The organism is Phreatobacter sp. AB_2022a, assembly GCF_026847585.1.
In the GTDB taxonomy this organism is placed as follows: domain Bacteria; phylum Pseudomonadota; class Alphaproteobacteria; order Rhizobiales; family Phreatobacteraceae; genus Phreatobacter.
This window is the reverse complement of sequence record NZ_JAPSET010000003.1, coordinates 1-56,470: the sequence shown is the minus strand read 5'-3', so window position 1 is coordinate 56,470 and position 56,470 is coordinate 1. Positions and strand designations below refer to the sequence as shown.

At 68.3% G+C, this 56,470-nt stretch carries 52 protein-coding genes (1 of these 52 cut by a window edge); 39 read left to right on the top strand and 13 right to left on the bottom strand.

Translation table 11 applies throughout. The annotated features are described in order from the left end of the window. Positions 1-293, top strand: partial view of a class I adenylate-forming enzyme family protein gene (locus OZ671_RS03015; protein ID WP_268859350.1) — the final stretch only. Its footprint begins 1,222 nt before the window's first position; only the last 293 of its 1,515 coding nucleotides appear in the window; its start codon lies off the left edge, out of view; it ends in the stop codon at positions 291-293. Then, positions 281-1,072 carry an SDR family oxidoreductase gene (locus OZ671_RS03010; RefSeq protein ID WP_328286334.1) on the top strand — a complete coding sequence of 264 codons (792 nt, stop codon included), beginning with the start codon at positions 281-283 and terminating at the stop codon, positions 1,070-1,072. Before OZ671_RS03015 ends, OZ671_RS03010 begins: the two co-directional genes overlap by 13 nt. Positions 1,073-1,091: 19 nt before the next feature. Here the strand turns inward: OZ671_RS03010 and OZ671_RS03005 are convergent, their stop codons facing one another. Continuing rightward, positions 1,092-1,535 carry an Lrp/AsnC family transcriptional regulator gene (locus tag OZ671_RS03005; protein ID WP_038309068.1) on the bottom strand — a complete coding sequence of 148 codons (444 nt, stop codon included), beginning with the start codon at positions 1,533-1,535 and terminating at the stop codon, positions 1,092-1,094. A 134-nt stretch (positions 1,536-1,669) separates the two neighbouring features. Between OZ671_RS03005 and OZ671_RS03000 the strand changes: the two genes are divergently transcribed. The 10 genes from OZ671_RS03000 (at position 1,670) to OZ671_RS02955 (ending at position 14,328) form a co-directional block, all read left to right on the top strand. After that, positions 1,670-2,926: a D-amino acid dehydrogenase gene (locus tag OZ671_RS03000; protein WP_038309144.1), complete on the top strand. Its 1,257-nt coding sequence runs from the start codon at positions 1,670-1,672 to the stop codon at positions 2,924-2,926. Between the two features lie 104 nt (positions 2,927-3,030). Continuing rightward, positions 3,031-3,951 carry a LysR substrate-binding domain-containing protein gene (locus OZ671_RS02995; RefSeq protein ID WP_103167783.1) on the top strand — a complete coding sequence of 307 codons (921 nt, stop codon included), beginning with the start codon at positions 3,031-3,033 and terminating at the stop codon, positions 3,949-3,951. Between the two features lie 65 nt (positions 3,952-4,016). Continuing rightward, positions 4,017-5,294 (top strand): 4-aminobutyrate--2-oxoglutarate transaminase, encoded by a 1,278-nt coding sequence (gene gabT / locus OZ671_RS02990; protein ID WP_268859349.1) that lies wholly within the window; start codon positions 4,017-4,019, stop codon positions 5,292-5,294. 659 nt (positions 5,295-5,953) lie between these two features. Next, on the top strand, positions 5,954-7,024 hold the full coding sequence (locus tag OZ671_RS02985) for an ABC transporter ATP-binding protein (RefSeq protein WP_268859348.1): 1,071 nt from the start codon (positions 5,954-5,956) through the stop codon (positions 7,022-7,024). Between the two features lie 47 nt (positions 7,025-7,071). Beyond that, positions 7,072-8,136 carry an ABC transporter substrate-binding protein gene (locus OZ671_RS02980; protein ID WP_268859347.1) on the top strand — a complete coding sequence of 355 codons (1,065 nt, stop codon included), beginning with the start codon at positions 7,072-7,074 and terminating at the stop codon, positions 8,134-8,136. Positions 8,137-8,230: 94 nt separating this feature from the next. Continuing rightward, positions 8,231-9,109 (top strand): ABC transporter permease, encoded by an 879-nt coding sequence (locus OZ671_RS02975; protein ID WP_268859346.1) that lies wholly within the window; start codon positions 8,231-8,233, stop codon positions 9,107-9,109. Between the two features lie 3 nt (positions 9,110-9,112). Further along, entirely contained in the window at positions 9,113-9,907 is a 795-nt protein-coding gene (locus OZ671_RS02970) for an ABC transporter permease (protein ID WP_268859345.1), read from the top strand. A 61-nt stretch (positions 9,908-9,968) separates the two neighbouring features. Next, positions 9,969-11,570, top strand: coding sequence for an amidohydrolase (locus OZ671_RS02965; RefSeq protein WP_268859344.1), 1,602 nt, complete (start codon positions 9,969-9,971; stop codon positions 11,568-11,570). 159 nt (positions 11,571-11,729) lie between these two features. Then, positions 11,730-12,737: a dimethylarginine dimethylaminohydrolase family protein gene (locus OZ671_RS02960; protein WP_268859343.1), complete on the top strand. Its 1,008-nt coding sequence runs from the start codon at positions 11,730-11,732 to the stop codon at positions 12,735-12,737. A gap of 46 nt (positions 12,738-12,783) precedes the next feature. Continuing rightward, complete coding sequence (locus tag OZ671_RS02955; protein ID WP_268859342.1) at positions 12,784-14,328, top strand: acetolactate synthase large subunit; 1,545 nt, start codon at positions 12,784-12,786, stop codon at positions 14,326-14,328. 205 nt (positions 14,329-14,533) lie between these two features. Here the strand turns inward: OZ671_RS02955 and OZ671_RS02950 are convergent, their stop codons facing one another. Next, complete coding sequence (locus OZ671_RS02950) at positions 14,534-15,535, bottom strand: IS110 family transposase (protein ID WP_268859341.1); 1,002 nt, start codon at positions 15,533-15,535, stop codon at positions 14,534-14,536. Positions 15,536-15,765: 230 nt separating this feature from the next. After that, on the bottom strand, positions 15,766-16,524 hold the full coding sequence (locus OZ671_RS02945; RefSeq protein ID WP_268859340.1) for a TetR/AcrR family transcriptional regulator: 759 nt from the start codon (positions 16,522-16,524) through the stop codon (positions 15,766-15,768). Positions 16,525-16,699: 175 nt separating this feature from the next. Here OZ671_RS02945 and OZ671_RS02940 point away from each other — a divergent pair, with 175 nt between their 5' ends. From OZ671_RS02940 to OZ671_RS02925, 4 genes are read left to right on the top strand one after another with little or no spacing between them, the layout of a single operon-like run. After that, the gene (locus OZ671_RS02940; protein ID WP_268859339.1) at positions 16,700-17,950 is read left to right on the top strand and encodes an ABC transporter substrate-binding protein; all 1,251 of its coding nucleotides are present in this window, start codon (positions 16,700-16,702) and stop codon (positions 17,948-17,950) included. Between the two features lie 25 nt (positions 17,951-17,975). Next, a complete protein-coding gene (locus tag OZ671_RS02935; protein ID WP_268859338.1) occupies positions 17,976-18,611 on the top strand; it encodes a DJ-1/PfpI family protein in 636 nt (211 codons plus the stop codon). Between the two features lie 52 nt (positions 18,612-18,663). After that, positions 18,664-19,710, top strand: a complete 1,047-nt coding sequence (locus OZ671_RS02930) for a phosphotriesterase family protein (RefSeq protein ID WP_268859337.1) — start codon at positions 18,664-18,666, stop codon at positions 19,708-19,710. A gap of 17 nt (positions 19,711-19,727) precedes the next feature. Next, on the top strand, positions 19,728-21,098 hold the full coding sequence (locus tag OZ671_RS02925) for an aspartate aminotransferase family protein (RefSeq protein ID WP_268859336.1): 1,371 nt from the start codon (positions 19,728-19,730) through the stop codon (positions 21,096-21,098). Between the two features lie 266 nt (positions 21,099-21,364). Here OZ671_RS02925 and OZ671_RS02920 read toward each other — a convergent pair whose 3' ends face one another. The 3 genes from OZ671_RS02920 to OZ671_RS02910 all read right to left on the bottom strand — a co-directional run bounded on the left by OZ671_RS02920 (position 21,365) and on the right by OZ671_RS02910 (position 23,598). Beyond that, positions 21,365-21,982: a nitroreductase family protein gene (locus OZ671_RS02920; RefSeq protein WP_268859524.1), complete on the bottom strand. Its 618-nt coding sequence runs from the start codon at positions 21,980-21,982 to the stop codon at positions 21,365-21,367. Positions 21,983-22,162: 180 nt separating this feature from the next. Beyond that, on the bottom strand, positions 22,163-23,098 hold the full coding sequence (locus OZ671_RS02915) for a LysR family transcriptional regulator (RefSeq protein ID WP_268859335.1): 936 nt from the start codon (positions 23,096-23,098) through the stop codon (positions 22,163-22,165). A 50-nt stretch (positions 23,099-23,148) separates the two neighbouring features. Then, complete coding sequence (locus OZ671_RS02910) at positions 23,149-23,598, bottom strand: RrF2 family transcriptional regulator (protein WP_038309096.1); 450 nt, start codon at positions 23,596-23,598, stop codon at positions 23,149-23,151. Positions 23,599-24,130: 532 nt separating this feature from the next. Here OZ671_RS02910 and OZ671_RS02905 point away from each other — a divergent pair. From OZ671_RS02905 to OZ671_RS02890, 4 genes are read left to right on the top strand one after another with little or no spacing between them, the layout of a single operon-like run. Continuing rightward, positions 24,131-25,024, top strand: a complete 894-nt coding sequence (locus OZ671_RS02905) for a transporter substrate-binding domain-containing protein (RefSeq protein ID WP_268859334.1) — start codon at positions 24,131-24,133, stop codon at positions 25,022-25,024. After that, positions 25,018-25,779 (top strand): amino acid ABC transporter ATP-binding protein, encoded by a 762-nt coding sequence (locus OZ671_RS02900; RefSeq protein ID WP_103167776.1) that lies wholly within the window; start codon positions 25,018-25,020, stop codon positions 25,777-25,779. Before OZ671_RS02905 ends, OZ671_RS02900 begins: the two co-directional genes overlap by 7 nt. 30 nt (positions 25,780-25,809) lie before the next feature. Then, a complete protein-coding gene (locus OZ671_RS02895; protein WP_268859333.1) occupies positions 25,810-26,496 on the top strand; it encodes an amino acid ABC transporter permease in 687 nt (228 codons plus the stop codon). Next, a complete protein-coding gene (locus OZ671_RS02890) occupies positions 26,496-27,161 on the top strand; it encodes an amino acid ABC transporter permease (protein ID WP_268859332.1) in 666 nt (221 codons plus the stop codon). Before OZ671_RS02895 ends, OZ671_RS02890 begins: the two co-directional genes overlap by 1 nt. Before the next feature lie 42 nt (positions 27,162-27,203). Here OZ671_RS02890 and OZ671_RS02885 read toward each other — a convergent pair whose 3' ends face one another. After that, on the bottom strand, positions 27,204-28,427 hold the full coding sequence (locus OZ671_RS02885) for a LysR family transcriptional regulator (protein WP_268859331.1): 1,224 nt from the start codon (positions 28,425-28,427) through the stop codon (positions 27,204-27,206). Between the two features lie 125 nt (positions 28,428-28,552). Between OZ671_RS02885 and OZ671_RS02880 the strand changes: the two genes are divergently transcribed. Both OZ671_RS02880 and OZ671_RS02875 read left to right on the top strand, forming a co-directional pair. Continuing rightward, positions 28,553-29,668 carry a DUF917 domain-containing protein gene (locus OZ671_RS02880; protein ID WP_268859330.1) on the top strand — a complete coding sequence of 372 codons (1,116 nt, stop codon included), beginning with the start codon at positions 28,553-28,555 and terminating at the stop codon, positions 29,666-29,668. Further along, positions 29,665-31,314: a urocanate hydratase gene (locus OZ671_RS02875; protein ID WP_268859329.1), complete on the top strand. Its 1,650-nt coding sequence runs from the start codon at positions 29,665-29,667 to the stop codon at positions 31,312-31,314. Before OZ671_RS02880 ends, OZ671_RS02875 begins: the two co-directional genes overlap by 4 nt. Before the next feature lie 45 nt (positions 31,315-31,359). Here OZ671_RS02875 and OZ671_RS02870 read toward each other — a convergent pair whose 3' ends face one another. Next, complete coding sequence (locus tag OZ671_RS02870; RefSeq protein WP_268859328.1) at positions 31,360-32,418, bottom strand: GlxA family transcriptional regulator; 1,059 nt, start codon at positions 32,416-32,418, stop codon at positions 31,360-31,362. Between the two features lie 93 nt (positions 32,419-32,511). On the opposite strand from OZ671_RS02870, the gene OZ671_RS02865 reads away from it, so the two are divergent. Together OZ671_RS02865 and OZ671_RS02860 are read left to right on the top strand one after the other, a co-directional pair. Further along, a complete protein-coding gene (locus OZ671_RS02865; protein WP_268859327.1) occupies positions 32,512-32,994 on the top strand; it encodes an ester cyclase in 483 nt (160 codons plus the stop codon). A 10-nt stretch (positions 32,995-33,004) separates the two neighbouring features. Further along, positions 33,005-33,712, top strand: coding sequence for a glutathione S-transferase family protein (locus OZ671_RS02860; protein WP_268859326.1), 708 nt, complete (start codon positions 33,005-33,007; stop codon positions 33,710-33,712). Positions 33,713-33,914: 202 nt separating this feature from the next. Here the strand turns inward: OZ671_RS02860 and OZ671_RS02855 are convergent, their stop codons facing one another. Continuing rightward, entirely contained in the window at positions 33,915-34,505 is a 591-nt protein-coding gene (locus tag OZ671_RS02855) for a TetR/AcrR family transcriptional regulator (RefSeq protein WP_268859523.1), read from the bottom strand. 190 nt (positions 34,506-34,695) lie between these two features. Between OZ671_RS02855 and OZ671_RS02850 the strand changes: the two genes are divergently transcribed. The 6 genes from OZ671_RS02850 to OZ671_RS02825 are packed head-to-tail and all read left to right on the top strand — an operon-like array spanning position 34,696 to position 41,566. Beyond that, entirely contained in the window at positions 34,696-35,922 is a 1,227-nt protein-coding gene (locus OZ671_RS02850) for an ABC transporter substrate-binding protein (protein ID WP_268859325.1), read from the top strand. 35 nt (positions 35,923-35,957) lie between these two features. Further along, entirely contained in the window at positions 35,958-36,818 is an 861-nt protein-coding gene (locus tag OZ671_RS02845; RefSeq protein WP_268859324.1) for a branched-chain amino acid ABC transporter permease, read from the top strand. 3 nt (positions 36,819-36,821) lie between these two features. Then, complete coding sequence (locus tag OZ671_RS02840; protein ID WP_268859323.1) at positions 36,822-37,844, top strand: branched-chain amino acid ABC transporter permease; 1,023 nt, start codon at positions 36,822-36,824, stop codon at positions 37,842-37,844. Beyond that, entirely contained in the window at positions 37,841-38,617 is a 777-nt protein-coding gene (locus OZ671_RS02835) for an ABC transporter ATP-binding protein (protein WP_268859322.1), read from the top strand. The genes OZ671_RS02840 and OZ671_RS02835 overlap by 4 nt, the downstream gene beginning before the upstream one ends. Further along, positions 38,607-39,317: an ABC transporter ATP-binding protein gene (locus OZ671_RS02830; RefSeq protein ID WP_268859321.1), complete on the top strand. Its 711-nt coding sequence runs from the start codon at positions 38,607-38,609 to the stop codon at positions 39,315-39,317. The genes OZ671_RS02835 and OZ671_RS02830 overlap by 11 nt, the downstream gene beginning before the upstream one ends. 59 nt (positions 39,318-39,376) lie before the next feature. Next, positions 39,377-41,566, top strand: coding sequence for a N,N-dimethylformamidase beta subunit family domain-containing protein (locus OZ671_RS02825; protein WP_268859320.1), 2,190 nt, complete (start codon positions 39,377-39,379; stop codon positions 41,564-41,566). A 58-nt stretch (positions 41,567-41,624) separates the two neighbouring features. Here OZ671_RS02825 and OZ671_RS02820 read toward each other — a convergent pair whose 3' ends face one another. After that, positions 41,625-42,812: an alpha/beta hydrolase family protein gene (locus tag OZ671_RS02820; RefSeq protein WP_268859319.1), complete on the bottom strand. Its 1,188-nt coding sequence runs from the start codon at positions 42,810-42,812 to the stop codon at positions 41,625-41,627. Between the two features lie 104 nt (positions 42,813-42,916). On the opposite strand from OZ671_RS02820, the gene OZ671_RS02815 reads away from it, so the two are divergent. Continuing rightward, positions 42,917-43,981, top strand: coding sequence for an AraC family transcriptional regulator (locus tag OZ671_RS02815; RefSeq protein WP_268859318.1), 1,065 nt, complete (start codon positions 42,917-42,919; stop codon positions 43,979-43,981). Between the two features lie 48 nt (positions 43,982-44,029). Here the strand turns inward: OZ671_RS02815 and OZ671_RS02810 are convergent, their stop codons facing one another. Continuing rightward, on the bottom strand, positions 44,030-45,382 hold the full coding sequence (locus tag OZ671_RS02810) for an Hsp70 family protein (RefSeq protein WP_268859317.1): 1,353 nt from the start codon (positions 45,380-45,382) through the stop codon (positions 44,030-44,032). A gap of 235 nt (positions 45,383-45,617) precedes the next feature. Here OZ671_RS02810 and OZ671_RS02805 point away from each other — a divergent pair, with 235 nt between their 5' ends. The 5 genes from OZ671_RS02805 (at position 45,618) to OZ671_RS02785 (ending at position 49,788) form a co-directional block, all read left to right on the top strand. After that, on the top strand, positions 45,618-46,580 hold the full coding sequence (locus OZ671_RS02805) for a 2-hydroxyacid dehydrogenase (RefSeq protein ID WP_268859316.1): 963 nt from the start codon (positions 45,618-45,620) through the stop codon (positions 46,578-46,580). Between the two features lie 15 nt (positions 46,581-46,595). Then, on the top strand, positions 46,596-46,796 hold the full coding sequence (locus OZ671_RS02800; RefSeq protein ID WP_268859315.1) for a hypothetical protein: 201 nt from the start codon (positions 46,596-46,598) through the stop codon (positions 46,794-46,796). A gap of 279 nt (positions 46,797-47,075) precedes the next feature. Continuing rightward, positions 47,076-48,647 carry a flavin monoamine oxidase family protein gene (locus OZ671_RS02795; RefSeq protein ID WP_268859314.1) on the top strand — a complete coding sequence of 524 codons (1,572 nt, stop codon included), beginning with the start codon at positions 47,076-47,078 and terminating at the stop codon, positions 48,645-48,647. A gap of 38 nt (positions 48,648-48,685) precedes the next feature. Beyond that, a complete protein-coding gene (locus OZ671_RS02790) occupies positions 48,686-49,168 on the top strand; it encodes a c-type cytochrome (RefSeq protein WP_268859313.1) in 483 nt (160 codons plus the stop codon). A gap of 119 nt (positions 49,169-49,287) precedes the next feature. Then, positions 49,288-49,788, top strand: coding sequence for a RidA family protein (locus tag OZ671_RS02785; RefSeq protein WP_268859312.1), 501 nt, complete (start codon positions 49,288-49,290; stop codon positions 49,786-49,788). A 274-nt stretch (positions 49,789-50,062) separates the two neighbouring features. Here the strand turns inward: OZ671_RS02785 and fumC are convergent, their stop codons facing one another. Both fumC and OZ671_RS02775 read right to left on the bottom strand, forming a co-directional pair. Beyond that, entirely contained in the window at positions 50,063-51,454 is a 1,392-nt protein-coding gene (fumC, locus tag OZ671_RS02780) for a class II fumarate hydratase (RefSeq protein ID WP_268859311.1), read from the bottom strand. A 103-nt stretch (positions 51,455-51,557) separates the two neighbouring features. Beyond that, entirely contained in the window at positions 51,558-51,743 is a 186-nt protein-coding gene (locus tag OZ671_RS02775; protein ID WP_268859310.1) for a hypothetical protein, read from the bottom strand. Between the two features lie 317 nt (positions 51,744-52,060). On the opposite strand from OZ671_RS02775, the gene OZ671_RS02770 reads away from it, so the two are divergent. The 3 genes from OZ671_RS02770 to OZ671_RS02760 form a co-directional block, all read left to right on the top strand. Continuing rightward, a complete protein-coding gene (locus OZ671_RS02770; RefSeq protein WP_268859309.1) occupies positions 52,061-54,289 on the top strand; it encodes a TonB-dependent hemoglobin/transferrin/lactoferrin family receptor in 2,229 nt (742 codons plus the stop codon). 103 nt (positions 54,290-54,392) lie between these two features. Then, a complete protein-coding gene (locus OZ671_RS02765) occupies positions 54,393-55,127 on the top strand; it encodes a hypothetical protein (protein WP_268859308.1) in 735 nt (244 codons plus the stop codon). Positions 55,128-55,156: 29 nt separating this feature from the next. After that, positions 55,157-56,470 (top strand): ABC transporter ATP-binding protein/permease (locus tag OZ671_RS02760; RefSeq protein ID WP_268859307.1); only part of this gene is annotated, 1,314 nt, incomplete at its 3' end.

The window sequence follows — 56,470 nt, the reverse complement described above, 5'->3', positions numbered from 1 at the left end:
AGGTCGAGAAGCTCCTGGAGCGCCACCCCGATGTGCAGCAGGCGGCGGTGGTGCCGCTGCCCGACGAGGAGCGCGGCCAGGTGCCGGTCGCCTTCATCGTGCGGCGCGCAGAAGGCGCCATCGCTGTCGACGAGGTCAAGCGTTTCGCCATCGACAACGGCCCCGCCTACCAGCATCCGCGCCGCATCGCTTTCGTCGCCGACCTGCCCTGGGCCGGCACCAACAAGATCGACCGCAAGGCGCTGATCGAGGAGGCCCGCACGCGCGAGGCCGCGGCGGGGTGGTCGCTGTGAGCCGCCGCGCGGCAGCAACGGCCGGCGCGCCGGCGCGCGTCGCGCTGGTCACCGGCGCGAGCCGCGGCATCGGCCGGGCCATTGCGCTGCGGCTCGCGCGCGACGGCGCGACCGTCGCCGTGCATTACGGGCGAGGGGAGGCGGAAGCCGTGGCAACGGTTGCGGCCATTGCCGAGAGCGGCGGCAGCGCCTTCGCGGTCAAGGCCGATCTCGGCGAGGCGGAAGGGCCGGAGCGGCTTGCCGAAGCCTTCGGCCGGATCCTGCGCGACCGCTTCGGCACGGCCGGTTTCGACATCCTAGTCAACAATGCGGGCATCGGCCGGCGGGCCAGGATCGATGCGGTCAGCCGCGCCGAGTTCGACCGGATCCTGACGGTCAACCTGAAGGCGCCGTTCTTCCTGACCCAGATCCTGCTGCCGCATCTGCGCGATGGCGGCCGGATCATCAACCTGTCGTCGATGGGGACGCGGGCCGCCTATCCCGAAATGGCCGCCTATGCGCCCGCCAAGGCCGGCCTCGAAGCTCTGACACGGCTGCTCGCCGTCGACCTCGGCGGCCGCGGCATCACCGTCAACGCCGTGCTGCCGGGAGCGACCGCGACCGACATGAATGCCGGCGCGCGGGACCCCGAGATCAGCCGGGAGATCGCGCGGACCATCGCGCTCGGCCGCGTCGGCCAGCCGGAGGACATCGCTTCCGTGGTCGGTTTCCTGGCCTCGCCCGACGGTGCCTGGGTGACCGGCCAGAGCATCGACGCGAGCGGCGGTCAGCGGCTTTAGGCCGCTCCAGGCGCGCGCCTCAGATCACGCTGCGGATGGCGAAGCTCGTCTGGATGCGGGCGACGCCGGGAAGGCGCGACAGGACGTGCTTGTGCACGCGCTCGTAGTCGGCGGCATGGGTGAGCTCGACCCGCAGGAGATAGTCGGAATCGCCGGTCATCAGGTCGCACTTGCGCACTTCCGGGCATTTGCGGATCGCCGCCTCGAAGCGCGTCAGATAGTCCTCGGTCTGCCGCTCCAGCGTGATCCGTGCGATCACCACCGCCATGTTCTCCGACAGGCGCTGATCGATCAGCGCCGTATAGCCGCGGATCACCCCACTCTGCTCCAGGGCCTTGACCCGCCTCAGGCAGGCCGAGGCCGAGAGCCCGACGGCGGCGGCGAGGTCGGCATTGGTGATCCGGCCGTCGGCGCGCAGGAACTGGATGATGCGATGGTCCGTCGCGTCGAGAGCCGGAGACATGATCTGCCAATCTGCCACATGAAATTGCGCTGAAGCTCGACTGTTCGAATAATCTGTCGTCGATATCAAGCACATTCGACGAATCCGCTCCTAATCTCTGCCGTTCCAGACAGTGGTCGGCGTGGGGGCGCATGATGAAGACGGTCATTCTCGGCAGCGGCGTGATCGGCGTCACCAGCGCCTATTATCTCGCCCGCGCAGGCCATGAGGTGGTCGTCATCGACCGGCAGCCCAAAGTGGCGCTGGAGACGAGCTTCGCCAATGCCGGCGAGGTGTCGCCCGGCTATTCCTCGCCCTGGGCCGGTCCCGGCGTGCCGCTCAAGGCGATCAAGTGGTTGACCATGAAGCACGGGCCGCTGGTGGTGCGGCCGAAGCTCGACCCGGCCATGTGGATCTGGATGCTGCGCATGCTGGCGAACTGCACGGCCGGCCGCTACCGCATCAACAAGAGCCGCATGGTGCCGCTCGCCGAATATAGCCGCGACTGTCTGAAGGCCCTGCGGGGCGAGATCGGCATCGCCTATGACGAGCGGGCCCAGGGCACGCTGCAGCTGTTCCGCTTCCAGAAGGATCTCGACGGCACCGGCGGCGATATTGCCGTGCTGAAGGAGTTCGGCGTCGATCACGAACTGCTCGACCGGGCGGGCTGCATCGCAGCCGAGCCGGCGCTGAAGCTGGTCGAGGACAAGTTCGTCGGCGGCCTGCGCCTGCCGCATGACGAGACCGGCGACTGCCAGATGTTCACCGAGGCGCTCGCCGCCAAGGCCGCGGCGCTCGGCGTCGTGTTCCGCCAGGACGTCAGGATCGACCGGCTGACCCATGACGGCCACCGCATCACGGGTGTCGAGACCAGTGCCGGCACGATGAAGGGCGACAACTATGTCGTTGCGCTCGGCAGCTATTCGCCGCTGATGTTGAAGCCCCTCGGCGTGTCCATCCCCGTCTATCCGGTCAAGGGCTATTCGCTCACCTTGGACGTGACCGACCCGGCGGCGGCGCCGGTCTCCACCGTCATGGACGAAACCTACAAGGTGGCGATCACCCGGCTCGGCGACCGGATCCGGGTCGGTGGCACGGCCGAGCTCGGCGGCTACGATCTCAGGCTGCACGACGGTCGCCGGGCGACGCTCGAACATTCGGTCGGCGACCTCTTCCCGCGCGGCGGCAGGATCGAGGGCGCCAAGTTCTGGACCGGCCTCAGGCCGATGACGCCGGACGGCACGCCGCTGATCGGCGGCACGCGCCTGTCGAACCTGTTCCTCAATACCGGCCACGGCACGCTCGGCTGGACCATGGCCTGCGGTTCGGGCCGGCTCATCGCCGACCTCCTGTCCGGTCGGCCGACCGATATCGACGCCAGGCCCTACCGGATCGACCGCGGCGCGGCGTGACGTCGCGCCGCATCGTCCGCGCGGGCGATGACGGCGAAGCCGTAGCCGCCCGCTGAAATTCCGGCTAGGTGATGGCCGAGAGGTCACCGGAGACAAGCGGCCCGATGCGGCTTCCCTCGCTGAATGCCCTCAGGGCTTTCGAGGCTGTCGGCCGCACCGGCAGCATCAAGGCGGCCAGCGACGAGCTGGCCGTCAGCCCGACCGTCGTCTCGCGCCACATTCGCAACCTGCAGCTCGATCTCGGCGTGGCGCTGGTCGAGCCGCACGGCCGCGGTCTGCTCCTGACGACATCGGGAGAGGCGTTCCATGCCCAGATCAGCCGGGCCTTCGACATCATGCGCCAGGCGAACGAGGACATCCGCCCGTCGGTCCGGCGCAGCCTGACGATCTGGTGCATTCCCGGCATCGCCAACCAGCGCCTGCTCGGCCGGCTGCCGCAGCTGCAGGCGCGCCTGCCCAACTACGACATCCTGCTGCAGCCGACCCTGTCCCGGCCGGATTTCGCGCGCGGCGAGGCGGATGCCGAGGTGATCCACATGAACATGCTGATCACCCATCCGAACGTCCGCACCGAGCTGATCGCGGCCCCGGCCGTCCATGCGGTCGCAAGCCCGGCCTTCCGGTCGCGCTTTCCGCCGGTGACGGAGCCGGCCGACTTCCTCAAGCTGCCGCTGATCCACGAGGCGTCGACCCTCTACTGGGAGCAGTGGTTCGAATATGCGGGGGTTTCCGACCTGCCCATGCTGCGCGGACCGCGGCTCTGGCATGCCCATCTCACCATCGAGGCGGCACGCCAGGGCCAGGGCGTGGCGCTCGCCAATACGCTGCTGGTCGAGGACGATCTCGCCTCCGGCCGCCTCGTCGATCTCAGCCCCCAGCCGGTGAGCCTCGGCGGCTACTATTTCGTCGCGGCCTCGCGCCGCTGGGCCGATCCGGAACTGGTGGTGCTGCGCCGCTGGCTCAAGGAGACGCTGCAGAGCGGCGCGGCGACTGCTGCATCTGATGCAGCAGTGCGCAGCGAATAAGCTGATTGTCCCTGGACACCGCGCGCCCTAGCGTCCAGGTCTCAACAATCCGTCCAGGATCGCCCATGACCACCAATGCCGAACTCCTGTCCCGTCGCGAGGCCGCCGTGGTCCGCGGCGTCGGGCATGTCACGCCGATTTCCGCGCAGCGCGCGCTGAATGCCGAAATCTGGGATGTCGAGGGCAAGCGCTACGTCGATTTCGCCGGCGGCATCGCCGTGGTCAATACCGGCCACTGCCATCCGAAGATCCTCGCCGCGGTCAGCGAGCAGATGCAGCGCTTCACCCACACCTGCTTCCAGGTGCTGATGTACGAGCCCTACATCCTGCTTGCCGAGCGGCTGAACGCGATCGCGCCGATCCAGGGCCCGCTGAAGACCGCCTTCTTCACCACCGGCGCCGAGGCGACCGAGAACGCCATCAAGATCGCCCGCGCCGCCACCGGCCGCTCGGGCGTCATTTCCTTCACGGGCGCCTTCCACGGCCGCACCATCATGGCCTCCGCCATGACTGGCAAGGTCGTACCCTACAAGAAGGGCCTCGGGCCGACCCTGCCCGACGTCTGGCATGTACCGTTCCCGGTGCCGCAGTTCGGCGTCAGCGTCGAGGATTCGCTGAAGTTCCTCGGTTATATCTTCAAGGCCGATGTCGACCCCTCGCGCGTCGCGGCGATCATCCTCGAGCCGGTCCAGGGCGAGGGCGGCTTCCACCAGGCGCCGCCGGAGCTGATGCGGGCGCTGCGCCGGATCTGCGACGAGCACGGCATCGTGCTGGTGGCGGACGAGGTGCAGACCGGCTTCGGCCGCACCGCCAAGATGTTCGCCATGGAACATTACGACGTCTCGCCGGATCTCATCTGCGTCGCCAAGAGCCTTGCCGGCGGCTTCCCGCTCTCCGGCGTCATCGGCCGGGCGGCGATCATGGACGCGGCCGATCCGGGCGGCCTCGGCGGCACCTATGCCGGCAATCCGCTCGCCTGCGCCGCCGCGCTCGCCGTGCTCGACATCTTTGCCGAGGAGAAGCTGCTCGACCGGGCCGCGGCGCTCGGCACGCGGCTCATGACGCGGCTCGAAAAGCTGCGCATGCGCAATGACCTCATGCCGATCGCCGACATCCGCGGCCTCGGCGCCATGGTCGCCTTCGACATCGTCAAGGAGCGCGGCAGCGCCGAGCCCGATGCCGAAGCCACCAAGCGCGTGGTGCAGTTCGCCCATGAGAACGGCCTCATCCTGCTGTCCTGCGGCACCAATGCCAATACGATCCGCATCCTGACGCCGCTGACCGCCGAGGAGGCGATCGTCGACGAGGGCCTCGACATTCTGGAGAAGGCGCTCGCCAACTGAGCGCGGGCCGGACGCACCTGTCCGGATCGACAACCAACCGGCCGCGTCCGGGCCCGATCAGGGCCCGGTTCGCGGCCGGTTTTTTTGACGGAATGAGCGCCCCACGGGCTGCGGCGCGGAGCGCATGCGTCGCGAGCGACCGGCGGCGATGCCGCTCAGCCGGCGGCAACCGCTCCAACGGATCGGCGACCGGCGCGCCCAAGGGCACGACGCGGCGCCTCTGGGTGGTGAGCACGGTCAGGCCGCACGCAGCCGCCCTCGCAGCGATGGCGATATCCCCAAAACCCGGATCGTGGCCGCGAGCGATCGCGCATGGCGCCGGCCGCGCGCCTCCCTCATGCCGAAGGGCAGGATGTACCCGGGCATGCAGATGCGCGCCCGCCGACGGCGGCCGCTGCAATCGAGCGGAGGAGGGGTCCTCGCCATTCCCGGCATTTCCGGCCGGCGCGCCCGCCGACGCGTTCAAAAAAAACACCTGTCCCTTGCAAATTAGATGATTGTTGCGCTGACCGCGGTCCGCCAGACTTTTCCTGCAAATGACAAGACGATCGGCCGTCTCCCGCGGCATTCGCGGGCAAGGCGGTCGTGCGCCGGACAAGAAGAAACGGCGGAAGCGGGGTATAACGAGCGTGACGGCGGCTGTTCAGATTGGCCACGACTTGAATATCGACAGCCTGTGTAAGTTCTATGGGGGATTTACCGCGCTCGATAACGTATCGCTGGGGATCCGTCGGGGCGAATTCCTGACGCTTCTGGGGCCGTCCGGTTCCGGCAAGACGACGCTCTTGATGTCGATCGCCGGTTTCGTCTCGCCCGACCGCGGCGATATCCTGCTCGACGGCCGCAGCATCGGTCACCTGCCGCCCGAACAGCGCAATTTCGGCATGGTGTTCCAGGGCTATGCCCTGTTCCCGCACATGACCGTCTACGACAATGTCGCCTTCCCGCTGAAGGTGCGCAAAAGGCCCGCCGCCGAGATCAAGCAGAAGGTCGACGCCGCGCTCGATCTCGTCCAGCTTGCCTCGCGCGCCGACCGCTATCCGCGCCAGCTCTCCGGCGGTCAGCAGCAGCGCGTGGCGCTCGCCCGCGCCATGGTGTTCACGCCGCATCTCCTGCTGCTCGACGAACCCCTGAGCGCGCTCGACAAGAAGCTGCGCGCCGAACTGCAGGACGAACTGAAGCGGCTGCACCGGCGCGTCGGGCTGACCTTCATCTACGTTACCCACGACCAGGACGAGGCGCTGTCCATGTCCGACCGGATCGTGGTCATGCGCGACGGCCGCGTGGTGCAGCAGGGGTCGCCCACCGAGCTCTACGACCGGCCGGCGACGACCTTCGTCGCCGACTTCCTCGGCAAGAGCAATTTCCTGCGCGGCAAGGTCGACGCGCATGTCGCCGGCGGCTTCGTGCTGGCCCGCCAGGGCGTGCGCATCACCCAGGCCTCGGCCGACGGCAAGGCTCCGGCGGTCGGCACCGACGTGGTGGTGGCGCTGCGGCCGGAAAAGATCGGCCTCGCCCGAGACGATGCGCCTGCCGACAACCGGCTGAAGGGCGTCGTCTCCGAATGGAACTATTTCGGCTCGCAGTTCCGCCTGGTCGTCGACACGCTCGAGTTCGGCGCCGTGGCGGTGGTCATCCCGGCCTGGAAATGCGGCGAGCCGCCGGCCATCGGCGAACCCCTGTCGCTCGCCTGGGACCGCGATGCGGGGACGCTGGTCGCCGACGCCTGAACGCCGTGCAGCGCTGATTCAACGACAAACCAGTGGGGACACTTGTCATGACCAATCGCTTTGAAATTTCGGCTCCGTCCAGGCGCGCCGTCCTCAAGGGCGCCGCCGGGCTTGTTGCCGCGCCGGCCGTGCTGGGCGCCGGCTCCGCGTTCGCCCAGGCGCGCAAGGAGGTGGTGCTGGTCAACTATGGCGGCGCCGCCATGAAGGCCTTCGACGAGGCCTATGTCCAGCCGTTTGCCGCCCAGGGCGGCCGCATCGTGCTCGACGGCAGCGGGCCGCTCAACGGCAAGATCCTGACCATGGTGCAGTCGCGCAACGTCACCTGGGACATCTGTGATGCCGGCATCACCACGCTCGCCGAGCTTGGGCCGCGCAACGCACTGGAGAAGATCGACTATTCGATCGTCGACAAGAGCAAGGTGCCGGCCGAGTTCGCCTACGAGAACGGCGTGGTGAACTACATGTTCTCCTCGGTGCTTGCCTGGGATACGGCCAAGGTCAAGGAGACGCCGACTCTCGCCGACTTCTTCGACCTGAAGAAATATCCGGGCCGGCGCATGATGCGCAAGGATTCCCAGGCCATGCTGGAGCTGTGCCTCCTGGCCGACGGCGTGCCGCGCGACAAGCTTTATCCGCTGGATGTGCGGCGCGCGTTCGCCAAGCTCGGCACCATCAAGAAGGACGTGCTCTACTGGAACAGCGGCGCCGAGAGCCAGAGCCTGATGCGTGACGGCGAATGCGTCATGGGCCTGCTCTGGCACACCCGCGCCAACGTCCTGAAGGCGGAAACCAACAACCGCATCGCCTTCACCTTCAAGGACGGCCTGCTGCAGCCCGGCCTCTGGGTGGTGCCGAAGGGCAATCCCGCCGGCGCTGAAGCCTTCCGGGCGATCGCCTCGATGCAGCAGCCCGAGGGCCAGGTGAAGCTGCTCGCCGCCATGGGCAACGGCCCGTCGAATCCGGCGGCCCAGCCGCTGGTGCCGGAGGCACTGCGCGCGACCAATCCGGCCGACCCGGCCAACGCCGCGGTGCAGGCCAAGATCGACGCGGCCTGGTACATCGAGAATCACTCGAAGACCTTCCAGTCGTTCCTCGATTTCATCTCGTCCTGAGCCGACAAGCCGGCGGCGCGGCCTCCGAGGCCGCGCCGCCGGCAGGGCGCCCATGCGCCGCTCCGCAAGCCCTTCTGGCCCGGATCCGAGACCGATGACCGCTTCCGCCGACCGCTCCCTGTCCCTTCCCGCCCGTGCGCGTTTCAGTCCGACCGGGCGCTACTGGCTGCTGATCGCGCCGGCGCTGGCGATGATGGTCGCCTTCTATCTCTATCCCATCTCGCGCGTGCTCTGGATGAGCGTCACCGAGCCGCAGCCGGGGCTCGACAATTTCGCATTGCTCGCCACCAGCGCCTCCATCCACCGCATGCTGCTCACCACGGCGCGGATCAGCATTGCCACGACCGTCATCACCCTCGTCCTCGCCTATGTCGTCTCCTACGTGCTGGTCCATTCGAGCGAGCGGGTGCAGCGCTGGATGTTCCTCGGCGTGCTGGTGCCGCTCTGGATCTCCGTATTGGTGCGCGCTTTCGCCTGGTTCGTGCTGCTGCGCCGCGAGGGCCTGATCAACACCGCGCTGATGTCGACCGGCGTCATCGACGCGCCGCTCAGCCTGATCTGGAACGAGACCGGGGTGATGATCGGCATGGTCCACTACATGCTGCCCTTCGGCATCCTGCCGATCTACGCCAACATGCGCGACATCGACCAGCGCTGCATTGCCGCGGCCCGCGGCCTCGGCGCGACCCGCGGCGTCGCCTTCCGCAAGGTGTTCCTGCCGCTGTCCATGCCGGGCGTCATCGGCGCCGCGGTGCTGGTCTTCATCTTCTCCCTCGGCTTCTTCGTCACGCCCGCCATCCTCGGCGGCGGCAAGACGCTGATGATCGCCGAATACATCAAGGTGCAGATCCTGGAGATCGTCCGCTGGGGCATCGGCACCATGCTGGCGGCGACCCTGCTGATCGTCATCTGCGGCCTCCTGATGGTGCTGAGCCGCATGGTCGACATGCGCAAGCTGTTCGGAGCGGGGTGAGCCATGTTCTCGTCCAGCTTCGGCACGCCCTCGCTTTCGGTCCGCTCGCTCGCCTGGATCATCATCTGCTTCCTGGTCCTGCCGATCTCGATCGTCTTCGCCGTCTCGGTCACCGACCAGCCCTACCTGTCGCTGCCGCGCGAAGGCGTCTCGCTGCAATATTTCGCCAACCTGATGACGAGCCAGGCCTGGCTCTCCAGCATTGGCCATAGCCTGATCATCGCCGTGGCCTCGACGGCGATCGCGGCGGTCGCCGGCACGCTCTGCGCCATCGGCTGCTGGCGCCTCGGCAACCGGGCGAGCGACCTCGTGCGCCTGGTCATGCTGATGCCGATCATGGTGCCGACCATCGTCTATGCGCTCGGCATCTATCAGTTCTGGATCGATCTCAGGCTGATCGATACCTATACCGGCGTCGTCATCGCCCATGCCGTGACCGGCATGCCCTATGTGGTCATCACCGTGTCGACGGCGCTCGCCGGCTTCGATCCGCGGCTCGAACAGGCCGCGCTCAATCTCGGCGCCAGCATGGGCCAGACGCTGCGCCTGGTGATCATCCCCAACATCCTGCCGGGTGTCATTTCCGGCGTCATCTTCGCCTTCATTCACAGCTGGGACGAGCTGGTCATCGTGCTGTTCATCGCCGGCCGCGGCGTCTTCACGCTGCCGCGCCGCATGTGGGACGGCATCAACGAGCATCTCGATCCGACCATGGCGGCGGTCGCCGCTGTGCTGGTGCTGATCACGCTCGCCCTTCTGTTCGTCGATATCGCGATCCGGGCGCGCCGCGCCCGCTGATCCCGCGATCCCCGCATCAGCCTTGGGCCGCAGCGCCCACTCGCCAGATGGAATTAGTGCCATGACCGCTCAAGACGCTTTCGGCCCCGACCAGACCCTGGCGCTCGACTGGATCGCGCGGAACAGCGCGGCTCTGTCGCGCGACCACATGACGATCTGGGATTTCCACGAGCCGTCCTGGCGCGAGTACAAGTCGGCCGCCTGGTATGTCGAGCGGCTGCGCGCCGAGGGTTTCACGGTCGAGGTCGGCTCCGGCGGCATGCCCACCGCCTTCTGCGCCACCTGGTCGAACGGCGAGGGGCCGACCATCGGCGGCTATGCCGAATATGACGCGGTGCCGGGCACTTCGCAGGCGCCGGTGCCGCGGCGCGAGCCGCGGGCGGGCGTCAACCGCCATGCCGCCGGTCACACCGATCCGCATTCGGCGCTCGGCCTCGGCTCGTTCACCGGCTTCCTCGCCGCCAAGCATGCGATGGAGAGGAACGGCATCAAGGGCCGGCTGAAATTCTTCGGCGAACCGGCCGAGAAGATGTGCGGTTCCAAGCCCGTCCACGCCGCCAAGGGCTATTACGACGATCTCGACGCCGCCATCAGCTTCCATCCGCATTCGTTCCCACGGCTTGCCAACAGCTGCTTCTGGGACACCCACAGCGCCCCCTATTGGAGCCGCATCTACACGTTCGAATGCGAGCATCCGGAGACCTGGCAGAATGCCGGAGCGGTGACCGGCGTCGCGCACAGCCATTCGTCGGCGCGCGCGCCGGGCGCCATCGACGCGGTCTGCCTGATGTACACCTCGTCGAAATACATGAAGGAGGCGATGCTGCCCCATCACGGCAGCTGGAGCCTCAACGAGTTCATCCTGCATGCCGGCCAGGCGGCGGCCGACAACCTAGCTCCCGGCCTCGGCCAGATCCAGTATTCGCTGCGCGCGCCCGACCTTGCCATGTGCGAGCGGGTCTTCGAGGTGCTCGACCGCAATGCCGAGCACTGCGCGGCGATGAGCCATTGCAAGGTCACGACGGCCTGGATCACCCGCACCCGCGCCGGCCTTGCCAACCATGCCATGGCCGAGGTCGCCTGGCGCAACTTTCAGCGCGTCGGCGCGCCGCAATGGGGCGAGGGCGCGAAGCGCTTCGCCCGCGACATCCAGGCGAGCCTCGGCCTCGAGCCCATGGCCGATCCGTTCACCCCGGAAATCCAGGAGCTGACGGCGCCCTGGGACGGCGAGAAGGCCTTCCGCGAGCAGCTTCCGCCCTGGCAGACCAATCTCGCGGCGGACGACTATGTCGACTACACCTGGCACGCGCCGACCGTGCGCCTCTATGTCGGACGCCCGACCCTGCGCGCGCCGCATCCGGGCTACCGCTATCCCGACTGGACGCGCTACGCGATGGGCGGCGTGCCCGACTGCATCGACCCGATGTGGCTCACCGCCGGCAAGGTCATCGCCGCCACGATCATCGACCTCATGACCGACGGCGTCTCCCTCGACCGCGCGCAGGCCGAGTTCCGCGAGCGCACCGGCGGCGGCGTCGGTGGCACCAAATGGGTGGCGCCGCTGCTGCCGAAGGATTTCGCCGCGCCGGTCCACTACCGCTGGCCGGAATATGTCGAGACCGCCCGCGGCACCGAATGGACCATCCCGACCGCCGCGCCGTGAGCGCTGTCGCTCAGCCAACGGCCCAGGACGCTGGCGCGTCGGGCCGTTGAAGACCTCGCGAATTGCTGAGCGAGAGCAGCAATTCGCGAGATGGAGCCGACGGTCATCTGCGATGCCCGTCGGCGTCACACCGAACATTGCCTGTCAGGAGAACCCGTCATGTCGATCATTTCCGAGCCGGAATATCGCTACAACATGCTGATCAAGACTTTCGCCTCGCGCGCCGAACCGGCCTTCGAGGCGGAGGAGGAGCAGGTCAACGTCTGGGGCCGGCGCTGGGGCTGCAACAACGATGTCGGCCAGATCCGCATGGTGCTGATGCACCGGCCGGGTGAGGAGCTGAACGTCGTGCGCGCCGACAAGCGCCTGCCCGACATCGGCGCCTTCGGCGATCCGGAGGAGGGCTGGTACTGGCGCGGCGACACCATTCCCGACCTCGCCGCCCAGCAGGCCCAGCACGACGCGCTGGCCGCCGCCCTGCGCGAGGAGGGCGCCGAGGTCGTCTATGTCGACAAATGCGCGCCGGGCAAGATGAAGACCGTCTATACCCGCGACAGCGTCATCGCGGTCGACGGCGGCGCCATCGTCACCCGGCTCGGCCCGCCGGTGCGGCGCGGCGAGGAGCTGCCGGTCACCCGCACGCTCGCCAAGCTCGGCATGCCGATCCTCAGGACCATTTCCGGCACCGGCCTCATGGAAGGCGGCAGCTTCGCCTTCATCACCCCGAAGGTCGCCGTGGTCGGCCTGTCGAGCCGGGTCGACGAGGAGGGCGCGCGCCAGCTCGAGGAGGTGCTGCGCAGCCAGGGCGTCGAGCTGCTGCGCGTTCATCTCACCGGCTACCGCCTGCATATCGACGGCATGTTCGTGATGATCGACCGCGATACCGCCTTCGTGAACCCCACGCTGCTGCCGTTCTGGTTCCTCGAAAAGCTGAAGGAGTTGAAGATCCGCCAGATCGAGGTCTGCCCCGACGACCAGAACTGGGTGATCAACTGCCTCGCGGTGCGACCCGGCCATGTCATCGTGCCTGTTGGCATTTCGGCGCGGACGATGGAGAAGTTCGACAAGGCCGGCATCACCACCCGGGTCGTTCCCTATGACAAGGTCGCGCTCGGTGGTGGCGGCATCCATTGCTCCACCTCGCCGCTGATCCGCGACCCCCTGTAAGGCGTGGCCGGCGTGGTAGGGCTGCTAACAGACGGCAGGATATGACATGAACGGCGCCGAGAGCCTGGTGAGAACGCTGGTTGCGGGCGGGGTGGATACCTGCTTCGCCAATCCCGGCACGTCCGAAATGCATTTCGTCGCCGCGCTCGACCGCGTCGGCGGCATGCGCTGCGTGCTCTCCCTGTTCGAAGGCGTCGTTTCGGGTGCGGCCGACGGTTACGGCCGCATGGCCGACAAGCCGGCGGCGACCCTCCTGCATCTCGGACCCGGCCTCGGCAATGCGCTGGCCAACCTGCACAATGCCCGCAAGGCCAACACGCCGATCGTCAACATCGTCGGCGAGCATGCCACCCATCACCGCCAGTATGACGCGCCGCTCACCGCCGATGTCGAAGGCGTGGCGCGGCCGATGTCGGCCTGGGTGAAGACCTCGATGGACGCCCGCTCCGTGGCGCGCGACGGCGCCGCGGCGGTCACCGCCGCGATGACCTCGCCGGGCCAGGTGGCGACCCTCATCCTGCCCGCCGACACCGCCTGGAATCTCTCCGACGGTCCGGCCCCGGTCGCCAGGCCGCCGGAGCGCGCCAAGGTGCCCGAGGCCGCCATCGCCGAGGCGGTCGCCGCGCTCCGCTCGGGCGAGCCGACCCTCGTCATCGTCGGCGGCCTTGCCCTGCGCGAGCGCCCGCTGAAGACCGCCAGCGCCATCGTCGAAGCGACCGGCGCCCACATGATCGCGCCGACCTCGAACGCCCGCGTCGAGCGCGGCGCGGGCCGCGTCACGGTCAACCGCATCTTCTATCCGATCCGGCAGGCGCTGGAGCAGGTCAGCCAGTATCGCCACGTCGTGCTGATCGGCGCGCGCAACCCGGTCGCCTTCTTCGCCTATCCCGACATGCCGAGCCTGGTCATGCCGGAAGGCTGTGCCGTGCATGTCCTGGCCGAGCCGCAGGATGATATCGCCGATGCCCTCGACCGGCTTGCCGACGCGGTCGGGGCAAGGCCCGAGCAGGCCGTGCTGCAGAAGGCCGGCCGGCCGGACCTGCCGCGCGGCGCGATCACGCCCGACACCGTCGGCTCGGTGGTGGCGGCCCTGCTGCCGGAGAATGCCATCATCGTCGACGAGGCGATCAACTCGTCCGGCACCACCTATGCGCAGACCGCCGGCTGCCCGCCGCATGACTGGCTGGCGCTGACCGGCGGTTCGATCGGCATCGGCCTGCCGCTCGCGACCGGTGCGGCGGTCGCCTGTCCGGACCGCCGCGTGGTGGCGCTGCAGGCCGACGGCAGCGGCATGTACACGGTACAGGCGCTCTGGACGCATGCCCGCGAGAACCTCGACATCACCACCATCGTCTTCGCCAACCGGGCCTATCAGAGCCTGGAGATCGAGCTGCGCAATGTCGGCGCGCTCAATCCCGGCCGCATCGCGCTCGACATGCTCGATATCGGCCGGCCGGACCTCGACTGGGTCAAGCTTGCCGAAGGCATGGGCGTGCCAGCGGCCCGTGCCGAGAACCTGGAAGACCTGATCGACCTGTTCCGGTCGAGCGTCGGCCGTCCGGGGCCGTTCCTGATCGAGGTGCCGATCTGAGCGATCGTCGAGCGCGCGTGGGAATCTCGGGCGCTCCGCGTCTTGCATCAAGGTCGGCCGCGGTTCGAGGCTCGCCCCAGGGGGCGAGCACCTCGTCATGAGGGAGGGCAAAGCCCTGCGCCAGGCGCGGTCATGACGCGCCACGCTTGAGGCTGCCTGAGCACCCCGGCTGCCATTCACCTCCAATTCTCATGGTGAGCAACCATTAGGATTGGGTTGCGGCTTTCCGCCATGGAGTGTCGCGCTGAAGAACGGAGTTGGCGAAGATGAGGAGCTTTCGGGCACAGGCCACGAGAGCCTTCTTATGGCTTTTGCCGGCCTGTTTGAGGCGAGCATAGAAGGCGATGAGGGCAGGGTTCCACTGGAAGGCCGCCGGAAGGGCTGCGGCATAGAGGGCGGTGCGGACGCGAGCCCGCCCGCCGTCGATATGGGCTTCGCCAGCCCACTTGCCGCTCTGGCGGACGAATGGAGCAAGGCCGGCCAGGGCCGCGGCCTCTTCCCGCGAGATCTGCCCCAGTTCCGGCATGCCGACGACCAGGGCGACCGCAGTGCGCAGACCGATCCCGTCAATGCTGAGCAGCAGTTCGAGCCGGCGGTCGAGATCGGGCTGCTGGCGCAGAGCCTTGACCAGCAGCGCCAGCTCGTATGCCGCCTCCTTCTGGTCGGCCTTGAGCCGGCTCTCCCATTGCCGGCGCAGCCGCGGCTCGCTCTGGTGTTCGAGAAAGGTCTTGGTCTGTTTGATCCGCCCCTCGAGCTGCTCGATATGGGTCAGATGCAGGGCGAAGGCGGCAAACCGGGGATCGGGAGCCGGCCGATCATCGGTGAACAGGGCGGTGAAATGGGCAATCAGCGCCGCATCCAGCCGATCGGTCTTGGCCCGCCGCAGACGCATCCTGGCAAAGGCGCTGATCTGCACCGGCTGGTGACGGATCACGGTGAATCCTGCCGCGCGCAAGGCCGCGATGACGCCGACCTCATAGCCGCCGGTGGCTTCGATCCCGATCCGGCCGACCCGCTGGGCGGTCAGGAGCTCACTCAGCTCGCGCCAGCCGGCAGGGGTATTGTCGACCTGCCAGTGCTCCGTGCGGCCGTGCACGGCCATATCCAGCGTGGCCTTCGCTGTGTCGATCCCGGCTACTTTCGTGTTAGTCTTTGCCATCTTCGTCGCCCCATCCTTGTGATGCGAACCTGGTGTTCTTTCAACCATCCGGGTCCGATGAAGAGGGCGACCGTGATCTTGCTCACCAACAGCCCGAAACGGCTCAGGTGCCAACGATCAAACGGCCGCCGCCGGATCCGAGGCGGCCACCTCGGATCCGGCATCCCCCTCAACGAGGGACGGCCTCAGTCTGGCAGATTTTTCCAATACAAGGTGCCCGCGCCCTTGCGCGGGCCTCGAACCACGGCCTGCCTTCGTGCAGAGCATGTCGACTTGCCTCAGCGCGGGAGCTGCGCCTTGAGGCCGGCGATGAAGGCTTCGACATAGAGCTCGAAGCCTGGCGTGAGCGGCACCTCGGAGCCACTCTGCCAGCGCACGATGAAGGCGCGGTTGACGAGGGCCTCCATGTTACTCGTCAGCCGGGGATAGTCCGCCGGCGGCAGGGCGCGGATATTCGTCTCGAAGGCGGCGGCCCAGCCGTCCGGGTCGTCCTTCGGCGTCGGCGCGAGTTCCAGCGTGACATAGCCGAGCATGGCCGCGATCACCGCATTGTAGGCGGCGATCAGCCGCGCGCCGGCAAAGCCGGCAGCCTCCAGGGCCGCCAGCACGCGCTCGACCAGCCTGAGATTGACCCCGGCGTTGGAAACGAGCTGGGCGCCGAGCAGCGGCGCGACATTGGGGTGCTGGCGCAGGCTGTCGCGATAGCGATGGAACAGGCTGCGGATCCAGCCCTCCCAGTCGTCGCCGGTTTCGAAGGGCAGGGCGACGTCGTCGAGCGCGGCCGCTGCGGCCGCGGCCAGCAGCGCATTGCGCCCGCCGGGCAGGTGCCAGTAGAGCGCGGTCGGATAGACCCCGAGATGGCGCGCCACCTCGCGCACGCTGAAGGCGTCGAGCCCGGCTTCGTCGATCAGCCGCAGCGCGGCCGCGACGATCTGCTCGCGGTTCAGCCCCGGAGTTTCCGCCTCCGGCAGATCCGCGGCGGTCGCGGCGCGCCTGCGCGTCCTTGCCGTTGTCGCACCGTCGCGGCTCGAAGCCATGCCCTGTCCCTTGGAAACCTGCCGCGCGGCGCGCGGTCCACGCCCGTTCTGTAGCAGGCCAGGCACGCGGGCTCCAAGGCCGGGGCCGGGTTGGAGATCGGTTTCCTGTACACTGGACAAGATGTAATTGTACGATGTACAAGAAAGAATAAGAACAACCCGAGGGGAGGCCGCCATGCGGTGGTGGGGAACGGGGCCGGTGCGCGCGCGCGGCCTTGCTGGCGTCATGTTCGCTCTGGCGGTGTCGGCAGGCGGCCTGTGGGGCTTGGCCACGGCGCTGGCCGAGGCGCCCAGGCCTTTCGTCATTGGCGTCAGCGGCGATTTCAGCGGGCCCTATATCGATGTCAGCGGCCCCGGCCAGCTGATTTCGGCGCAGCTCGCGGTGGAGGACTTTGGCGGCAAGGTGCTTGGCCGGCCCATCGTCCTGCGCTCGGCCGACGACCAGAACCGTCCAGACATCGCCTCGGCCAATGCCCGGCGCTGGTTCGATGTCGACGGCGCGGAGGCGGTGGTCGGCGGCGGCAACTCGACGACCGCCTTCGCCGTGCTGACGGCAGCCCGCCAGGCCGGCCGCACCTTCCTGGTGGTCGGCGCCGGCAACCCGGATTTTTCCGGCAGGGAATGTTCGCCGATCTCGACGCAATGGGCCTATGACACCCATGCCCAGGCGGCCGCGGCCGGCGCCTATCTGAGCCGCGGCGCGGCCGGCTCCTGGTTCTTCATCACGGCTGACTACGCCTTCGGCCACGCCCTGGAGCGCGATACCGGCCGGGCGGTCACGGCGGCCGGCGGCCGCATCCTCGGCAGCGTCAGGGCGCCGCTCGGCACCTCGGACTTCTCCTCCTTCCTGCTGCAGGCCCAGGGTTCGCGCGCCAGTGTCATCGGCCTTGCGGTGGCCGGCCAGGATCTCATCAATGCCATCAAGCAGGCCGGCGAATTCGGCCTCGTCGGCGCCGGTGGCCAGCGGCTCGCAGGCTTGAGCCTCATGTCGAACGACATTGTCGGCATCGGCCTGTCATCGGCCGAGGGGCTGGTGGCGAGCGAGTCCTTCTATTGGGACCGCACCGAGGCGACCCGTGCCTGGACGCGCCGCTTCCATGCGCGATTGAAGGACCGGATCCCCAATATGGTGCATGCCGCGACCTATTCGGCGGTGCTTCACTATCTGCGTGCCGTGGAGGCGGCGGGGACCGCCGACGCCCGGATCGTCAACGCCCGGATGCGCGACATGCCGGTCAACGACTTCAACAACCAGAACGTCCGCATCCGCCGCGACGGGCGCGTGCTGAACCCGATGTACATCCTGAGGGTCAAGGCGCCGACGGCGTCGAAGGACCGGTTCGACGTCCAGGAGGTGGTGGCGACCTTGCCGGCCGAGCAGGTTTTCCTGTCGGCGGAGGAAGCCGGCTGCCGGCTCGCGGAATGACCGGCCCGGTTTCGAGGGGGATATCATGCGGTTCGGTTTCCTGATCTATCCCGGCGTCGAGGAGCTCGACCTCGTCGGCCCCTGGGAAATGGCGACCATGTGGCGGGCCTATGCCGGCGGGCCGGAATGCCTTGCGGTCAGCGAGACCGGCGGCCCGACCGTCTGCGCCAAGGGGCTGAAGATTGCCGCCGACACGGATTTCGAGCGCTGCCCGCCGCTCGACTATCTGCTCGTTCCCGGTGGCTTCGCCGCCTTCGACGAAATGGCCAATGCAAGGCTCGTCGGTTTTGTCGCGGCGCAGGCGCGCTCCTGCCGGCATGTCCTCTCGGTCTGCACCGGCGCTTTCATCCTGCACGCCGCCGGCCTGCTTCACGGCCGCCGCGCCACCACGCACTGGAAGGCGCTGGAGCGGCTGGCGGCGCTGCCTGGCGTCATCGTCGCCGAGGAGCGCCATGTCCGCGACGGCACGGTGTGGACATCGGCGGGCGTTTCCGCCGGCATGGACCTGACACTGGCCTTCATCGCGGCGGAGGCCGGCGCCGAGGCCGCCTCGATCGTCCAGTACAACGCCGAATATTTCCCCGATGGGCGTGTCTACGGCACCGCGCATCGCGGCGATGCCGCCTCCGCCTATTTCCGCTCGCTCGCACCGTCAACCTGACGTGGGCGCCCGAAGGGCCCGCGGCGTCTTTCGCATGACAGGAGAGAACATCATGGCACGCCTCGGCAGGGACCAGCTTCGCGGCAAGGCGCAGACCGTGCTTGGCCTCGTCGATCCCGACACGCTCGGGCCGACGCTGATGCACGAACATCTCATCTGGGACCTGCGCACGCCGGTCATGGCCGACAATCCCGACCAGGGGCCGGAGATCACGCTCTGCAACTGCTACCGCATCAATTACGGTCGGCTGAAGGTGCCGGGCAACCTCGTCCTGCGCTGCCGCGACACCGCGGTGGCCGAGGTCGCGGAGATGCGCGCGGCGGGTGGACGCACGGTGGTCGAGCTCACCTGCGGCGGCCTGAAGCCGGACCCCGAGGGGCTTGCCGAGGTCGCGCGCCGCACCGATAGCCACATCGTCATGGGCTGCGGCCACTATGTCGACGAGTACCAGGACCGCGCGAACGAAGGCCGCTCGCCCGACAGCTTCGCGGCGGAAATGATCGAGCAGGTCACCGGCGGCGCCTGGGGGACGGAAGTGCGCGCCGGTATCATCGGCGAGATCGGCTGCCAGGCGCCCTGGACCGCGCTCGAGCGGAAGGTCATGCGCGGTGCGCTCGCGGCCCAGGCGGAGACCGGCGCCTCCGTCAACGTCCATCCCGGCCGTGATCCGGACCAGCCCCAGGAGGTGGCGGATTTCATCCGCGCCGAGGGCGGCGACATCGAGCGGGTGGTGATCAGCCATATCGACCGCACCATCTTCGACGTCGACCGGCTGAAGCGGCTCGCCGACAGCGGCTGCGTGCTGGAATTCGACCTGTTCGGCCAGGAGCAGAGCTTCTACCCGCTTTCCGACATCGACATGCCCAACGATGCCGGGCGGCTGAGGCTGATCCGGGCGCTGATCGACAGCGGCCATCTCGCCCGCGTCGTGATCAGCCACGACATCTGCTACCGCACCCGGCTCACCCAGTTCGGCGGCCACGGCTACGGCCACATCTATACGAATGTGGTGCCGCTGATGCGCTCGCGCGGATTTGCCGAAGACGAGATCGACGCGATCCTCGTGGCCAATCCGAAGCGCCTGCTCACCTTCATCTGACCCCGGAACGTTCCGTCATGACCGGACATGCCACCATGACACCTGGACAAGCCACGCCGGACGCGCAGCGGGCGGCGATCAATGTCGACATCGAGGCCGCGCTCGCCGAGGCGCGCGAGCGTTTCATCGCGCGCAATCCCGAGAGCCGCCGCGTCCACGCGGAGGCCGAAGAGGTCATGCCGGGCGGCAATACCCGCACCGTGCTGTTCTATTCGCCGTTCCCCCTCGCCATAGCCGAGGGGCGCGGCTGCCGCGTGCGCGATGCCGACGGCCACGACTATGTGGATTTCCTCGGCGAATATACCGCCGGCCTGTTCGGCCATTCGCATCCGGTGATCCGCGCGGCGATCGACCGCGCCCTCGACGGCGGCATCAACCTTGCCGGCCACAACCTGATGGAGGCCGGGCTCGCCCGCGCCGTCTGCGACCGCTTCCCGTCCATCGACCTCGTCCGCTTCACCAATTCCGGCACGGAGGCTAATCTGATGGCGGTCGCGACCGCCACCGTCGCCACCGGCCGGCGCAAGCTCCTGGTGTTCCAGGGCGGTTATCACGGCGGGCTGCTCAGCTTCGGCGCCGGGCCGGCGCCGCTCAATGCGCCCTACGAGGTGGTGCTCGGCAGCTACAACGATCTCGCCGGCACCGAAATGATCCTGGCCGCGCACGGCGGCGAGCTTGCCGCGATCCTGGTGGAGCCCATGCTCGGCTCCGGCGGCTGCATCGCCGGCGATCCCGCCTTCCTTGCCGCCCTGCGGGCGGGCGCGACGCGCCATGGCGCCGTGCTGATCTTCGACGAGGTGATGACCTCGCGCCTTTCGCCCGGCGGCTTGCAGGAACGGCTCGGCGTCCTGCCGGACATGACGACGCTCGGCAAATATATCGGCGGCGGCATGTCCTTCGGCGCCTTCGGAGGTCGGCGCGCGCTGATGGAGCGCTACGATCCGCGCCGGCCTGGCGCGCTGCAGCATGCCGGCACGTTCAACAACAATGTGCTGACCATGGCAGCGGGCACCGCCGGCCTCACCGAGATCTTCACGCCGCCGGCTGTCGCGGCCCTCAACCGGCGCGGCGACGACCTGCGTACGGCATTGAACCGTGTTGCGGCGCGGCACGGCGCGGCGCTCGAATTCACCGGCATCGGCTCGCTGCTCGCGGCGCATTTTTCACCCAGGCCGGTGCGCACGCCGGCGGACGCTGCGGCGGGCGATGGCAGGCTGAAGGAGCTGTTCTTCTTCGACATGCTCGACCGTGGCGTCTATCTCGCGCGGCGCGGCATGATGGCGCTGAGCCTGGAGGTCGGCGAGGCCGAATGTGCGGCGCTGGTCGAGGCGGTCGACGACTTCCTCGCCAGCCGCCGCTCGCTGATCGCCAGCAGGGATTGGAGCTGACGAGCGGTCGTGTGCTGAGCTGCCCTGCATCTGGGGCGGCACTGGTTCGAGGCCCGCGCAAGGGCGCGGGCGCCTCACCATGAGGGACGTGGAGCATGGCGCCGTGGGTCTTCATGAAGGGGCGGGCGCAGCCCGCACTCGACACAGCGAATGTCGCTTCGTAAGCGCCCCTGATGCCACTCACCCCATCCTCATGGTGAGGTGCGAGCGCAGCGAGCCTCGAACCACGGTCGCGCCCGATCCAGGACACCGCGGGCCGGCGCCTGTCAGAGATAGCTCACGATCTCGCCGAGGGGCTTCTTTTCCGTCGCATGCGCGGGAATGGTCGCATCCTCTGCGGGATAGCCGACGACCATCAGGATATAGGGCTTCTCGGTCTCCGGCCGGCCGCAGATCTCGTTCAGGAAGCCCATCGGGTTGGGCGTATGGGTCAGCGTCGTGAGACCCGCATAATGCAGGGCGGTGAGCAGGATGCCGGTGGCGATATTGACCGATTCCGGCACGTAGTAGTTCTTGCGCATGACGCCGTCGGCGCTCGCGCTCCTGCGCGCGCCGAAGATGCAGATGAGCCAGGGCGCCGTTTCCAGGAACGGCTTGTTCGGATCGGTGCCGAGCGGTTTCAGCGCGCCGAGCCACTCCTCGCCGGCCTTGCCCGCGTAGAACCGCTCTTCCTCCTCCTCCGCCGCCACGCGGATCCTGGTCTTCACCGCGGGATCGCCGATCACGCAGAAATGCCAGGGCTGATGGTTGGCGCCGTTCGGCGCGGTGCCGGCGGCCTTGAGGCACGTGTCGATAATGTCGCGCGGCACCGGCCGGGGCGAGAAATCGCGCACCGTGTGGCGCTGGCGGATCATGTCGTAGAACTCGGCGGCGCGGCGACGCATCTCCTCGACCGGCAGCTCCCGGTAGTCGGGCAGCGGGATCGGCTTGTATTCGGTGATCACGTCCTGGTCCTCTCCGGCGATCGCCTGCGGGCGGGAAAGCAGCCAGTCTAACCCGGCCAAGGCCTCGGCTGCCATGACCGATCGGCTATGTTCGGCATCCTCACCTGGAATGGCGGGAGATCAGCCGGCCGGCGCCGGGCCGCCGAAGGTGCGATGCACCAGGCGTCGCAGCCACTGATGGCCGGCATCGTGGTGATAGCGCTCGTGCCAGTACTGGGCGACGTCGATCCGCGGCAGCGCGAAGGGCGGGCGGAACGCCGCAAGGCCGAGCTCGCCGCCGAAGTCGCGGGCGAGTCGCGCCGGCAATGTCGCGATCGCCTCGCTGCGCGCCGCGGCGAGCGCCGCACCGACGAAGCTCGGCACGCTGAGCGCGATGCGGTCGGCCGGAATCTCGGCGGTCAGCACCTGCTCGGCCATGACGTGGGCGCCGTGGCCGGTATGGGCGGCGGCCACCATGACGTGCCGCTCGGCCAGGAAGCCGGCACGGCTCGCAAGCTCGGCGAGGCGCGGATGGTCGGCGCGGGCGACGCTCAGATAGCCTTCGCTGTAGAGCCGCTGCCGCCGCAGCCCCTCTGTCGTGCGCGGGAAGGTCCCGAGCGCGATATCGGCGACGCCGGTCTCGAGCTGCGTCTGGAACTGCCGCATGTCGAGCGGCAGGGCGACGAGCCGGACCTGCGGACCTTCGCTGGCGAGCGCCGCCATCAGCGGCGGCAGGAAGCGCAACACGCCGACATCGCTGACCAGCAGCCGATACTGGCGCGTGGAGGAGGCGGGGTCGAAACGCGCGGGCAGGCGGCCGAGGGCCTCGGCCTGGGCGAGCAGCTGGCGCAGCGGCTCGGCCAGCGCGTGAGCCTTGGGCGTCGGCTGCATGCCGGCGCCGACACGCACGAACAGCGGGTCGTCGAAGGCAAGGCGGAGCTTGGACAGCACCTTGCTGATCGCCGGCTGGCTGCTGCCGATGAGCGTCGCCGCCCGCGTCAGGCTGCGCTCGGCCAGGAGGACGTGCAGCACCCTGAGCTGGTGGAAGCTGACATCGGCGACATCCGGAAACAGCATCGTGTTCATAGCCGGGCGAGCATAGACGGGCTTCGGCGCCGCGCCAGCGCTCAGATGTGGTAGACGAAGGAATCGAAGGGGTCGCGTGCGAGGTCGCGCAGCTCGGCGAGCGACAGGCTGTCGACGACACCGGCAATGGCTTCGCGGACCTGCACCATCAGGAGCCGGGTTGCGCAGGCATTCTCGTCCGGACAGTCGTCGCAGCGCTGGTAGGCCGAGCGGCTGGCGCAGGCGATCGGCGTGAGCGACCCGTTGAGCGTCCGGATCAGGTCGCCGACGCGGATGTCCTCCGCCGGCCGGGCGAGCCGGTAGCCGCCGCCGCGCCCCTTCTTGGCGTGCAGAAAGCCGCCCGTGCGCAGCTCGCCGAGAATCGTGTCGAGAAACTTCTTCGGGATCTGATTGTCGCGCGCGAGGTCGGCCACCAGTACGGCCGTGCCGAGTGGCCGCCCGGCCAACGCGGTCATCGCCTTGAGTCCGTATTTGCCCTTCTTGGTCAGCATGACCCGCAGCCCGTGACGAGCGGCCGCGCGGAACGCGCAAGGATCATCTCTCCGCGCTGCGGCGCGGAGACTAAATCTTGTGCGGGGCCTGCCTCGTGAAGCATCTTCGTCTAAAGTCGATAAAATTAGTAGTCTGATGGCGGTGCGCAGCTCTAGCGCCGCTCCCGATCAGGACACAAGACCGTCGGTTGGGCGAGACCGCCGCGTACAGGCTCCGATCCCGCACGGATCGCCCGGGAAACGGTGCAGGGCTCCTGCCGGCATCGCCGAAATCAGTCGCCTCGGCGGTTGGCCTGTGTCCGTCAATAGATTGGAATTGCACAGCTAATGAGCAGTCGCTCTGCTCGACTGGCACATGCCGCGTCGCCGCCGCCGCGATGACCGTCGACCGGCATCGCCTTTGGCCTGCGATATCGAAAGCATGGCCTGTTGCAGTTTTCGCATCGGCCGGCCGAATTGCATGCGCGTCAATTCATCGAAAGACTAGACTTATCGCCGGCCGCGCCAGGACGCCGCCGATGCCGAGGAGACCATGATGTTGAGATCGAGCCTTGCGCTGGTCGCCGGCCTTGCCGCCGGGATGGCCGTCGCCCAAGCCCAGCAGCAATCCCCCCAGCAGCCCCCCGCGCAGCAATCCCCCCAGCAGCCCCCCGCGCAGCAGCCGCCCTTGCGTTCGGCGATCGACGCGACCTTCGCCCCGCATGCCATGCCGAAGCTCTCGGGCGGGCTCGAAGGCTTCAACATCGATGTTGTCGAGGAGATCTCGCGGCGCATCAACAGGCGCATCGAGGTCGAGGGCACGCAGTTCGCCGGGCTCATTCCCGCGCTCCAGGCCGGCACCTACGACTTCCTCACCGCCGTCGTCACGGTGACGCCGGAACGCGCCCAGCAGATGCTGTTCATGGAAGGGCTCGTCGATGCCGACTACCGGTTCCTGACGCTGAAGGACAAGCCCGATATCACCGATCTCGCCCAGCTCAAGGGCCAGGTCATCGCCGTGCAGCGCGGCTCGATCTACGAGAAGTGGGTGCAGGACCTCGCACCCCGCATCGGCTGGACCGCGGAAGCCTTCGCCACCAGCACCGATGCGGTGCAGGCCGTGCTGTCGGGGCGGGCCTATGCCAATGTCTCGGCGGCGACCGTTACGGCCTGGGTGGTCAAGAACAATCCGAGGCTGAAGAACTCCTACCTCGAGCGCACAGGGCTCGTCTGGTCCATGCCGCTGCGCAACGGCAATACCGAGCTCAGGGCGACGCTCGAGGGTGCCCTGCAATGCATGAAGAAGGACGGCACGCTGGCCGCCATGTACCGCAAATGGTTCGGCGTCGACCCCGCGCCCGGCTCCTCGACCCTGACGGTCTATCCCGGCATCGGCGTGCCCGGCGTCGCCGGCTACGAGGACCGGCCGTTCGATCCGCCATGCTGAGCGAAGGCGTCGGGCCGGCGCCGCGCGCCCTCCTGGAGGCCCGCGGCGTGCGCAAGTCCTTCGGCGCCAACGAGGTGCTGAAGGGCGTCGATCTCCTGGTGGCGCCGACCGAGCTCGTGTTCCTGATCGGGCCGTCCGGCTCCGGCAAGTCCACGCTGCTGCGCTGCTGCAACCGGCTGGAGGAGCCGACCGGCGGCTCGATCGTCATCGACGGCGTCGACCTCCTGAACCCGTCGACCGACGTCAACCTGATGCGCCGGCAGGTCGGCATGGTGTTCCAGAGCTTCAATCTCTATCCGCACCTGACCGCGCTCGGAAACATCACGCTCGCCCTGCGCAAGGTGATGCGCAGGTCGAGGGCGGAGGCCGATGCCCTGGGCCTTGCCCAGCTCGAACGGGTCGGCCTCGCCGAGAAGGCCGGCGCCTATCCGGCCGAACTGTCGGGCGGCCAGCAGCAGCGCGTCGCCATCGCCCGGGCGCTGGCGCTGGAGCCGAAGATCATCCTGATGGACGAGCCCACCTCGGCGCTCGATCCCGAGCTCGTCGGCAGCGTGCTGGCCGTGGTGCGCGATCTGCGCGCCAGCGGCATGACCATGGTGATCGCCAGCCATGAAATGCGCTTCGCCCGCGAGGCGGCGGACCGTGTGCTGTTCCTCGACCAGGGCCGCGTGGTGGAGGAAGGCACGGCCGAGGAGATCTTCGCCCGGCCGCGCGAGGAGCGCACGCAGCGCTTCCTCCGGGAGGTCAGGCACTGAGCCCGCCGCGGGGCAGGGAGGACCGCTGAGGTGATATCCGACTGGGACAGGTTCATCGCGACGTTTTTCGACGCCGAGATCGCCGCGCGTTATTTCCCGGCAATCGTCGGCGGCGTCGCCGTCACCGTGCTGGTCGGTCTCGCGGTGATCGTCACGGGCATCGCGGCCGGCCTCGGCCTCGCCGTGCTGCGCGCGCTCGACCGCCGGCCGCTGACTTTTCTCGTCATCGTCTTCGTCGATATCTTCCGCGCCCTGCCGCCGCTGGTGCTGATCCTGATCATCTATTTCGGCCTGCCCAATATCGGCATCGTCCTGCCCAACTTCATCGTGCTCTGGCTGGCGCTCGCCGCGGTTCTCGCCGCCTTCGCCGAGGAGGTGTTCTGGGCCGGCATCACCTCGGTGCCGCGGGGCCAGTGGATGGCGGCGCGCTCGACCGGCCTCACCTTCGGCCAGACACTCGCCTCCGTCGTTCTGCCGCAGGCCGTGCGCCTCGCCATTCCGCCGCTGACCAACAAGACCATCGCGATTACCAAGAATACCGCGCTCGGCAGCGCCATCGGCGTCAGCGAGATCCTGGGCCGGTCGATGTCGGCCCAGGCCTTCACCGGCAACGCCACGCCGCTGATGATCGGCGCCGGCCTCTATCTCCTGGTCTTCGTGCCGCTGGTGGCGGCCTCGCGCTGGCTGGAGAGCCGCTATGGCTGGAGGCGCGCCTGATGGAGAATTTCGTCAACGAGTTCTTCAATCTGGAGATCATGGCGAAGGTGGCGCCGCTGCTGCTCCGCGGCCTTCTCTACACGCTCCTGCTCTGCGTGCTGCTGATCCCGATCGGCCTTCTCGGCGGCATAGGCACCATGCTCGCCGCCACCAGCCGCCGCCGCTGGCTGCGCTGGACGGCGATCGCCTTCATCGATTTCTGGCGTGCCTTCCCGCCGCTGGTGCTGATCATCTTCATCCATTCCGGCCTGCCCTTTGCCGGCATCAGGCTCGGACCGACCGGCACGATCTGCGTCGCCTTCCTTCTGAACGCCTCGAGCTATTACGGCGAGATCTACCGGGCCGGGGTGGAAAGCGTGCCGCGCGGCCAGATCGAGGCGGCGCGGTCGACCGGGCTGACCGCCGCCCAGGCCTTCATCTACGTGACGCTGCCGCAGGCGGTGCGCAACGTGCTGCCCGACCTCCTCTCCAACACGATGGAGCTCGTCAAGCTCACCTCGCTCGCCAGCATCGTCGCGGTGCCCGAGCTCCTGCACTCGGCCGATCTGGCGCGCTCCGTGACCTACAACACCTCCCCGCTCGTGCTCGCGGCCCTCATCTACCTCGTCCTGCTCTGGCCGGTGGTCCGGCTGATCGCGCGGGTCGAGCACAAGATCGCGCGGTGAGCCATGGCCGCCGCCCGCCGCCCGTCCGGACCGGGGTTGCCATCACGCAAAGGGGCGCTGCTGCACGAGCTCGCGGATCAGGCGCACCTGCGCGCTGTCCTGCTTGGCCGGCATCCAGATCAGCTGGGTCACCAGCACGGCGCCGGCGAGACCGAGGGCGCGCACGCGCGGATCGGCCTGCGGCAGCGCGCCCTCCGGGATGATCGTGCAGCAGGCGCCGTTGATGACGAGGCGCATCAGCACCGGGATCGAGCCGCATTCGATGGTCCGGCGCGGCGCATCCGGGCCATGGGCGACGAGCTGGTCGATGGCGCGGCGCAGGCCCGTGCCGGTCATCGGCAGGGCGAGCGGCAGGCGGCCGATCAGGTCCTCGGCTCGGTCGCCGTCCCGGTAGGCGCTGGCCGGCACCATTACGAGCAGCGGCCGCCGGGCGATTTCCAGCCGCATGAAATCGGCGGGCACCTCGGCGGTGTCGACGATCGCGGCGTCCAGCGCACCGGCCAGCAGCTGTTCCATCAGGAACTGGGCCGGACCGGTGCTGACCGAGACGAAACGGTTGCGGTCGCGCTTGGTATAGTCCTCGATGATGCCGGCAAGCAGCACGGCGAGATTGGAATCGACTCCGGCCGGCATCACCGATCCCAGCCGGAAGTCGCGCACCTGGTGCAGGAAGCCGATATCGGCCCGCTTCAGGATGCCGCGCGCCAGCGCCTCGATCTCGATGGCGGAGGCATGAAGGCGCAGCGCGGCCGGCGTCGGGCTCGAGCCGGTGCGGCCGCGGGCGAACAGCGGAACGCCGAGGAAGCGCTCGAGCTCGGCCATGCGCCGGCCGAGCGTCGGCTGGGTGATGTTGAGCCGGCGCGCCGCTCCCGAAATGCTGCGCTCCTCGACCGCCAGTGCGAAATGGGCGAGCGTCCTGAGCGAGACCGGGGCGCCGGCGAGCGCCCGCAGCGTGGCAAGCGCGGGAGCGGCATCCGCCGGCATCGTGGCGCCCGGCGCCGCCGGTCGGCCGGCGACGACGTCGGGCAGGCGTGCCGTCCAGTTCAGGATCAGGCTGGCCGATCGGTTCAGCTGCTCGCCCTCGAACGAGGCGACGACGCCGTCGGGGCGCCGGACCAGAAGCTTGGTCGCCAGCTCGTATTCGAGCACGCCGAGCGCGCGGCTGACGGTCGAGGTCCGCACGCCGAGATCGGCCGCCGCCTGCTTCATGGAGCGGCGCTGCAGGGTCCGCACGAAATAGGCGAGGGAATGGATTTCAAGTGCCATCGGCGCGGCTCGGCCCTGGACGGCCCTGTCCGGTTGCGCGCGGCACGGCCTCGTCGACCCCTAACCCGAATTCGCGGCGGCGGCTATGGCCGTGCCGCCGGCCAAGAGCAGGAGGACGTTGAGCCATGGGACGCATCTTGAGGGCAGCCGATGTCGATGCGGCGGTGAAGGGCGGTTCGATCTTCGCCGCGGGCGGTGGCGGCTGGGTCCGCCACGGCATCATGCTGGGCACCGCCGCGGTCAATGCCGGCGAGCCGGAACTCGTCTCCATGGACGAGGTGCCCGATGACGCCTGGATCGCCACCGCCGCGGCGATCGGCGCGCCCGGCGACAATACCGACTGGCAGATGCTCGGCGTCGACTATGTCAACGCGGTGCGCCTGCTGCAGGAGGCGCTCGGCGCGCCGGTCTACGGCCTGATGATCGGTCAGAACGGCATGTCCTCGACGCTCAATGCCTGGCTGCCCGGCGCCATCCTGGGCACCAAGGTGATCGACGCGGTCGGCGACATCCGGGCGCATCCGACCGGCGACATGGGCTCGATCGGCATGGCCGGCTCGCCCGACCAGGTGATCCAGACCGCGGTCGGCGGCAACCGCGCGAACAACCAGTATATCGAGCTGGTGGTGCGCGGTGCGACCGCCCGCGTCTCGCCGATCCTGCGCACGGCGGGCGACATGGCCGGCGGCTTCATCGCCTCCTGCCGCAATCCGTTGAGGGCGTCCTATGTCCGCCACCATGCGGCGCTCGGCGGCATTTCACGTGCGCTCGATCTCGGCGCGGCGATCATCGCGGCCGAGCCGAAGGGCGGCGCGGCGGTGATCGACGCGATCTGCGAGACGACCGGCGGCACGATCCTGTTCCAGGGCAAGGTGAGCGCCAAGAGCCTCGCCTATACCAACGATGCCTTCGACATCGGCACGATCACGCTGAGCGCCGGCAACAAGGCCTGCCGCCTGCACGTGATGAACGAATATATGGCGACCGAGGACGAGACCGGCGCGCGCACGTCGACCTATCCGGACGTGATCGCGACCCTTGACACCGAGGGCCGGCCGGTCTCCGCGGGCCATATCGCCGAGGGCATGGAGCTCCTGGTGCTGCATATCGGCAAGGCCCATATCCCGCTCAGCTCCAGCGCCACCGACCGCAGCGTCTATCCCTATGTGGAGAAGGCGCTCGGCATTCCGCTCGTCGACTACGCACTGGATCACGTCGCAGCCCTGGATCATGTCCCATGAGGCAGGATTTCCGCGTCACCTCGGGCAACGACCTGCGCTGCAAGGGCTGGCGCCAGGAGGGCCTGCTGCGCCTCCTGGAGAACGTCCTGGCGGTCGGGGAGGACCCCGACAATCTCGTCGTCTATGCCGCGCTCGGCCGCGCCGCGCGCGACTGGCCCTCGCACGACGCCATCGTCCGCGCCTTGAAGACCATGGACGAGGGCGAGACGCTCATCGTCCAGTCGGGCAAGCCGATCGGCATCGTCAGGACCCATCCCGGCGCACCGGTCGTGATCATGGCCAATTGCAACATGGTCGGCCAATGGGCCAAGGCCGAAACCTTCTATGCGCTGCAGGACAAGGGGCTGATCTGCTGGGGCGGGCTGACCGCCGGCGACTGGCAATATATCGGCTCGCAGGGCGTCATCCAGGGCACCTACGAAATCTTCATGCGCATCGCCGAGCGGCATTTCGGCGGCGATCTCAAGGGCCGCTTCGTGCTGACTGCCGGGCTCGGCGGCATGGGCGGCGCCCAGCCGCTGGCCGGCCGCATGGCGGGGGCGGCGATCCTGGTGGTCGATGTCGATCCCGAACGCATCGCCAAGCGCCTTGCCGTCGGCTATCTCGAACGGCGCGCCGAGACGCTCGACGAGGCACTGGCGATGATCCGCGCGGCGACCGCCGCGGGCACGCCGCTGTCGGTCGGCTTGCCGGGCAATGCCGCCGAGATCTATCCCGAAATTCTGGCGCGAGGCATCGTGCCCGATGTCGTGACCGACCAGACCTCGGCCCATGATCTCGTCTATGGCTACGTGCCGGCGACGCGCTCGCTCGCCGAGGCGCGGGCGCTGCGCAAGAGCGATCCGAAGACCCTGATGGCCGAAAGCCGGGCATCCATCGTCCGGCATGTCGCGGCCATGCTCGGTTTCAGGGATCGCGGTGCGGTGGTCTTCGACAACGGCAACCTGATCCGCACGCAGGCGCGCGAGGGCGGGCTCGCGCGCGCCTTCGACATCCCGATCTTTACCGAGGCCTTCCTGCGCCCGCTGTTCGCCCGGGCGATCGGGCCGTTCCGCTGGATCGCGCTGTCGAACGAGCAGAGCGACATCGCGCGCATCGACGACCTGCTCCTGAAGCTCTTCCCCGCCAACCGGATCATCACCAACTGGGTGGCGCTGGCGCGCCGCCACGTGCCTTTCGAGGGCCTGCCGGCGCGCATCGCCTGGCTCGGCCATGGCGAGCGCACCAGCCTGGCGCTGGCGGTGAACCGGCTAGTCGCGAGCGGCGAGCTTGCAGGTCCCGTCGCCTTCACCCGCGACCACCTCGATGCCGGCGCCATGGCCCATCCCAACATCATGACCGAGAACATGAAGGACGGTTCGGACGCCATTGCCGACTGGCCGCTGCTCGATGCCATGATGTTGTGCGCCTCCAAGGCGGATCTCGTCGCCATCCATTCGGGGGGCGGCGGCTATTCCGGCTATATGACCAGCGCCGGCGTCACCCTGATCGCCGACGGCACGCCGGAGGCGGCCGCGCGGCTCGACCTGTCGCTGACCAACGACACCGCGCTCGGCGTCATGCGCTATGCCGATGCCGGCTACGAGGAGGCGCTCGACGAGGCGGCGGGCAAGGGCATCGGGCATATCCGGGTGGCGCGGCGGTAGGCCACGCCTGGCCTCGCCGCGGCAGCGTTCCGCGGCTCGCGACGGTCAATGGCGCAAGGCGGGTTCGGCCGCGGAATCCGTCGCGGACGATGGCTGCCGTTCGGCTGCGCCCGGCTGAAACCGCTTGCGGTATTCGCCCATGGTGACGCCGGTGGTTTCCTTGAACAGGCGGCCAAAGGAGCTGGCGTCGCTGTAGCCGACGTCGAAGATGATCCGCTGGATCGGAACGTCGCTCGCAACCAGCCGGTCGCAGGCGGCCGCGATCCGGGTACGCTGCAGATAGTTGGTCATCGGCTCGCCGCAGGCGGCCTTGAACCTGCGCTTGAAATTGCGGGAGCTCATGCCGAGGCGGTCGGCCATCGCCTCGACGCTGATCTCGCGCCAGTAGTTCCGCTCCAGCCATTCCTGCGCCTTCAGCACGCTCTGGTCGCCATGCGTCTTGCGGGGCTCGAACGCGAGATAGGGCGACTGGCGGTCGCGGCCGGGGTCGAAGACCAGCATGCGGGCGCAGTGGAGTGCGAGCGCCGGGTCGGCAAACCGGCGCACCAGGTGAATGGCAAGATCGATATAGGAAACGGCGCCGCCGCCGCAGACGAGATTGCCGTCCTCCGTGATCAGCTCGCTCTCGCGCAGGACGACCTGCGGATAGCGTTCCCGGAACGCCTGGGCCGCCCGCCAATGGGTCGTCGCCACCTTGCCGTCCAGAAGCCCTGTCTCGGCGAGCAGGAAGCTGCCGGTGCAGGACGTCGCGATGCAGGATCCCGCCGCGGACTGCGCACGCAACCAGGGCAGCAGCGCGCGCAGGGCGTCCAGCCTCGCGGCGATGGCGCCGGCGGGCAAGGTCGACGGCATGATCGGAGCGAACAGGATGATGTCCGCGCCCACCGCCGCGGCGATCTCGCCGTCGACCTCGATCTGGCGCCCATTGTAGCTGCTGACCGGCGTGCCGCCGGGCGACACGACGCGAACGGCGAACGGGGCGGTCGGCGGCGTCCGTTCGGCGGCGCAGGCATTGGCGCAGGCGAAGGCGTCGAGCAGGCCATGCACAGTGGAGCCAATGCAGCCGTCGGTCGCCAGAATCGCGACATCGATCCGCTTCTTCATGATGTCCCATTTCGCACATGGTATGTCATATGGGACACTGGCTCGGCCTGAACGCCCCTGTCAAGTTGCGCTCAAGCTTGAGAGGAGAAACCCATGGCCGCAGCAGCTCAAACCGTGCCGGATGTCGGGGTCGCCGTGACCGATCCCGCCGAAATGATCCGGATCGTGGACGCGCTCGCCACCGCCAAGAGCCGCCAGGACATCGAGGCGGCGATGCGCATCTATCACCCTGAGGGCGTGCTCGTGGCGCCGCCCCTCGGGCCGCCGCGCGAGGGCGCCGCCGCGATCCGCGCCGGTCTCGTGCGCTTCTTTTCCCTGTTCCCGGATTATGCCGTGACGCTCGAGGGGCATGCCGTCAGCGGCGAGACGCTGGTCGCCTGGGGCACGATCCACCTGACCTTGTCGGGGCGTCCGGGCGGGCAGACGCCCAATGGCCGGCGCGCCGTCGTGCCGGTCTTCATCCTCTTCCGGTTCCGCGACGGCTGTGTCGTCTGGGAGAGTTTCAACTTCGATCTCGCCAGCCTTTGCCGCCAGTCGGGCGTCTCGGCCGATGCGTTTTTCTCCACGCAGGCGTGAGGCCAGACCGATGATCGAATTCTACACCTGGAGCACCCAGAACGCCCGCAAGGTCTCCATCATGCTGGAGGAGTGCGCGCTCGCCTATGCGATCAAGCCGGTCAACCTTCTGAAGAACCGGCAGAAGGAGCCGGACTTCCTCCGCATCAATCCCAATGGCCGCATCCCGGCCCTGATCGATTCCGACGGACCGGGCGGCCGGGTCGTGGTCGCCGAGAGCGGCGCGATCCTCGTCTATCTCGCGGAGAAGACGGGCCGGTTCCTGCCGCCCTCCGGTCCCGACCGCTACCGCGTCCTGCACTGGCTGATGTGGCAGATGAGCGGCGTCGGACCGACATTCGGCAATCTCGCCCATTTCGTCGCCGCGACCGATCCCGACAGCCCGCGCGTCAACGGCTATCTCCGCGCGACCATGGCGCCGGAGGTCTATCCCTATCCGCTCAGGCGCTTCATGCAGGAGGCGATGCGCCTCGTCGCCGTGCTCGAAGCCCAGCTCGCCGGGCAGGATTTCATGGCCGGCGCGCTCAGCATTGCCGATTTCGCCACCTATGCCTGGTTCGAGAGCATCTGGCCGGGCTTTCGCGTCCGCCAGCCCTCGATCGACGACGACAATCCGAACGTCGCCGCCTGGATGGCGCGGCTCGCAGAGCGCCCGCGGCTGCAGCGCGGCATGGAACGCCTGGCCTGGGGCGTCGATATCGAGGCCGCGACGTCCTGAAGGGAGACGATGGTGCCAAGGGTGGCGCTGGACAGCGGATTGGATGCGGTCTCGCGGAAACAGGCGAGATGATTCTGGAGTGTCCGATGCCTCGCTCGCGCGCTGCTCAATCGCGCAAGTTCCGGCGCGAGAGCGACCCGCGGCGCCGAGCCATGCGCATGCCTGAAAGTCCCGCGCAGGTGTTCGTGCCGCGCGCCGCGCTTCAGCGGCCGGCGCGCGCGGCCATCAGCGTTTCGAAGACGCTCAGCGCCCGTTCGGGAAAATCGCTCTGGATGCCTTCGGTCGTCGCGATCATGTAGAACCAGACGGCGCCGAAGGTCATGTCCAGCATCATCTCGACATCGAGGCCATCAGGCAGTTCGCCGGTTTCCTTGCCCTGCACGAGGACGCGGCGCAGCGTCTCCCGCCGGGGCGCGACGATCTTGGCGATGAACAGCGCGCGCAGGTCGGCATCGCTCTGCGCCTCGATCATCAGGCCTTTGAGCACATTGGCATAGGCGCCGGCGCGCTGCCGCTCCACGGTCTGGCTCATCAGCGCCTTGAAATCCGGTCCGAAGCCGGTGCCGGGAAGTGGCCGCGCGCTTTCCAGGCCGTCCATATAGACGTCGATCAGCAGCGCGCCGCGCGAGGCCCAGCGCCGGTAGATCGACTGCTTGGCGACCGATGCGCGCGCCGCCACAGCCTCGATCGAGAAGCTGCCGTACCCCTGTTCCGCGATCAGGTCGCGGGCTGCGTCGAGGATGGCGCGATTGACCGCCTGATCGCGCGGCCGGCCGGCACGGACGGAAACCATCTCAGTCACACTCTTTTCCTTATTGACATACGCAACGGTGCGTATTGTATTTATCCGACCAACGAAAATCAAACGGAGCCCGGCGAAAGGGATGTCGCATCGAAGGCAGGGCCGCAAGCGCAACGCTTGCGGAACAGGCCTTGTCGCGCCCGCCCTTCGGAGGCTCCGCCAAGACCAAGGGGGAAGAAGCATGGCATCGACCATTTCGCGCCGCACCGTCCTGGCGTCGGCGGGCCCGGCCCTGGCCGCCTCGTCGATCGGGCTCGCATGGGGGCAGGGCGCCGCCGCGGGCAGGCCGGTCACGATCGGTCTCATCACCCCGAGCACCGGCACCTTCGCCTTCGCCGGCGAACTGATCGGGCAGGGCGCGGCGCTCGCGGTCGCGGCGCGCGGCGGCCAGATCCTCGGCCAGCCGGTCAGGCTGATCACGCGCGACGACGAGGGCCGGCCGGCGGTCGGCGTCAGGCGCGTGCAGGAGGCGGCCGCCAGCGACGGCATGCGCTTCTTCCTCGGCGCCTATTCGAGCGCCGTCGGGCTTGCCGAATCCGAAGTCGCCCAGCGCGAGAAGCTCCTGCAATACGCCGCCGGCGGCTCGGAGGATTTCACCGGCTCGCGCTGCGGCCGCTACACCTTCCAGTGGTCGGCCCATCCCTACACGGCCGTGCGCGCGACGCTCGAACATGTCCGCAAGGCGTTTCCGGACAAGAAGAAGATCTACAGCCTCAGCGCCGACTACGTCTTCGGCCACGCGCTCCTGAAATATACGCAAGTCGCCGCCGCCGAGCTCGGCTTCGAGCTGGTCGGCAACGACAATCATCCGCTCGGCGAGCGGCAGTTCACCGCCTATCTGACCAAGGTGGTGACCGCGCGCCCGGACATCCTGTTCCTCAACACCGCCGGCGCCGATGCGGTGACCGCCATCCGCCAGTTCTCCAGCTTCGGCGCCGGAAGCATCAGCGTGGTCGGGCCGTGGACCCTCGAGGTCGACCAGCTGCCCGAGCTCGCCCCCGAAATGCGCGCCGGCATGATTCTCGGCCAGAACTACTATCCCGACATCGACACGCCCGCGAACAAGGAGTTCGTCGCGCTCTATCGTGAGCGTCATCGCGGCCTGCCGGGCTATGCTGCGGCCTATGGCTACGACACCGTGCGCTCGCTGCTGCTCGCCATGGATGCGGCCAAGTCGGTGGAGGTCGGCGCCGTCGTGCAGGCGCTCGAAACCATGCGCTGGGACGGCGTGCTCGGGCCCATGTCGGTCGACCCGGCCACCCATCAGACCGTGCGGCCCTATTTCGTCGTGCGCTGCAAGGCGGCGGCCGAGATGAAGGGAGCGGCCGATTTCGCCGAGATCGTCGCGACGAGCACCCAGACGCAGCCGGCCGCGCTCAACGCCTGCAAGGCCATGCCGGCGCTCTGAGCCGGGCCATCCTGCCGCCGCAACGGGACGCACCGATGACCTGGCTCATCCTCGCCCAACTGGTCAACGGCATCGCCATCGGCATGATCTATGCGCTGATGGCGTTCGGCCTGTCGATCATCAAGGGCCTGCTCAACATCCCCAATTTCGCGCATGGCGCCTTCTACGCGCTCGGCGCCTATCTCTGCTATTCGATGATCAAGGCGGGCCTGCCCTTTCCGCTCGCGCTGGTTCTGGCCGGGGCGGGCAGCGCGGCCGTCGGCCTGGTCTTCGACCGGCTCGTGCTCAGGCGGGTGAAGGACGGCGACTACCTGCCGCAACTGATCATCCTGTTCGGCGCCGCCCTGGTCATCGAGCAGTGCCTGCTGATCGGCTGGGGCACGATCGGGCTCAGCGCCGCGCCGCCGCCGCTGCTCTCGGGCGCGGTCGATCTCGGCTTCACCCTGGTGCCGCGCTACATCCTTTTCGCCAGCATCGTCTCCGCGCTCGTCATCTCCTCGGTCTGGCTGCTGATCGAGCGAACCAGGCTGGGTGCGACGATCCGGGCCGGCATCGACAAACCGGACATGGCCCAGGCGCTCGGCATCAATGTCGACCTCCTTTTGGCCTTCGGCATGGCGCTGGGTACCGGGCTTGCCGGCCTTGCCGGCGCCCTGGCCCTGCCGCTGATGGGCGCGACCTCGACGATGGGCGGCGACATGACCGCGCTCGCCTTCGTCGTGCTGGTGATCGGCGGGCTCGGCTCGCTCTACGGCGCCATCGTCGCAGGCGTCCTTGTCGGCGTCGTGCAGAGCCTGATGACGGTCATCGCGCCCTCCGCCAGCACCGTCGTCATCTATGTCGCGATGATCGCGATCCTTCTCATCCGGCCGCAAGGCCTGTTCGGCGAGCGCTGATCCATGGCCTCAGAGCACGAATCCGCAGCCGTTCTCACCGGCGGCCCCGCCGCGGCGACGAGCGGCGCGCGGCACGCCACCGGCATCGCCAAGAGCCTGGCACTGGTTGCCGCCGTCGCGCTGCTGCCCTTCGCAATCCCGGTGAACATCGCGACCGAGATCGTCATCTTCGGCCTGTTCGCCATGTCGACCAACCTGCTGATCGGCACCGCCGGGCTCTATTCCTTCGGCCAGGCCGCCTTTTTCGGCGTGGGCGGCTATGCCGCCGGCTACCTTGCCGTGCACGGGCTCGCGCCGCTGCCGGTCGTGCTCCTGGCCGCGGCGCTCGCCGCCGGCCTGCTGGCGCTCGTCATCGGTGGCTTCAGCATCCGCCGTACCGGCATCTATTTCATGATGCTGACCTTCGCCTTCAATCAGCTCGTCTACTACATCGCCTATTCCTGGCATTCGGTGACGGGCGGCGAGGACGGCCTCGCCGGCATCAAGCGCCTGCCGCTCGATCTGCCCCTCGTCGGGCGGCTCGGTTTCGACAACCACCTGGCCTTCTACGCGCTGGCGGCCGCGATCTTCCTGGCCGGCATGGCCGCGCTGCGCCGCATCGTCGACAGCCCGTTCGGCATGGTGCTGGCGGCCGCCCGGCTGAACCCGCGCCGCACCGCCTCGCTCGGCTATCCCGTGCATCAGGCCCAGCTCCTGGCCTTCGTTCTGGCCGGGGCGATCGCCGGCATCGCCGGCGCGCTGTTCGGCATGCTCTACCGGATCATGCCGATCGATTCCGTCCACTGGGTCTCGTCAGCCTATGTCGTCTTCATGGTGCTGATCGGCGGCACCCGCTCGATGCTGGGCCCGGTCATCGGTGCGGCGATCTTCATCTGGCTGCAGGGCCTCTTCAGCCTCGTCTGGGCGCGCTGGCCGCTGCTGCTCGGCCTGTTCGTCATCGTCGTCATGCTGTTCCTGCCGGGCGGCGTGCTCGATCTCGCCGGGCGGGCGCGGCAGGCGGCCCGACGCGTGTGGAGCCGGCCATGACGCTCGGGGCAAGCATCACATCTCCGGCGAGCCGGGTGGTTCTGGCCGGCGAAAGCCTCGCCAAGAGCTTCGGCGGCAATGTCGCGGTGAACAACGTCTCCGTGGCCTTCGCCGCGGGGCGCCTGCACAGCATTCTCGGGCCGAACGGGGCGGGCAAGACCACGCTCTTCAACCTGCTCACCAAGGACCTCAGCCCGGATGCCGGCGTCGTCCGGCTGGAGGGCGCCGACGTCACCCGGCTCGCGCCGCATCAGATCGCGCGCCGGGGCCTGTCGCGCTCCTATCAGATCTCGAGCGTCTATCTCGACATGACCGCGCGGGAGAATGTCTGGGTCGCGTCCTACCGGGCGCTCGCCGGCGGCGCCTTCGTGTTCTGGCGCCGCGCCGGTCGCGATGCCGCCGTGCGGGCCCATGCCGAGACCTACCTCGCCCGGCTCGGGCTGATGCACTTCGCCGATGTGCCGACCAGGGAGCTCTCCTATGGCGACCAGCGGCTTCTGGAGATTGCCGTGACGCTCGCCTCCGAGCCGCGGATCATCCTGCTCGACGAGCCGACCGCCGGCCTGTCGCGCCAGGAGACGGAGAAGGTGAAGCGGGTGATCGCGGCGCTCAAGGGCGAGTTCACCATCGTCATGATCGAGCACAATATGGGCGTGGTCATGGAGATCTCCGACGAGATCTCGGTGATGAACCGCGGCGCGGTGATCGCGCATGGTTCCCCCCGTGACATCCAGGGCAACAGGACCGTGCAGGAGGCCTATTTTGGAGGCTGAACCCCGACTGCTCGACCTTGCCGGCGTCGACGCCTTCTACGGCCGCAGCCAGGCCTTGTTCGGCGTCAGCTTTTCCGTCGGCGCGAGCGAGGTCGTCGCCGTCCTCGGCCGCAACGGCGCGGGCAAGACCACGACGCTCAGGACCATCATGGGTTTCAACGCGCCCGGCCAGGGCACGGTCCGTTTCGCCGGCCGGCTGATCAGCGGTGAGAAGCCGCACCGGATCGCCCGGCAGGGCATCAGCTATGTGCCGGAAACCCGCGATGCCTTTTCGCTCCTGACGGTGGAAGAGAACATCATGCTGGGCTACCGGGCCGGTTCCCCGTTCACGCTGGAACGTTTTCTCGGCTGGTTCCCCGAACTCAGCGGCCTGACCCGGCGGCGCGGCGCGCAGCTTTCCGGCGGCCAGCAGCAGATGATGGTGATCGGCCGCGGCCTCGCTCCAGGGCCACGGCTGCTTCTGCTCGACGAACCCTCGCAGGGGCTCGCCCCGGTCGTGGTCAAGTCGGTGGCGCGGGTCCTGACGGAGCTGCGCGGCGAAAAGCTCTCCATCGTCCTGGTCGAGCAGAACCTCGCCTTCGCGCTCGCCATCGCCGACCGGATCATCGTCCTGGAGAACGGCGCGGTGGTCGACAGCCTGACCGCCGAGGAAGGGCGCCGGGACGCCGCCCGCATCGAACGCTATCTCGCCGTCCACTAGGCGCAGTCAACCCGGTGCTCGGCGCCAGGCGTCCGGGCCCGACATGATGGATCCCCCCCATGCTGCCCCCCATTATCGGCTATTGCGACCCGCTGCGCGGGCGCCCCGGCGACACGATCGCCTTCCACGTCAGCTCCGCCGACGACCGCCCGTTCGACGCCCGCCTGGTCCGGATCATCTGCGGCGATCCCAATCCCGCGGGGCCCGGCCTCAGGATCGATCCCGTTCCCAGCGCCATCGACGGACGCCATGCCGGCAAGGCCCAGCCCGTGCCGATCGGCTCCTGCGCCCTGGCGCCCCTGCCGGCGCTCGCCGATGACGCCATGGCGCTCGTGCTCAATGTCCGGCCGACCCGTCTCGACGCCGACTGGCGGAGCATCGTGGCGCTGCAGGACGATGCCGGCGACAGCGCCTTCGCGCTCGGGCTCGAAGGCGGCCGCCTGGTGCTCGCCACCCGCCGACAGGGGCTGGAGAGCCGCGTCGACACCGGGCTCGACATCGACATCGGCGCCTGGCAGGCGGTCGGGCTGGGTTTTGCGCCCGGACGCTCCGCCGTCATAATGGAAGTCGCCCGCCTCGATCCGCGGCGCGGCATGGGGCCGGTCCGGCGGCAGCTGCTGGAGCTGTCGGACGCGGTCGCCGGCCGCGGCTGGACGCAGGCCGTTTTCGCGGCGATCTGGACCGGCCGCCCGACGGCGAGCTTCAACGGCCAGATCGAGGCGCCGGCGCTCTGCCGCGGCGGCGAGCCGAGGCTCGCCGAATCCGGCGGCGCGCTCGGCGTGCGCGGTCGGGATGTCCTGGCGCAATGGGATTTTTCCGCCGCGATCGACCGGCAGACCTTTCCCGAACGGGCGGGCCAGCGCGACGGCGTTCTGATCAACGTGCCGACCCGTGCGGTACGCGGCTCGAACTGGGACGGCACCGAGTTCTGCTGGCGCCACGCGCCGGAGCACTACGGTGCGATCCACTTTCACGACGACGACCTCGCTGACTGCCGATGGGAGCCGGGCCTCAGCTTCACCATTCCTCCCGACCTCGAAAGCGGCATCTATGCGGTCGAGGTCGAGAACGACCGGGGCAAGGATACGATCCCGTTCTTCGTCCTGCCGCCGCGCGGGGGGCGCAGGAAGCCGATCGCGGTGCTGGTCTCGACCTTCACCTATCTGGCCTATGCCAATCATGCGCGCGGCAATTTCAGGGGCGGCCTGAAGGAGCGGGCGGCTGCCTGGGGGGCCTATCCCTGGAACCCCGACGAGGTCGGCGACTTCGCGCTCTCCACCTACAATTATCATTCCGACGGGTCTGGCATCTCGCTGTCGTCGCGGCTTCGCCCGATCCTGACCATGCGGCCCGGCTATCTCACCTTCGAGGACCAGCGGGGCTCGGGGCTCCGGCATTTTCCCGCCGACACCCATCTCGTCGCCTGGCTGCACCGGCAGGGCTACGAATTCGATCTCGTCACGGACGAGGACCTCGACGACGAGGGCGTCGCGGCGATCTCGGACTACAGGATCGTCGTCACCGGCAGCCACCCGGAATATCACACGGCGCGGTCGCTCAACGCCCTGCAGGATTATCGCGAGGCCGGCGGGCACTTCGTCTATCTCGGCGGCAACGGCTTCTACTGGCGGATCGGACGGCGCGGCGACCTGCCTCATGTGATCGAGATCCGGCGGGCGGAGAGCGGCATCCGCGCCTGGGCCTGCCGGGTCGGCGAATATTACCAGCAGCTCGACGGCGCCTATGGCGGGCTCTGGCGGCGCAACGACCGGGCGCCGCAGATGCTCGCCGGCATCGGCTTCGCCATTCAGGGCCTGTACGAAGGCTCGTTCTATCGGCGCACCCCGGACTCCCGGCACGCCGATTTCGCCTGGCTGTTCGAGGGCGTCGGCGGCGAGGTCATCGGCGACTACGGCCTGTTCGGCGGCGGCGCCGCCGGCTTCGAGCTCGACCAGGTCGCCGAGATGCTCGGCACGCCGCCGGGGACGGTGGTCGTGGCGCGGTCGGAAGCCCACGGCCCGAGCTTCCAGCTCGCGCCGGAGGAGATCCTGACGCATACGCTGGCACTCACCGCCAGCCCGCGCGTCGAGGCGCATATGGTGGTGGGCATGCCGCCCGGCGAAGGCGCCTTCTTCGCCTCGGGATCGATCACCTTCATCGGCAGCCTCTGCCACAACGGCGACGACAACGACGTCTCGCGCATTCTCGACAACGTACTCAGGCGGTTCCTGGCGCTGCCGGCCGGGTGACGGGCGGCGGGCCGCACAGCGCGCGGCCTGGCCGTCTTGGCGATCAGGCGAAGCGTGCTCAGCGCGGCAAGGCGCCGCCGAAGCGCCGGATCATCCAATCGAAGAAGGTCTCGTGCCAGAGCGTGGGCGCGCCGAGCTGGCAGTGTTCCGCGCCACCCGACGGCCGGTCGAACATCACGGTTTCGACCGAACGTGCGGCGACGCAGGCGGCTTCGAACGCCTTGGCCTGTTCGAGCGGCACGAAATGGTCGGCTTCGCCCGCGAGGATGAGAACGTCCGCCGCGATGCGATGGGCGACCGCCTCCAGCCGATAAGGCGCGAAACCGGCAATCATGCCGTCGACCGATGTGACGCCAAGCGTCCAGCGAGCGTTGTCGATCGCCCAGACGACGCCTGGGATCTGGCGTGTTGCGGGGTCGGCATCGAGCGCGGCAAACCTTCCGGCCACCGAGGCCACGTCATAGAAGACATCGTAGGCGACGACGCCATCGATCCGCCTGTCGAATGCCGCAGCCCGGGGCGCGAGATAGCCGCCCATGCTCATGCCGACGAGAACGATCGCGGCCGGCGCGGGATGCCGCGACAGAAAGGCGTCGAGCACGGCCGCGTTCGGTCTCTCCCATTCATGGGTGAACGTCAGTCCATGACGGCGCAGCGCCGCGCCCTGGCCGGGTCCTTCATAGGTGAGAACGCCGTAGCCGCGTCGATGGGCGGCCTCGACCAGGACGAAATAGAGCTCCTCGAGCGTCGAATCGTAGCCGCCGACCATGACGACCAGCGGCTTGGCATGCGATCCGGCAGGACCGGGATAATGGATCGCACGCAGGCTGCCGCCTTCGTAGGGAACTTCGAAACGCGTGTGAGCGATGCCGAGTGCCCGTAGTCCCTGATCGAAGGCCTCTATTTGTGCGGCCCAGGCGTTGGGCCTGCGCTCGTCCTCCGGCTTCAGAAGAAACTCGGCAGTTCGCCAGTAGGTATGCGCTCGCAGATAGGCAAGACCGCGGCTGACGGGATCGAGACAGGCGTCGACACGCGCTGAATTGCGACGGGCGGTTGCCGCCCAGGCGTCGTGCCAACCGATCGGATCGCCCTCGCGAATCCGGCCGATCGCCTCGAGAGTTTCGGCAACGTCGGCCCCGCCGGACGGGACATCCGAAAGCACGCGTAGTGCCTGGAAGTGGTAGGTCTGGTCTTTGAAAAACCGGTGCGCATCGCCGCCCGCCGGGTTCTGTACTATCGATCCCATCTGCCTCTGTCCTCTGCAAGGCCCCTCGGAGCTCGAGCGGATCATGGCGCGGGAGCGCGGCCGGCGCTTGCCTTCGCATGTCGATCATTTAACGTCATGCGCCAATGCGATTAGCCTCTTCCCCATGGCGGACTGGCGCAAGCGTTTCCGGAGACCTGATCCAGGCCGTGGTGGCCGCGGCGGTGGCCGCTGGGGTTGCGCGGGATGACGTGGCTGTCGTTCCGCGCGGCCGGCTGATCGCGGGGCCCCCGACGGCGAAAGGCCGGACGTCGCGGTTGCCCGAGCACGCGCTTATGTCGGTCTGGGATGCCGTTCTGAAACGCGCGAACGGCGATCACGGCGTTGGCGCATTGCTGGCGCTGCATGCGGACATCGGAGGTTTCGGGGTGCTTGGCGAAGCGCTGCGTCACGCCCCGACGCTGCTCGACGCCTTTGACCATGTCGCGCGCTACGCACGTCTCAGTCATCAGGGCGTGTCGATCACCGTCGACATGACCGGTTCCGATGTCGCCGTCGGTTATGCCCTGGCCGGTGCGGCGGCCGGCGCGGCACAGGGCGCGCGAGCGTCGGGTCTGCTTTGGGCGATGGGCAATCTGGCGCTCATACCGGCGCGAGCCTTCGGTACAAATCTCAGGCCGAAACGGGCCAGTTTTGCCTGCCCCGCGCCATTGGACATCGATCCTGCCCGAGCCGTGTTCGGCGCGGCCGTTTCGTTCGACGCGCCGGCCTCTCAGATCATCTTCGACCGCAACCGGGTGGACGAGGTACGACGCCCGGCGAGCACGCATGTGCTCGACTATCTCGATGCGCTGGCGGACCAGGACCTTGCCGCTCTCCCGGCCGTGGACGACATCATCGCCAGGGTCGCGGCCGAGTTGCGAACAGGGCTGATCCGTCGCGGCGTGCCGACAGTACGGATCGTCGCGCAGACGCTTGGCATGTCGGCCCGTACGCTCCAGCGCCGCATCGCGGCAGCGAATACGACCTTCGAGAGCATTCTCGATACGGAGCGGAAAGCCCGGGCGAAAGAACTCATTCTGCAAGGCGGGCGAACGATGGGCGAGATCGCCGACATGCTCGGCTACAGCGAACAGGCGTCGTTCAGCCGGGCAGCGCAGCGTTGGTTCGCGGTGGCACCGAGCAGAATGGCGCAGGCTTCGACGTCATGACGCGCGTCGCGCCGCCCCGGCACCTGCCGGCGACGCTTGACCCACGCCTCACGCCGCCTGGCCGACCGCCCAGCGCGCGCCGTCCGCGTCCTGGCCGATCAGGGCAAGGCCGGAGGCGATCGATTCGAACTGGTCGGTATTGGTCAGCTTGGCGGCGCCGAAGCGCTCGACAAAAAGGTTGCGGATCGCCGGCACGAAGGAGGTGCCGCCGGTGAGGAACACCCTTTCGATGCCGGCTTCTCCGACGCCCGCTTTCGCCAGCACCTCGTCGACGGTCGCGGCGATCCGCGCGACATCGGGCGCGATCCAGGCTTCGAAGTCGCGGCGGGTGATGGTAGCCTCGATCTCGACGCCTTCCTCGGCGAAACGGAAGGCCGCGTTCTCTTCGCTCGACAACGTCACCTTGGCGGCCGAGACCGCGCGATAGAGCGCCAGACCGAGATCGTAGTCGACGATGTCGATGAAGGCTTCCAGCGCCTCGCGGTCGAGCGCCACCTTGGCAAGATCCCTCAGCCCGGCCAGATCGCCGTTCGACTTCATCATGGCGAGCTGATGCCAGCGGGCGAGGTTCGCGTAATAATGGTTCGGCACGGTCAGCAGCTTGTCCAGCGAGCGATAGCTCGAGCCCTTGCCGAGCCGCGGCGAGACGACCCGGTCGACGATGCGGTAGTCGAACGTGTCGCCGGCGATGCCGACGCCGGCATGGCCGAGCGGCTCGGCCTTCAGCATGCCGCCGGAGCGCTCGAAGCGCATGACCGAGAAGTCGCTGGTGCCGCCGCCGAAATCGGCGACCAGCACGGTCGCGTCATGGTCGAGCCGGCGCGCATAGAAGAAGGCCGCGCCCACCGGCTCGTAGACATAGGCCGTGCTGGCGGCGCCGAGGCGGCCGAAGGCATGGCCGTAGCGCTCCATGGCGAGCGCTTCGTTGGGATGGCTGCCGGCAAAGGTCACCGGCCGGCCGACGATCAGCCGCGCGCCGGAAAAGTCGAAGGCGCCTTCGCCATGGCGCACCACCGTGTTGAGGAAGGTGAAGAGCAGGTCCTCGAACCGGTAGCGCTGCCGGAAGATGCGCGTTTCCTGGAAGCTCGAACTGGCGGCGAAGGTCTTGAACGACTGGATGAAGCGATGGGCGGTGCCACCGGCCATGAGCTGGTCCATCGCCCAGGGACCGCCCTCCACCTTGACGCCGAGCGAGCCTGCGCCGCGCCGCTCCTCCCAGAAGCAGAGCGCCGTGACGAAGGCGCTGAGGCGGGCTCCGCCATGGGCGAAGCGGATCACCTCGGCGCGGCCGTCGGGGGTTGCGAGCGCCACCACCGTATTGCTGGTGCCGAAATCGACGCCGATCGAAATGTTGCCGACCGAAATGTTGCTGACCGAAATGTCTTGGCCGCGGGCAGACATGGGCAGGGATGTCCTGGCTGGGAAGGCTCTGGGGCGAAGAGCGGCCGGCTGCATTAGCCGAACTCGGGCACGGAAGCCAGTGCCGCGGTGTTTTTTGGCGAGCAAGCCGTCGGTCGGGGGACGGGCGGGGCGAGGTTGGAAATAGGCGCAATGCATTCCTGGCGTCGCAGGCCGCGGCCGGCCGCCTTAAGAGGGGAGGCAGCCATATTGATGCTGTCGAGGGAAGGGTCGGTCGATGAAATCCTGTTCCGTGCTGGTCGCCTGCAAGCTGCCCGACGAGGTGGAGCAGGATATCGCCGCCCATCTCGACGCGGATTTCATGGCCGACGCCCGCTCCCGCCCGCTGCCGGAACTGGTGGCGCGGCTCGACGGGCGCGATGCGCTGATCCTGCTCGCCATGACGCCGGTCGATGCCGATTTCATTGCGGCGCTGCCGGCCTCCGTCAAGACCATCGCGACCTATTCGGTCGGCCTCGACCATATCGACCTTGCCGCCGCCCGCGCGCGCGGCCTCGCCGTGCTGCATACGCCCGACGTGCTGACCGACGCGGTCGCCGAGACGGCCCTGCTGCTGCTGCTCGGCGCCGCGCGCCGGGCGACCGAAAGCATCGATCTCATCCGGTCCGGTGCCTGGCAGGGCTGGTCGCCGACGCAGCTCGTCGGGGTCGAGCTGACCGGCAAGACGCTCGGCATTCTCGGCATGGGCCGCATCGGCCAGGGCATTGCCGAGCGCGCCCGGGCCTTCGGCATGCAGATCACCTATCACAACCGCAAGCCCCTGGCGCCGGAGCTTGCCAAGGGCGCGGTGCATCAGGCCGACGCGATGGCCTTTCTCGGCGCCATCGACGCGCTTGCCATCGCCTGCCCCCTGACCGAGGAGACGCGCGGCTTCCTGAATGCCGAGCGCATCGCCGCCATGCGGCCGGGTGCCCTCGTGGTCAACATTGCCAGGGGACCGGTGGTCGATGACGACGCGCTGATCGCCGCCCTCGAGAGCGGTCACGTCCGCGCCGCCGGCCTCGACGTCTTCACCAATGAGCCGAAGCTCGACCCGCGCTATCTCGACCTGCCCAATGCCTTCCTCCTGCCCCATATCGGCTCGTCGACCGTCGAGAGCCGGCGCGCCATGGGGCGCACGCTGATCGACGGGCTCACAGCGCTTGCAGACGGCCGCGACCCGCCCAACCGCGTGGCCTGACGAGAGGTCCGGATCATGCCGATGTCGATCGCGGCGGCGCCCGATCGGGCCCGGCGCCTGTCGGCCCTGGCGGCGCGTCTCGCCGATGCCGGTGTCCACGTGCCCGGGCGGCGCGCGAGGCTCGACACGATCGAGATCGCACCGTCCGTCGCAGCTGCCCCGCAGCCCTATCTCGGGAGCTGGCCGTCGCGCTCACGATCAGTGGCAGGAATTTGATTGCGATGTAAAATCAAATACTTGGATGCACTGTGCAGGACGCGGCCGGCCGAGTCTGCCGCTATGTGGGCGTGGCGCCATGTGCGGGCCGAGGCCGCTATGACAGTCCTTCACGCCCAACATAACAAAGAATCATACCAAACTGGCTGACGGCCGTAGTGCTTTGATCTCTAATCACCCTTCCGGCTGGCGGTTCCCCCTTGCCGCGTGGAGGCGCGGCAACTTCCGGTCGTTGGTGAGAATTGGGAGCAAACGATGTCCGAATCAGAGATGTCAGGGATGAGCAGGCGCAACCTGCTGAACCTGATCGGGGCGGCCGCGGGCGGCGCCGCCATGTACCAGGCGATGACCACACTCGGGCATGCGGGTGAATCGACCTATACCGGGCCGATCAAGCTCGACGGCAATGTGCGCGGCGCTTCCGTGCTCATCCTCGGCGCGGGCCTTGCCGGGCTGGTGGCGGCCTACGAGCTGCGCAAGGCCGGCTACAAGGTGCAGGTGCTCGAATATCACGACCGCGTCGGCGGGCGGAACTGGACGCTGCGCGGCGGCGACAAGTTCACCGAGCTCGGCGGCATCGAGCAGAAATGCGAGTTCGAGCGCGGCAACTACATCAATCCCGGCCCCTGGCGCATTCCCTACAACCACCATGCGATCCTCGACTACTGCAAGCGGCTCGGCGTGCAGATGGAGTCGTTCACGCAGGTCAACTACAACGCCTACATGCACAACAAGGACGCGTTCGGCGGCAAGCCGCAGCGTTTCCGCCACATCTTCTCGGACTTCCAGGGCGGCGTCACCGAACTGCTCGCCAAGGCGGTCAACCAGGACAAGCTGGACGACCCGGTGACCAAGGAGGACAAGGAGGTCCTGCTTGCGGCGTTGCGTCAGTGGGGCGCGCTCGACGCCAACTACCGCTATGTCAAGAACGACCTGACCAGCGACCGGCGCGGCTATGACCGCGATCCCGGTGGCGGTCTCTCGGGCGAGCCGATCCCGTCCGATCCGATCAGCTTCAAGGACGTCGTGACCTCACGGCTGTGGAACCGCATGCAGACCGGCGGCGTCTACGAGTTCCAGTCGGCGATCTTCCAGCCGGTCGGCGGCATGGACCAGATCAGCAAGGCCTTCCAGCGCGAGGTCGGCCGCCTGATCAAGCTGAACGCCAAGGTCACCACGATCAAGCAGGACAATCGCGGCGTCACCGTCACCTATGTCGACGCCAAGAAGGGGGGCCGGCCGCAGACCGCGACCGCCGACTATTGCCTGTGCACCATTCCCCTGTCGGTGCTCTCCCAGATCGACATCAATGTCGGCTCGGCCATGAAGGCGGCGATCGATGCTCCGCCCTATGCCGCCTCGTTCAAGATCGGCCTCGAGTTCAAGCGCCGGTTCTGGGAGGAGGACGAGCAGATCTATGGCGGCATCAGCTATACCAATCTGCCGATCGCCATGATCCAGTATCCGTCGACGAACTTCTTCCGGACCGGCAAGGGCGTGCTGCTCGGCGGCTATGCCTTCGGTGCCAACTCCTACGAGTGGACGGCGCTGCCGCCGGCCGAACGCCTGAAGAAGGCCCTCGAATACGGCGCGCAGATCCATCCGCAATATCAGAGGGAATTCCTGAACGGCATATCGGTCGGCTGGCATCGCGAGCCGGGGACGCTCGGCTGCTACGCCTTGTGGACCGACGCGACGCGCAAGCAGCACTACAACAACCTGTGCGCGCTCGACGGGCGGATCATGCTGGCCGGCGAGCACGCCTCCTATCTGCCCGCCTGGCAGGAGGGGTCGATCCTCTCGGCCCTCGATGCCATCACCCGCCTGCACAAGCGCGTCGTCGCCGGCTGAGCTCAGCCGTCATTGTCATGTGATAAGAGGGTTTCACCATGATCCCGTCAGTGAAGACGTCGCTGATTTCAGGCCTCGCCGTGGTTCTGCTCGCCGCCGGCGGCCAGGTCGCGCTGTCGCAGTCCACCGTTCCTTCGCAAACGCCGCCCCATCCGCGGGCGCCGGCCCAGACGCAGCCCGCCGCCGATCCGCAATCGGCGGCGCTGTTCGCCAGCCCGGCCCGGTTCACCTATCAGGACGGCGCGGACATCTACCGTTACGTCTGCGCCGGCTGCCACATGCCGGGCGGCCGCGGCGCGGTCGGCGCGGGCGCCTATCCCGCGCTCGCCAACAATGCCAAGCTCGAAGCCTCGGGCTATCCGGTCTACCTGGTGGTCAACGGGCAGAAGGCCATGCCGGCTTTCGGCAGCCAGCTGAACGATGCCCAGGTGGCCGCGGTGGTCAACTATATCAGGAGCAATTTCGGCAACAGCTACACCGACCAGGTGACCGCCGAGGACGTCAAGGCGGCGCGCCAGTAGCCGCCGCAAACTGAACAAATTCACCGGGTGAAGAGGCTTCGCCCGGTTTTTTCGCACGTCACCGCGGGCCTATGCCGGCAACGGCCATGGCCCGTTCTTTTCATGAAAGGGAGTTGTCCATGTCCGCCAAAACCAGCCTCGCCCTGGCGCTTGCCGCCGGCCTCTTCGCCGCCGGCGCCGCCTCGGCCCAGGAGGTCATCCGCCACCGCACGCCCGGCTCGAACTTTCCGATCGCCGCCGCTGTCGAAGTGCCGGCCGGCCGGACCACGGTTTATGTCAGCGGCATGGTGCCGCAGGTCACCAACGAGCAGGCGCCGCGCAACAGCGTCGCCGCCTTCGGCGACACCAAGGCGCAGACGGTGAGCGTGCTGCAGGCGATCGAGAAGGCGCTGCAGCGCATGAACCTGCAGATGAAGGACGTCGTGAAGATGCAGGTCTTCCTGGTCGCCGATCCGAACAAGGAAAACCGGATGGACTTCGCCGGCTTCATGGAGGGCTATACCCAGTTCTTCGGCACCGCCCAGCAGCCCAACCTGCCGTCGCGCTCGGTGATGCAGGTGGCCGGCCTCGTCAATCCCGGCTGGCTGGTCGAGATCGAGGTGACGGCCGTCCGTCCGTGATGTCCGACCTTGCGGCTTGTCGAGAGAAGGGGCGGGCGACCGCCCCTTTTTCATGCGGCAATTGAGGCACGCTGCATCGGGCTTTGCCGTGGTTCCAGGCTCGCCTTCGGCCCGCACCTCACCATGTGGCATCGGGGCGTGGTCATGCGCGTCACGCTCACGGCTTCATGCGCAGTCCTGCCGCCGTGCCGCTCGTCCCTCATGGTGTGGTGGCCGCGCGCCCCCCGGCGCGGCTCGAACCGCGGCCGGCCGTGCCGCGAGGCGCCCTTGGGCCTCAGGACGGTCCGATCATCTTTTCCGGCCGGACCAGCGCGTCGAATTCGGCTTCCGTGACATAGCCGCCGCCAACCGCCTCCTCGCGCAGTGTCGTGCCGTTCTTGTGCGCGGTCTTGGCGATCTTCGCGGCCGCATCGTAGCCGATCTTGGGGGCGAGCGCGGTCACCAGCATCAGCGAGCGCTCGACGCCGAGCTTGAGGTTGTCCCGCCGCGGCTCGAGCCCGGTTATGCAGTGGTCGGCGAAGGAGCGCGCCGCATCGCCGAGGATCCTGACCGATTGCAGGAAGGCGTTGGCCATGACCGGGTTGAACACGTTGAGCTCGAAATGGCCCTGCGAGCCGGCAAGGCCGATGGTTGTCTGGTTGCCCATGACCTGGGTCGCCACCATGGTCATCGCCTCGCACTGGGTCGGGTTGACCTTGCCCGGCATGATCGACGAGCCCGGCTCGTTCTCCGGCAGGGCGAGCTCGCCGAGACCCGCGCGCGGACCCGAGCCGAGGAAGCGGATGTCGTTGGCGATCTTGAACAGCGAGCCGGCCACCGTGCTCATCGCGCCGTGGCTGAACACCATGGCGTCATGGGCCGCGAGCGCTTCGAACTTGTTCGGCGCGGTGCGGAAGGCGAGGCCGGTGAGGGCCGCGATCCGTTCCGCCACGCCTTCGGCAAAACCGATCGGCGCATTGAGGCCGGTGCCGACCGCCGTGCCGCCCTGGGCAAGCTCCATCAGCCGCGGCAGCGACTGTTCCAGCCGCTCGATGCCCAGCTCGAGCTGGCGCGCATAGCCGGAGAATTCCTGGCCGAGGGTGAGCGGGGTCGCATCCTGCGTGTGGGTGCGGCCGATCTTCAGGATGTCGGCCCAGGCCTTGGCCTTGGCGTCGAGAGCCTCATGGAGATGTTTCAGCGCGGGGATCAGGGCGCCGGAGATCTCCATGGCGCCGGCGACATGCATGGCCGTCGGATAGGTGTCGTTCGACGACTGGCTCATGTTGACGTGGTCGTTCGGATGGACCGGCTTCTTCGAGCCCATGACGCCGCCGAGCGCCTCGATCGCCCGGTTCGAGATCACCTCGTTGGCGTTCATGTTGGTCTGGGTCCCCGAGCCGGTCTGCCAGACGGACAGCGGGAAATGGTCGTCGAGCCTGCCGGCAATGACCTCGTCGGCGGCCGAGACGATGGCCTTGCCGATCGCGGGGTCGAGGCGGCCGAGCGCCATGTTGGTTTCGGCCGCCGCCCGCTTGATGATGCCGAGCGCCTTGATCACCGGTTTCGGCTGCTTCTCCGTGCCGATGCGGAAGAAGTGCAGCGAGCGCTGCGTCTGCGCGCCCCAATAGCGGTCCGCAGGAACGTCGATCGGACCGAACGTGTCGGTTTCTATGCGGGTCTCGGTCATGGCTGTCTCTTGGGGCCTGGATCTGTTGGGGCCTGGATCTGTCGTCGATCCGCCCGGACGCGGGTGCCGGCCGGGACCGGCCTGTCGCTGCCGTCACGGTCGGTCAACGATACGCCAGCACGTCGGCCGGCACGACGGCTGTTTTCATCCGCGCGCGATCTTGTGAGCGGGCGCACTGCCGGGCTGCGACATTCTGCCTCGGCTGGCCGTATCGCCCAGCGATGACGTCCGGAGGGCGGCGCGGCAACAGGACGGGACGCGCCACGAGCGGCACCGCGTCGAACGTCATACGCCATCTCGAAATGTCCTGATCGTTCGATCGAGCCGGAGGTGTTTTTCTTAACTGTCGGAATTTTCGAGTGAAAATCATTCAAAACTACCGTTCGGCGCTTTTGCTATGCCAGGCATGCGCCAGTTGCGGACTTATTGTTGACTCTAAAAATCAACTTTTATAACCAGCCGGCCGAGTGGTGGGCCTCGCCCGCCAAGCCAGCCAGCCGAACGCCATCCCGCCTCAAGCCAGCCAGCGCATCGACGACGACGCTTGGAAAGGGTTTGGGGGCAATGACACGGCCACATCACGGGACGCTTTGCGCGTCGGTTTCGATGGCTGTCCTGGTTCTGGCGACGGCCGCGGCCATCGCCCAGCCGGCACCTGGCGCGGCGGATGCCGCCGACGACATCACGGTGACGGCGACACGCGAGGAGCGCCAGCGGCTCGACGTTCCCGCCAATGTGACCGTCATTTCGCGCCAGCGCATGGATGACCGCGCCACCCGCGACATCCAGGACCTGGTGCGCTACGAACCCGGCGTCAGCGTCGACCGCGTCACCTCGGGCACCGATCCCTGGCGCAATCTCGGCGGCTTCACCATCCGCGGCGTCACCGGCAACCGGGTCCAGATCCGCGTCGATGGCGCCCGTGTGATCGAGCGCATCACCGACGGCACGCGCGACCTCGTCGACCTGCCCTATATGCGCTCGGTCGAGATCATGCGCGGCCCGGGCTCCGTGCTCTGGGGCGCCGATGCGCTCGGCGGCATCGTCGCCTTCCGTACGATGGATCCCGACGACCTCCTGCGCGGCCGCGAGCGGCCCTGGGCGGCGCGCCTGCAGACCTCGTTCGACAGTCTCGACCGCGGGCTGACCAAGACCGGCATGGCCGCCTTCCAGTTCAGCCCGACCCTGCAGGGCATCTTCGCGGTCAGCCATCGCGGCGCCAACGAGCCGACCCTGTCGACCGCGCGCGCCGACGGCGGCATCTGGGGGTGCCCGGCGACCCGCACGCTGCCCTGCAACGAGCTCGATCCGATGAGCACCGGCACCTGGAATGGTTTCGGCAAGCTGGTCTGGCGTCCGGCCGACAATCACGAGCTCCGGTTGACCGCGGAGATCTTCAACCGCAACGCGACCGTCGAGCAGATCTATGACCGCAGCCAGGTCACCGGCACGGGCGCGGCGCGCGTGCGCAACGGCGACTATGAGCGCAACCAGGTGCTCGAGCGGCGCAACATCGCGCTCGCCCACGACTGGACGCCGCATTGGGGCTGGCTCGACGCGGTGCGCTGGAACGTCTCCTATTCGCCGCAGAGCCGCAGGCTCGACAGCAACCGCATTCTGACCAATCTGGCCACCCGCGCGACCACCCGGACCAACGCCATCCTCGACTACCGGGAGAACTTCCTGCAGGGCGAGGTACAGCTCACCTCCAGGTTCCAGACCGGCCCGGCCCGGCACGTCCTGACCTACGGCTTCCAGGGCGATACCACCAAGACCGAATATTTCCGCCAGGACACGGTGTTCAACGCCGCGACCGGCAATGTCATCTCGGTGACTCGCGGCTCGGGCTTCAACTTCGCCAATGCCAATACGACGCGCGCCGATCTCTACCTGCAGGACGAGATCCAGCTTCTCGGCGGCCGCTGGACGGTCACGCCGGGGTTGCGCTGGGCCAACTATCGCATCAATCCGCGGCCGGACGTGAACTACCGGCCGGTGCCCGGCGCCGAGCCGCGCGACATCACCTCGAGCCGGTTCATCCCGCAGCTCGGCACGGTGTTTCGGCTGACCGACGTCTACTCGGTCTACGGCCGCTACGCCGAAGGCTTCAAGATGCCGACCGCCCAGCAGCTCTACCTGTCGCTGCCGGGCGGTGCCGGCGGTGGCGGCAGCCTCATCCCCAACGCCAACCTCCGGCCGGAATCGGCGCGATCCTACGAGGCAGGCTTCCGCGGGCGGTTCGAGCGCGGCTGGTTTTCGGTCGGCGTCTTCTACACGACCTACAAGGATTTCATCCTCGGTTTCCAGCCGCCTTTCCCAGGCTCGATCGACCTGACCAATGTCAACGTGTCGAGCGTGACCATCTATGGCGTCGAGGCTTCGGCCGAGTACCGGCTGACCGACGATCTCGTGGTCAATGGCGGCCTGTCCTACCAGTTTGGTGAGCAGCGCCAGACGCCGACGTCGCCGAAGACCGCCTTCGACGCGATCATTCCGTTCAACGCGACCCTCGGGCTGCGCTGGTACAAGCGCGACTGGAACATCGACGGCGAGGTCGTCGCCAATTTCGGCGCGCCGCTCACCCGCACCAGCACGCCGAGCATCTATCGCCCGGGCGGATATGTGGTGCTCGACAGTTTCATCAACTGGCGCCCGACGCCCAACCTGACCTTCCGGGCCGGCGTCCAGAACATCTTCGACACCCGCTACTTCCAGAACCTCTACGGCGCCTACACGGCGGTACCGGCCTCCGCGGCGGTCGCCCAGACCAATCCCCTGGAGCTGCAGGTCGCGCCGGGCCGGACCTTCAAGTTCTCTGCGACCGCCGACTTCTGACCTCCGATCGGCGGCGGCGCGCCTGAGCCACGCGCCACGCAAACTGGGGGGCCTTCTCCGATGGGAGGCCCCCCTCTTTCTCAATCCGTTCAGCGAGCGAGCCATGACCCCTGTGAAACACGCCCGTGAAATCCTGCCCGGCAGCGTCGCCGCGGCGGTGGCGACCGTAACGGCCATGGGCCGCGTGATGCTGTCGGCTTCAGCCGGCGGCGTCATCCACGAAAGGATGGGCCCGGTGGGCGCCGTCACCGAGGCGGACGGGCGCCTCGTCCTGTCCGGCGCGATGCACGACGCGGTCGTTGACCTTGGCGTCATCGTGCGTGTCGTCGCCGACCGGACCGGTCGCATGAAGGACCGGGTCCTGCCGCGACTCGAGCTCCAGGACGGCGAAGGCGCCACCGCCTTCAGTCTGATCGGCCTCGACGGCCTCGAGCCGTTCGATGCGGCACTCGACCGGCTCGGGCCCGGAGAGGCGCTGCCGGCGAAGCCGCCGCGGCAGACACCGCCCGCCGCTGCGGCCGAGCCCTTGCCGGAAGGCGTCGACGCCGGGGCGCGGCTCCTGGCGAGCGTCACGGCGGCCGGACAGCCGGTCAGCGTGCGCTTTCGCTGCCACGGCCTCGAACAGGGCTGGACTGGAATCATCGGCGAGGTGAAGCCGGCCATGGGCTTCCTCAACGTCCTGCTGCCCGATTTCCATCTGCACCTGAAGGAGGACGCGGTCGCAGGCTGGCGCCGCGACGAGGCCGGGGACGTCGTCGCCCTGAGCGCGGAGGCGGCCGGCGGCGGCGGCCTCGGGCTCGTCTTCAGCGGGCCGGCTGCGGCCTTTGCCGAAGCCTGACGATCGTCGCCGATACGCGGGGCCGTCACATGCGGACAAGCCTGCCTCAGATCTGGCGCCTCGCCCTCGTCTGCGCCCTGCGGCCGGGCGGGCGTGCGGGCATCGTCCAGTTCGCCTGCCTGCTCGCCCTCGGGCTGATCGAGATCCATCTGGCGGTGCGACTGATCCGCTGGACCGCGGATTTCTACAACGCCCTGCAGAAGCTCCATGTCGAGGCGGCGCTGCAGCAGACCGGCATCTTCTTTGTCCTGGTCGGGCTCTTCGCCGTGACCGATCTCGCCGCCGCTTACATCCGGCGCATGCTGCAGATCCGCTGGCGCTCCGTGCTGACGGCGGCGATGCTCGATCTCTGGCTCGCCGATCGCGCCTTCTGGCATCTGCGCGACCATGACCGCGCGGGCCTCGACAATCCCGACCAGCGCATTGCCGAGGACTGCCGCATTTTCGTCCACCATTTCACGACGGAGGCGGCCGAACTGATCGTCAAGATCGTCGCGCTCGTCTCCTATGCGGCGATCCTCTGGGAGCTCTCGACCTATTCGCTCGCCTTCTCCCTGTTCGGCTTCGACCTCGCGATCCCGCGCTATCTCGTCTGGGCGGCACCGATCTATGTCGCGTTGGCGAGCGGCCTGACCCACTGGCTCGGCGCCCCGCTCGTGCCGCTCAAGGTGGCCGAGCAGAAGGCCGAGGCGGATTTCCGCTTTGCCCTCGCGCGATTCCGCGAGAGCGGCGAGGCGGTGGCGCTCGCCCGCGGCGAAACGGCCGAGCGGCGGCTGTTCGACGCGCGCTTCCGCGCGGTCGCGGGCATCTGGCGCGATATCGCCCGGCGCGAATTCGTCATGGGCCTGTTCGGCCGGCCCTATTTCCGCACGGTCCTGCGCATTCCCCTGTTCCTGGCCCTGCCGGCCTATCTCGCCGGCAAGGTCACTTTCGGCGGGCTGATGCAACTGGCGAGCGCGCTCCAGAACGTCGTCACCACGCTGTCCTGGTTCATCTTCTCCTATCGAGACCTGGCCGAACTCGCCTCCGCCGCGGCGCGCCTCGACCGGTTCGCCGCGACCGTCCGCGCGGCCGGGGCGGCGCCGTCGGGCATTGCCGTGCAGGCGTCGCCGGACGGCGGCCTCCGCCTCACCGGCCTGCGGCTCGCGGCGGCGGACGGCCGGGCGATCGCAGCGCCCGGCGACATTGTCCTCGCCCGCGGCACGACGGTCTGGATCAAGGCGCCCTCGGGTTTCGGCAAGTCGACGCTGCTGCGCGCGCTCGCCGGGCTCTGGCGCCATGGCGGCGGCCGGATCGAGACGCCGGCCGGCGGCATGAGCTTCCTGCCGCAGCAGGCCTACCTG

Bases quoted from the DNA above. Each gene is read 5' to 3' on its own strand.
- OZ671_RS03005 (WP_038309068.1), bottom strand. From the start codon at position 1,535: ATGTCTCCGGCTCTCGACGCGACGGACCATCGCATCATCCAGTTCCTG.
- OZ671_RS03000 (WP_038309144.1), top strand. From the start codon at position 1,670: ATGAAGACGGTCATTCTCGGCAGCGGCGTGATCGGCGTCACCAGCGCC.
- OZ671_RS02995 (WP_103167783.1), top strand. From the start codon at position 3,031: ATGCGGCTTCCCTCGCTGAATGCCCTCAGGGCTTTCGAGGCTGTCGGC.
- gabT (WP_268859349.1), top strand. From the start codon at position 4,017: ATGACCACCAATGCCGAACTCCTGTCCCGTCGCGAGGCCGCCGTGGTC.
- OZ671_RS02980 (WP_268859347.1), top strand. From the start codon at position 7,072: ATGACCAATCGCTTTGAAATTTCGGCTCCGTCCAGGCGCGCCGTCCTC.
- OZ671_RS02975 (WP_268859346.1), top strand. From the start codon at position 8,231: ATGACCGCTTCCGCCGACCGCTCCCTGTCCCTTCCCGCCCGTGCGCGT.
- OZ671_RS02970 (WP_268859345.1), top strand. From the start codon at position 9,113: ATGTTCTCGTCCAGCTTCGGCACGCCCTCGCTTTCGGTCCGCTCGCTC.
- OZ671_RS02965 (WP_268859344.1), top strand. From the start codon at position 9,969: ATGACCGCTCAAGACGCTTTCGGCCCCGACCAGACCCTGGCGCTCGAC.
- OZ671_RS02960 (WP_268859343.1), top strand. From the start codon at position 11,730: ATGTCGATCATTTCCGAGCCGGAATATCGCTACAACATGCTGATCAAG.
- OZ671_RS02955 (WP_268859342.1), top strand. From the start codon at position 12,784: ATGAACGGCGCCGAGAGCCTGGTGAGAACGCTGGTTGCGGGCGGGGTG.
- OZ671_RS02950 (WP_268859341.1), bottom strand. From the start codon at position 15,535: ATGGTTGAAAGAACACCAGGTTCGCATCACAAGGATGGGGCGACGAAG.
- OZ671_RS02945 (WP_268859340.1), bottom strand. From the start codon at position 16,524: ATGGCTTCGAGCCGCGACGGTGCGACAACGGCAAGGACGCGCAGGCGC.
- OZ671_RS02940 (WP_268859339.1), top strand. From the start codon at position 16,700: ATGCGGTGGTGGGGAACGGGGCCGGTGCGCGCGCGCGGCCTTGCTGGC.
- OZ671_RS02935 (WP_268859338.1), top strand. From the start codon at position 17,976: ATGCGGTTCGGTTTCCTGATCTATCCCGGCGTCGAGGAGCTCGACCTC.
- OZ671_RS02930 (WP_268859337.1), top strand. From the start codon at position 18,664: ATGGCACGCCTCGGCAGGGACCAGCTTCGCGGCAAGGCGCAGACCGTG.
- OZ671_RS02925 (WP_268859336.1), top strand. From the start codon at position 19,728: ATGACCGGACATGCCACCATGACACCTGGACAAGCCACGCCGGACGCG.
- OZ671_RS02920 (WP_268859524.1), bottom strand. From the start codon at position 21,982: ATGCGTCGCCGCGCCGCCGAGTTCTACGACATGATCCGCCAGCGCCAC.
- OZ671_RS02915 (WP_268859335.1), bottom strand. From the start codon at position 23,098: ATGCTGTTTCCGGATGTCGCCGATGTCAGCTTCCACCAGCTCAGGGTG.
- OZ671_RS02910 (WP_038309096.1), bottom strand. From the start codon at position 23,598: ATGCTGACCAAGAAGGGCAAATACGGACTCAAGGCGATGACCGCGTTG.
- OZ671_RS02905 (WP_268859334.1), top strand. From the start codon at position 24,131: ATGATGTTGAGATCGAGCCTTGCGCTGGTCGCCGGCCTTGCCGCCGGG.
- OZ671_RS02900 (WP_103167776.1), top strand. From the start codon at position 25,018: ATGCTGAGCGAAGGCGTCGGGCCGGCGCCGCGCGCCCTCCTGGAGGCC.
- OZ671_RS02890 (WP_268859332.1), top strand. From the start codon at position 26,496: ATGGAGAATTTCGTCAACGAGTTCTTCAATCTGGAGATCATGGCGAAG.
- OZ671_RS02885 (WP_268859331.1), bottom strand. From the start codon at position 28,427: ATGGCACTTGAAATCCATTCCCTCGCCTATTTCGTGCGGACCCTGCAG.
- OZ671_RS02880 (WP_268859330.1), top strand. From the start codon at position 28,553: ATGGGACGCATCTTGAGGGCAGCCGATGTCGATGCGGCGGTGAAGGGC.
- OZ671_RS02875 (WP_268859329.1), top strand. From the start codon at position 29,665: ATGAGGCAGGATTTCCGCGTCACCTCGGGCAACGACCTGCGCTGCAAG.
- OZ671_RS02870 (WP_268859328.1), bottom strand. From the start codon at position 32,418: ATGAAGAAGCGGATCGATGTCGCGATTCTGGCGACCGACGGCTGCATT.
- OZ671_RS02865 (WP_268859327.1), top strand. From the start codon at position 32,512: ATGGCCGCAGCAGCTCAAACCGTGCCGGATGTCGGGGTCGCCGTGACC.
- OZ671_RS02860 (WP_268859326.1), top strand. From the start codon at position 33,005: ATGATCGAATTCTACACCTGGAGCACCCAGAACGCCCGCAAGGTCTCC.
- OZ671_RS02855 (WP_268859523.1), bottom strand. From the start codon at position 34,505: ATGGTTTCCGTCCGTGCCGGCCGGCCGCGCGATCAGGCGGTCAATCGC.
- OZ671_RS02850 (WP_268859325.1), top strand. From the start codon at position 34,696: ATGGCATCGACCATTTCGCGCCGCACCGTCCTGGCGTCGGCGGGCCCG.
- OZ671_RS02845 (WP_268859324.1), top strand. From the start codon at position 35,958: ATGACCTGGCTCATCCTCGCCCAACTGGTCAACGGCATCGCCATCGGC.
- OZ671_RS02840 (WP_268859323.1), top strand. From the start codon at position 36,822: ATGGCCTCAGAGCACGAATCCGCAGCCGTTCTCACCGGCGGCCCCGCC.
- OZ671_RS02835 (WP_268859322.1), top strand. From the start codon at position 37,841: ATGACGCTCGGGGCAAGCATCACATCTCCGGCGAGCCGGGTGGTTCTG.
- OZ671_RS02825 (WP_268859320.1), top strand. From the start codon at position 39,377: ATGCTGCCCCCCATTATCGGCTATTGCGACCCGCTGCGCGGGCGCCCC.
- OZ671_RS02820 (WP_268859319.1), bottom strand. From the start codon at position 42,812: ATGGGATCGATAGTACAGAACCCGGCGGGCGGCGATGCGCACCGGTTT.
- OZ671_RS02815 (WP_268859318.1), top strand. From the start codon at position 42,917: ATGCGATTAGCCTCTTCCCCATGGCGGACTGGCGCAAGCGTTTCCGGA.
- OZ671_RS02810 (WP_268859317.1), bottom strand. From the start codon at position 45,382: ATGTCTGCCCGCGGCCAAGACATTTCGGTCAGCAACATTTCGGTCGGC.
- OZ671_RS02805 (WP_268859316.1), top strand. From the start codon at position 45,618: ATGAAATCCTGTTCCGTGCTGGTCGCCTGCAAGCTGCCCGACGAGGTG.
- OZ671_RS02800 (WP_268859315.1), top strand. From the start codon at position 46,596: ATGCCGATGTCGATCGCGGCGGCGCCCGATCGGGCCCGGCGCCTGTCG.
- OZ671_RS02795 (WP_268859314.1), top strand. From the start codon at position 47,076: ATGAGCAGGCGCAACCTGCTGAACCTGATCGGGGCGGCCGCGGGCGGC.
- OZ671_RS02790 (WP_268859313.1), top strand. From the start codon at position 48,686: ATGATCCCGTCAGTGAAGACGTCGCTGATTTCAGGCCTCGCCGTGGTT.
- OZ671_RS02785 (WP_268859312.1), top strand. From the start codon at position 49,288: ATGTCCGCCAAAACCAGCCTCGCCCTGGCGCTTGCCGCCGGCCTCTTC.
- fumC (WP_268859311.1), bottom strand. From the start codon at position 51,454: ATGACCGAGACCCGCATAGAAACCGACACGTTCGGTCCGATCGACGTT.
- OZ671_RS02775 (WP_268859310.1), bottom strand. From the start codon at position 51,743: ATGACGTTCGACGCGGTGCCGCTCGTGGCGCGTCCCGTCCTGTTGCCG.
- OZ671_RS02770 (WP_268859309.1), top strand. From the start codon at position 52,061: ATGGCTGTCCTGGTTCTGGCGACGGCCGCGGCCATCGCCCAGCCGGCA.
- OZ671_RS02765 (WP_268859308.1), top strand. From the start codon at position 54,393: ATGACCCCTGTGAAACACGCCCGTGAAATCCTGCCCGGCAGCGTCGCC.